Consider the following 57,671-nt stretch of genomic DNA (forward strand, 5'->3'; position numbering starts at 1 on the left):
ATCATTTATAGCACTTACTTGTTCATTTATTTCATCCATAGCCTTTGTAGTATTAATAGCTTCATTTTCTCCAACTTTTACATCTTTAGTAACTTCATTTGCAAGTTTTGTCATCTCTTGTATACTTACATTGTTATTTATAATTGTTGAAGTAATCTCTTCAAGTGCAGCAGCTGTTTCTTCAAGTGAAGCAGCAGTTGAATTTGAACCTTGACTTAATTTTTCCATATCAGTTAATAGTTTACTTGCACTATTTTTTAAATCAATTCCTATTTTTTTATTTTCTTGTAATAAAGTTGTAACTGCACTTCCTAATTTATTTGTATTTTCACAAAGATTTAAAATCTCTCCTTTTATATTTGAAGTTTCCACTTTAGGTCTATAATCATGGTTTGTATAAGATGTTAATACTTCTAAAATATTACTAATATTTGCACTTAAATTTTGTAACATTTCATTAATTACATTTTTTAATTCATTTAAAGATCTATTATTCGTTGTTGCAGTGATTTTATTATTTAAATATCCCTCTTTAATTTTTAATGCAACTTGTGTAGTATTTTCAATTAAAATCCTATCTTCTTCAAGTGCAGTTTTTGTTTTAGTAATATTTAAATTAATAATTTTTGACATATTTGCAATTTCATCTTTTCCACTATCTTTTAATAGTTTTACTTCATTTGTTTCATTATTTAAATATTTAAAAAAGCCAATAAGTCCCTCTTCAAACTCTTTTAATGCTTTAATAATTGATTTTCCAATAAAAAATAAAATAGACATTATTATAAATACTATACTAACAGTTAAAAATATTGCTAAAGTATTAATAAAACTCTCTTTTTGTTCTAACTCTTCTTGTAGTAGTTTTTCCATATTTTCAATAGAGGCTTCTGTTTTATAAATAGTTTCTCTAAGTTGTCCTAAAAGCCCTTCTTTTTCATTTAAGCCTTTTATTACTTCATTTTCAGTTAAAGCTAAAAAGTCGTTTTTATAAGCTTTTAAATAAGGAACTATCTCTTCATTTGTAGTAGTTTCAATTAATTTATCTAGTTTTTTAATAAATCTATCAATATACTTTTTATCAAATCTAAGCATAAAATCTTTTTCTTCTTTTCTTAGCTCATAAACTAAAGCTAAAAGTTTATAATCATTGGCATTTTTAGCTATTTCTTGAACTTTATGTACACTATGTCTTAAGCTTCCATATAAACCATCTTTAGGTGTTAAACCAATAGTTTTTTGAGTATTTGCAAGTTTTGAAAAAATATCTTTATACTCTTTTACGATAGAGCTAAACTCTTTATTATGTTTTGTTTCTATTCCTGTTTCTTCTAATATTGTAGTTAAACTATCAATATCTTTTTGCATATTCTCGTAAACTTCAAAAAGCTTTTTTTCATACTTTAAATCTTTTCTTGTTAAAAAATCTTTTTCATTTTTTCTTAATTCTAATTGATTTACTTTTAATTTTTCTGTTAAAGTTTCTGCCATTCCTAGTTTATGCATTTGTGAGATACTATACTCTTCTAGGGCAAAAAGTGTTAAAAAACCAATTAATACCACACTGCTTAGTGCAATAAGTTTATTTTTAATACTCATCTTTTATCCTTTGTACTTTTAAAATAATTTTTTAAAAGTGAATTCTATAGTTTGATTATAACTAATAAACTTGTGAAAAAAATGATTTATAATTTAATTTTATGGCATAGTTGTATTTTATTTTTAAAAAATAATAATAAAAAAATAAAATATATATGACACATTTGTATTTTAGTAAATAACTAGATTATGTGAAATATAAAAAACTTTTTTTAAACATATATATATTATATTTTTAAAATAAAAGGTTTGGTATGAATAAAGAGCTATTAGAACAATTAAAAAATTTCACTATTTTGTGTGTTGAAGATGAAGAAGGTATTAGAAAAAGATTTGTAAATACTTTAAAATATTACTTTAAAGAGGTATATGCAGCTTCTTGTGTTGATGAAGGATATGAGTTATATTTAGAATATAAACCTTCAATTATTTTAAGTGATATTGAAATGCCAAATAAAAATGGCATAGCTTTAATAGAAAAAATTAGAAAAAAAGATTTAAGTAGTATTGTTATAATGGTTACAGCTTATAGTAATGAAGAGTATTTACTAGATTTAATAAATTTAAATATAAATCAATATATTTTAAAGCCAGTAAATTCTGAAACTTTATTAAATGGTATATTAAAAGCCTTAGTAAAAAAACTTACTTTAAAGATACATTTTACAGAAGAACTTTATTTTGATATGAGTTGTAGAGAACTTTTTTATAATGATGAAATAGTAAATCTTAGAAAAAGAGATAAGGATTTTATAGTTTTATTATATGAAAATAAAAATCAAGTTTTAACATATAGTTTAATAGAAGAGCATCTTTGGAAAGATAAGATTATGAGTATGAGTGCTTTAAAAACTTTTATTAAAGAGTTTAGACAAAGAATACCTTTTGATATAATTACAAATATTCCACAAGAAGGTTACAAACTTAAAAATTTCTCATAAATTATTAAAAAATTTTAAAAACTCACTTATAACTCACTAGCAAAAGTTAAGATTTCCTAATAAAATCAAAAGGAGATTTAAAATGTTCAAGAAAAGTTTATTAATTGTATCTCTTGCAAGTGCTATGTTTGCAGGAAATGTAAAAATGGATTTAAATGCTAAATATGGAGCCAATAACTTCCATACAAAAGGTGCTGAGCAATTTGCAGCTTTAGTAAAAGATTACACAAAAGGAAGTGTAGAGATTACAGTTCACTCTGGAAGTGCATTAATTAAAGGAAATCCTTTAAAAGCAGTAAAAGATGGAACAGTAGCTATGACTGATATGTTTATTCCTTTTACATCAGGTGGGGGAAAAGTTTTTGGAATTTCTGCTTTACCATTTATAGCAAACTCTTATGAAGATGCCTATAAATTATATCAATTATCTAAAAAATCATATGAAAAAACAGCAAAAAAATGGAATCAAAAACTACTTTATTCTGTAACTTGGCCTGCAAGTGGTTTTTACTCAACTAAAGAGATTAATTCTATTTTAGATTTTAAAGGTGTAAAAACTAGAACTTATGATAAAAACTCAGCAGAATTTGTAAATTTAGCTGGAGGAAGTGCTGTTGCTTTACCTTGGGGAGAAGTTTATTCTTCTCTTAGAACTGGAATGGTTGATTCTGTTGTAACTTCATCAAGTTCAGGAAAAGATGGTAAATTCTGGGAAGTTTTAAAAAACTATACAAAAATCAATTATGCATATCCTTTACAAGCAGTTACAATTAACCTTGATTATTGGAATGCTTTAGATAAAAATCAACAAAAAGCTATGTTAAAAGCAGCTGCTGAAATTGAAAAAGTACAATGGGAAGCAGTAAAAGCAGAAGATAAAGAGTCTTTAGATTTATTAGTTGCAAATGGAATGAAAGTTCAAGAAGTAACACCTGAACTTAAAAAAGAGTTAGATGCAATTGCTTTAAAACTATTAACAAAATACTTAGAAGATGCAAGTTCTGATATTCAAAAAATCTTCAAAGAATATAGAAAGTAATTAAGCCATGAATTTAATTGGTCAATTAATAGATAAACTCTCAAAAATGGGAGCTTATCTATCTGGATTTTTTTTAATAGCTTTGGTGTCTTTAATTATTCTAGAGATTTTTTTAAGGTCATTTTTTGACATCTCTACAATGATTGCAGATGAATATAGTGGATATTTTTATTTAGCTTCGATTTTTTTTGGACTTGCTTATACTTTTAGTACAGATAGTCATATAAGAATTAATATTTTAACATCAAGAGTTTCAAAAAAAGCAAATAGAAAAATAGACATAATTGCTGCACTTATTACTTTAAGTGTTTTATTTTTTGCACTATATAGAACTGTACTTTTAACTTACGATTCATATAGTTTTGAAATGGTATCAGAAAATGTTTCTGAAACACCAATTTATTTAACACAACTAGCTATGCCTATAGGACTATTTTTATTTATATTAGCAGTTATATTATTTATATTTAAAGGATTTTCAAATGATAGCTGATCCACTAATATTGTCAATTGTTTTAATAGCAATAATGTTTATATTTTTACTTTCATCTATTTGGATTGGTATATCTTTAATGCTTACAGGAATTATTGGTATGTTAATATATGATCATAATTTACCTCCTGTAATTAGTATTTATGATAAAATTGGGGATTTATTAGCTTCATCACTTTATGATGCTTTAAACTCTTGGTCTCTAGCAGCCTTACCTATGTTTATTTTAATGGGAGAGATTTTATATAAATCTTCTATTTCAACAAGATTATTAAATGGTTTAAAACCTTGGCTTACTCACATACCTGGAAAACTATTACATGTAAATGTGGCGGCTTGTTCGCTTTTTGCAGCAGTTTCAGGTTCAAGTGCAGCTACAACGGCAACAGTTGGAAAAATTACTTTAGATGAACTTCAAAAAAGAGGTTACTCTAAGATGCTTGCTATGGGGTCATTGGCTGGTTCGGGAACTTTAGGGTATTTAATTCCTCCTTCACTTATTATGATTATTTATGGGGTTTTATCTGATGTATCTATTGGTAAATTATTTGTTGCTGGACTTATCCCTGGTCTATTATTAGCAACTTTATACTCATTTTATATTATGTATAAAGCTACAACAGATAAAGAAAATGTAATGCCAAATGATGAAGAAAAGTTTACTTTTAGAGATAAGCTTAATTCTTTAAAAGATTTAGCACCAATTTTTTCACTTATTGCTTTAGTTTTAGGGTCTATTTATGGTGGTTTTGCAACACCAACAGAAGCTGCGGCTTTAGGAATTGTTGGTTCTTTAATACTTGCTACATATTTTAAATCTTTATCAATTGAAATACTAAAAAATGCACTTTTAAATAGTGTAAAAACTTCTGTAATGATTGGATTTATTATTGCTGCAGCTGTATTTTTATCACAAGTAATAGGATTTTTAGGAATAGCAAGAGCTATGAGTGAATTTATTACAGGTCTTGGTCTTAGTCCTTTAATGCTTATTTTATTAATAGGAATTATGTATATTATTTTAGGGATGATTTTAGAAGCTATTTCTATTGTAGTTATGACTTTACCAATTGTTTTACCAATTGTAGTTTTAGCAGGATATGATCCTTTATGGTTTGGAATTTTCTTAGTATTTATGGTTGAAATGGCACAAATTACTCCTCCTGTAGGATTCTCTTTATTTGTAATTCAAGGTATTAGTAATGAGAAAATAGAGACTATTTTAAAAGCAACATTTCCATTTTTTATTATTATGATTTTAACTGTTGCAATAATTACATTTTTCCCACAATTAGTCTTTTTCTTACCAGATCAAATGATAGGTTAGGTATAATTTTGGAAGCAAAATTTGAGGGAGAAATTATGAATATTAGATTAAATTGTGATATGGGAGAAAGCTTCGGTATTTGGAAAATGGGATTAGATGAGCAAATTATGCCATATATTGATATGGCAAATCTTGCTTGTGGATTTCATGCTAGTGATGCTGTAACTATGAGCAAATCAGTTGCCTTAGCAAAAAAATATAATGTAACAATTGGAGCTCATCCTGCATATCAAGATTTAGTAGGTTTTGGAAGAAGAACAATACTTTGTTCTTTAGAAGAAATCAAGTCAATTATTCTTTATCAACTTGGAGCATTAAATGCTTTTTGTAAGGCAAATTCAACTGTAATTTCTTATGTAAAACCTCATGGAGCTTTATATAATGATATGATGAAAGATGAGAATATTTTTAAAGCAATTTTAAGTGCTATTTCATCTTTTGATAAAAATATTAAGCTAATGATTTTATCAAGTCCAAAAAATGAGAGTTATAAACATATTGCTATGCTTTATGGAATTACACTACTTTATGAAGTATTTGCAGATAGAAATTACAATGATGATGGTACTTTGGTTTCAAGGATGAGAGAAGATGCCGTAATTCATGATGAGTTAGAAGTAGCTCAAAGAATTACAACTTTAAAAGAAAAAGGTTTTATTCAAAGTGTAAATGGAAATAGACTCTTTTTAGAAGTTGATAGTTTATGTGTACATGGAGATAATGAAAAAGCCTTAGAATTTATTAAATTACTTAGGAAAGCACTTATTTAATGAAGATAAAAGTAGCCTCTGTTGATTCACTTATAATCTATTTTGCAGATAAAATAGATAAAGATATAGCTTTAAAAGTTAAAAATGCTTATAACTGTTTAAGAAATTTAAATATTGAAGGAATTATTGAAATAGTTCCTTCATATACTTCAATTTTTGTAACTTATGATATTTTTAAATATGATTTTGAAGAAATTAGTAAAGTTTTAGCTTCAAGTATTAAACAAAGTTCAACTTTAGAAGATACTTCAAAACTTATAACAATTGATGTTTATTATGGAGTTGAAGTAGGTTTGGATTTAGAAGATATAAGCAAAAAAACAACTTTAAGTATAGATGAGATTATAAAACTTCATAGTGAAAAAATCTATGATGTTTATGCAATTGGATTTTTACCTGGCTTTGCTTATTTGGCAAGTGTTGATGAAAAAATTGCACTTCCTAGACTTAGTAGTCCAAGAAAACAAATTCCTAAAGGAAGTGTTTCTATTGCTGATACTCAAACAGCAGTATACCCACAAGCAAGTCCAGGTGGGTGGAATATTATAGGAAGAACAGCGTTTGAATTTTTTGATAAAAGCTTAGAGAGTTTATCTCCTATTTGTGTAGCAGATAGAGTAAAGTTTAATCCTATTTCAAAAGAAGAGTTTTTAAAGCAAGGAGGTGTTTTATGAGTTTAGAGGTTATAAACTCACCAATCTTTGTAACTATTCAAGATAAAGGAAGATTTTCATATGCGCATATTGGTGTTACAGCTTCAGGGGTAATGGATGAATATGCTTACTATATTGCAAATATGCTTTTAGGAAATTCTTATAGTGAAAATATTTTAGAAATAGCTTTTTCAAATTTTCAATTAAAAGCAAATAGCAATACTCAAATAGCAGTAACAGGAGCTATTTGTGAAGTTTTTATAAATGAGAAACCATATTCTTCTTGGCAAACAATAAATATTAAAGCAGGTGATATTATAAAAATAGGAAAAATCTTATCTGGCTCAAAGGTTTATTTGGGAGTAAAAGAGGGCTTTAAAATCCAAAAAGAGTTTGGAAGTTATTCTACAACTATAAAGGAAAATCTTGGTGGGTTAAATGCAAATAGACTTTTAAAAGGTGATATTTTACCTATTAATGAAAAGCTAACTTATCATAAAGCTAGATTAAAAGAGTGTTATATCCCTAAATATGAAGATACTTTAGATTTAAGAGTTATTCTTTCTTATCAAGATGAGTTTTTTAATAAAGAACAAATAGATAAGTTTTTTTCATCTGAATTTACAATTACAAATGAGTTTAATAGAATGGGTTGTAAATTAAGTGGTGAGAGTATAAAGTGCAATATAAATGGAATAATCTCAGAAGGTATTAGTTTTGGAGCAATACAAATTACAAATGATGGACAACCTATTATTTTATTAAAAGATAGGCAAACTATTGGTGGGTATCCAAAAATTGGAAGTGTTTTAAGTATAGATTGTTTTAAACTTGCTCAAGCAAAGCCAAATACAAAAATAAGATTTAAACTAATAGATATAAAAGAAGCACAAAAAAAGTTAAAAGAGTTTTATAACTCTTTTAATTAAAACTTTTTTAGACTTTCAATTACTTCACTAAATTTCTCTTTTTTATTATATGTAGTAATAGTATAAGAGAAGTTTGGTTTTATTAAAATACCAGATTTACTTTTTAATGTTGTATCATGTAATAAATCTTTTATATTTTTCATTACATTAGTTGATTCTTTTAACTCTTCATTTTCTAAGAAAATTAAAAATTGTTTTTTATTGAATTTAGCTACATCATAATGAAGTTTTTCTTCTTTTATTTTTTTAGAGACAAATTTAGTAATAAAAATTTGTAAATTATCATAGATTAGTTGTCCATAATTTTCTAAAATATAATCACAATTATCAATTTCTATTAAAACTAAAACACCATTATTTTTAAACTCTTCATTATTTTTTAGAAAAATATTATAAATCCATTTTTTATTAAAAGTTTTTGTAACAGTATCTTTTAATACTTTATTTGATACAGAATTTAGTTCTTTTTTTAAATCTTCCATCTCTTGATAAATTCTTTTTAATGAACTTTCATCTTTATTTTTAATGGCTTCTTTTGCATCTTTTGTTGCATTAGTTACTTGTTCTAAACTTTTTAAGGCTTTAGAAGCATATTCATTTATATCTTTAAATTCTTGTGCAATTAAATTATTTAGTTTATTATCAAACTCTTTATCCTCAAGATTTATATCTAAAGTTTTAGCGTGCTTATCAAAACATTGAAAATATGATGAAGGTAAAATAATATCATTTAATAATAACTCATTTATTGTATCATCAGTAATTTTCTTAAGAATTTCTTTCATTAAGTTCTCCAATTATTTCATCAATTGATTTTGGTTTACTTATATAATAACCTTGTGCATAATCAATTCCAAGTGACCTTATATATCTCATAATCTTTAAATCACTTACAAACTCAGCAACTACTTTTATATTTTGTTGTTTACAAAATAAAACTATACTTTTAATTAGATTTAAATATATCTCTTGGTCAATTTTCTTTATTAATGACCCATCTATTTTTATATAATCAACATCTATATTTAAAATATATTCATAGTTTGAAAAGCCTGTTCCAAAATCATCAATTGCTATTTGTACTCCATACTTTTTAACTTCTTTAATAAAATCATTTACTATTGCATAGTTTGAAATTTTATCACTTTCTAATATTTCTAAAGTTAAGTATTTACCAATATCATTTTTTTTGATATTTTTTATTAATAACTCTTTTAATTTAGGATTTAAAATATCATGAAAGTCAAGATTTATACTTACATGTATTTTATAGCTTTCTATATACATAATAGTTTTTTTAATTAATAGAGCCATTAATTTATTATAAAGTCTATATTTTTTAGATTTTTGTATGAAAACATGAGGCATAATCATATTATTATTTTCATCAAAAACTCTCATAAGTGCTTCATATTTACAAATTTTTTCACTTTTTGAATCTACAATTGGTTGAAAATATGGTTCCACTAAATTATTTTCAATATTTAATCTAAGTGTATGAAGTAGATTTTCACTTATCTCTTCTTCTTTGTAAAAAGCACTATCAAAATATATAAAATGAACAAAATTTAATTTTGCATTATGTAAGGCTTTTTCTGCATATATTTTTAGTTTATTATCGGCACTTTTAGAACAACCCATAGTAACATCGATAGTTATAAAAGATTTTTTATCTAAAAGTAAAAATTTATGAGAGATTATGGTATTAAAAATAATATCTTTAATATCATTGATCTGTTCTTGTGATAAGTCTTCATATATAGTTATACCAAATACATCAACATGAGTATTTACAAAATCAATAAAACTATTTTTATGCAAATATTTTTTAATTTTATTTTTAATAGTTTGCTTTAACAGATTTTCAAGTTGCTTTATAATAAAGTCGCCATTCTCAAAAGAGTAAACAGCGTTTAAGTCTTTCATATAAAGAATATCTATTAAAAACAGAGTTTTTATTTTATGTTTATATCTATATCTATTAAGTTTTTTTAAAATAGACATTCTCTACCTTCTTTTATCTATTCAATAAGATTATATATTATTTAATCTTAAAAATACCGAAAAAAAGCATATTAAAAAATTATTTAACAAAAAAATAAATTATTTAATAGAAAAAAAACTCAATATATAATCTTTTAATCTTATTTTGATAAAATCTCATAAATTTTTATAAAGGTTTATTTTGGAAGAATTGATAAGAGATTGGGGCTATGTGGCTTTATTTGCATACTCTTTTGGTGGAGGCTTCGTTGGTCTTGTATTTGCAGGAGTCTTATCTTATGCTGGAGATTTAAATATTTATATTTCTATGCTTGTTGCGGGTGTTTCAAATTTTTTAGGAGATCAATTTTTATTTACACTTGCAAGAAAAAATAAATTATATGCAAAAGATATGATGAAAAAGTATGGAAGAAAAGTTGCTTTAGCTCATATAATGATGAGAAAATATGGCTCTTTTGTAGTATTTATTCAAAAATATATTTATGGAATTAAAACATTAATTCCTTTAGCTATGGGATTAACAAAATACTCAGGAGCAAAATTCTTAGTTTTTAATGCTTTTGCCACAGCTTTATGGGCAATTGTTGTAGGATATGCAAGTTATACAGCAGGGGAATATATCTTAAATAGTGCAGAAGATTTTAAATATTATGGTCTTGCAATTGTTGCTGTTATATTACTTTTAGTATCTTACTTTTTTAGAAAAATATAAACTTCTTAAGTTAGCACTTAAGTGCTAACTACTTATTTAAAATTTCTTCTTTAGGACAAAATATGAATAAAATTATTGAAACAATTAAGTTAAAAACATCTATGCAAGAAAAATATATAAAAAATATTTTAAAACTATTAGAAGAGGGATGTACTATTCCTTTTATTGCTAGATATAGAAAAGATTTAACAGGAAATGCAACAGATGAACAGCTAAGAGAGTTTAGTGAGATATATGAATATAGTAAAAAATTAGAAGAGAAAAAAGAAGAAATAAAACAAAATCTTTTACAAAAAGAGGTTTTAACTTCACAATTAGAACTTCAAATAAACCAAGCTAAAACTTTAGTGGAACTTGATGATATTTATAGTGTTTTTAAAGTTGCAAAAAGTTCTAGAACTTTAAAGGCCTTGGAGAATAACTTAGAAGGTTTAGCAAATATTATTCAAAGTATGAAATATAATATAGAAGAAATAAAACAAAAAGCAAAAACTTTTTTAAATGAAAATATAAAAAATGAACAAGAAGCAATAGATGGAGCTAAAGATATTATTGCTCAAAGATATGCAGATGATTTAAAATCAAAAGAGATAATTAGAAATATTTTAGAAAATCATGCTTTATTAGAGTGTAAAGCAACTAAAACCTTTGAAGAAGAAGGAGTTTATAAACTTTATAAAGAGTTTTCTCAAAAAGTTAAGTTTATCCCTTCTTATAGAGTTCTTGCAATTTTAAGAGCTGTAAGTGAAAAACAAATAAGTGTAAAAGTTGAGATTGATGAAACACAAATTATTGAAAATATAAAAAAATATAAAATTCCCTCATTTGCTAAAGAGTCTTCGATTTTTGTTTTAGAGGCTTATATTGATGGATTAAAAAGATTATTACTTCCTAGTTTAAAAAGAGAAGTATTAACAAACTTAAAAGAAAAAGCTAGTAATGATGCAATAGTTTTATTTGGTAAAAATCTACATCAACTACTTATTACTCCACCTGTAGTAAATCAAGTAATTTTAGGAGTTGATCCTGGATATAAAACAGGTTGTAAGATATGCGTAATAGATGAAGATGCAAAGTTTTTAGATTCAGCGGTTATTTATCCTACAAAACCACAAGAGGATTATGAAAACTCTGCAAAAACAATTTTGGCTTTAATTAAAAAATATAAAGTAAGTGCAGTTGCAATTGGAAATGGTACTGCTTCAAATGAAACTGCTTCTTTTTTTGCAAGACTTATAAAAGAAAACTCTTTAGAGTTAAAATTTGCTGTTGTTAGTGAAATAGGGGCTTCTGTTTATTCAGCTTCTAAAATAGCAAATATAGAGTATCCAAATTTAGATGTAACAATAAAAGGTGCTATTTCAATAGCAAGTAGATTAAGAGATCCACTTTCTGCACTTGTAAAAATTGATGCAAAATCTTTAGGTGTAGGACAATATCAACATGATGTAAACCAAACAAAACTAGAGAAAAAATTAAATGAAGTAACAGAAGACTTAGTGAATAAAGTAGGAGTTGATTTAAACTCTGCTTCTTATAAACTTTTATCTTTTGTTTCAGCAATTAGTTTAAAATTAGCTCAAAATATAGTTGAATATAGACAAGTAAATGGTAAATTTAAAACAAAAAGCGAACTTTTAAAAGTAAAAGGTATTGGTTCAAAAGCATATGAACAAGCAGTGGGATTTTTAAGAATAAAAGATGGGCTATCTATTTTAGATAATACAGCAGTTCATCCTGAAAATTATAATTTGGCAAAAGATTTATTAACACAAGGGGATTTAAAAGCAGTAAATAAACAAGAGTTTGCTTTAAAATATAATGTTTCTATACAAACTTGTGAAGATGTAATAAAAGAGCTTTTAAAACCAGGCTTTGATATAAGAGAAGAATTACCTGCAACTGTATTTAGAGATGATGAGGTAACTTTAGAGTCTTTAAAACAAGGAGATGAACTTTCAGGTGTTGTTAGAAATCTTACAGATTTTGGAGCTTTTGTTGATGTGGGATTAAAAAATGATGGAATGATTCATATTTCTAAAATGAGTGAAAAAAGAATTTCTCATCCTATGGAAGTTTTATCAATAAATCAATATTTACCAAGAATAAAAGTAGAAAGCATAGATAGACAAAGAGCAAAAGTCTCTTTATCTTTAATCTAAGGGGAGTTAAAAACTCTCCCATTCATCTTTTTCTTCATTTTTTTGTTCTACTTGTTTAAATGAAACAGATTTTTTTAATTCTTTTTCAATTGCTCTTTTTTCATTTCCTGTATATTTTAAATCAGTAGTCTCTTTTCTAATTTGAATAGACTCTTTTCCATCAAACTCTTTTGCATCAGCATGTTCTATAATCATATTTGAAATTTCAAGAGTCTTTTTAGCTATAACATCAGCTTGAGAGGCATTTTGTGCATTTTCTTGAGTAATTTTATCTAAGTTATTTACAGTATCATTTATTTGTACCATTCCCGTAGATTGTTCTTTACTTGCAACTGTAACATTTTCAATTAAGTCAATTGTTTTACTAATATTTTCATTTAATAGATTATATCCCTCAATCATATTAGTTGCAATATTTTTACCTTCATTAGCTTTAACTTGTGCTCTTTCAACTAACTCTTTTATCTCTTTAGCTGCTTCTGCGCTTCTTGCTGCTAAATTTCTTACTTCTTGAGCAACAACAGAGAATCCTTTTCCTGCTTCACCAGCAGTTGCTGCTTCAACTGCTGCATTAAGTGATAAAATATTTGTTTGAAATGCAATTTGGTCAATTACTGTAATTGCTTCATTAATTGCAGTTGTTTGCTCATTTATCTCTTCCATTGATTTAGCAGTACTATTTGCAAGTTGTTGTCCAACAGTTACAGAGTGTTTAACTTTTTCTCCATAATCAGCCATTTTTACAGTTGTTTCTGTATTATTTCTAATATTTGAAGTTATCTCTTCAAGAGAAGCTGCTGTTTCTTCTAAAGAAGCTGCTTGGCTATTTGCTGCATTTGCAATTTCATTCATATTTTTTGTTAAAGTATGAGCATTTTGACTTAAAATTAAACCACTTCTTTTATTTTCAATTAGTGTTTCAGTAATTACATCTCTTAAGATATTAACATCATCTTCAAGCTCTTTAATTATCCCTTCTAAATTATTATCTTCAATTTTTGGTTTAAAATCAAGTTTTGAATAAGAATTTAAAACTTTCATAATATTTTCAAAGTTTGAATTTAAAGTATGAAGCATTTCATTAATAATATTTTTAAGTTCACTTAATGATGGATTATTTGAATCTGCTGTAATTCTTGTATCTAAGTGACCTTTATTGATCATATTTGCAACTTCAATAGTATTTGCAATAAGTCTTTTATCTGCTTGAATATTCTCTTTAGTTTTATTAATATTTTCATTAATAATTTTAGACATCATTCCAAGCTCATCTTTTGAATCAACTATTTCTAAATGAATATCATCTTTTTCAAAGTTAATAAATGCAAAGAAATCAGTAAGTCCTTTTTTTACTGAATCCACATCAAGTAAAATTGTAAAAGCAATTGTTCTTGCTAAGATAAGTGTTATACCTATACCTATGGCACTTAAAATACCAAATAAAATCATATCAAAAGTAGCTTCTTTTTTCTCACTACTAATTGTTTCAATTAAGTGCTCAGCAAGATAATTTTCCACTTCTTTTAAAAGATTGATTTTACTTGTTATTGTATTAAACCAATATGTTGAATCAACTCCAAAATTTGAATCAATTCCATTAAATAAAGCAATTTTTCTCATTTTATTAACTTCATCTACTGCTTGACCTTTTACAGTTTTATAATAAAACTCTTTAGCCCCATTATCAGCAACTTTTAAAAATGAATCCATATAAGAGTTTTGAGCAGCAATTAAAGTATAAAATTTTGCTTTCATACCTTCGCCAAAATTATCCCTTGCAAAAGTGTTTGTTCCAACAGCCCTTTCAATACCAGCTCTCTCTTTTGATAATAAAAAGTTTAAGTAAGCAATTATATCTTGTGATACTTTTGCACTATTTGATAATTTTGTAATACTACTAATTGTATTTAATAAAATAGAATTTGTATTAGTATAATATCCAATTGCATCAGAGGCTTTGATATTAAGTGCAGATACATTTGTTCTAATATTTGAAAGTTTTGCTAATTGTTCTAAACTTTCATCTAAATTTTTATTAAATTCTTGTCCAAAATATTTAGAATTAAATGTAGATAAGAAGTTTTTCATATCCTTTAATCTTTCATTTGTTAATTCTCTTTGTTTTGGAAGAGTGTCATGAAATTTTTTACCTTGACTACCAAGAAAACCAGCAGTCATTCCTCTTTCTTTTTGAGTCTCATGTACTAATGCACCAATTTTAGTTGATAATACAATTACATGGTCTAAATTTTTTAGGTTTTTATGATAAATAAATGAATCATAACCTAATTTTGCAGCTAATAAAATAACTATACACAGAGGTATCGACATAATCAAAATTAGTTTCTGTTTAATAGACATTTTCGACAGCATTTTTCTTTTCCTTTCTTGACACTTTTTAAAAGTCCCTTTTTAATTTATTTAAAATTATTTATAGATTATTGTAATAATACTTAATAGAGATTTAAACTATTTGATGGGCATTAGAAAAAAAATGGTATAATTATAAAAACAAAAAAGGCTCTATTATTAATAATTTTAAATTATTACAATTAAAAGAAGAATTTATAATAAATCTTGACTCTTTAGAGTATAAATTTATGACAAAAGTGCAAGAAAAATCTTTACCTTATTCTTTAGAGGGTAAAGATGTAATTGTTCAAGCAAAGACAGGAAGTGGTAAAACTGTTGCATTTTCTATTCCCGTAGTAAATAAGCTAAATGTAAAGAAGTTTGCTATTCAAACTTTAGTTTTATGTCCCACAAGAGAATTGGCAAATCAAGTTGCCATTCAAATAAAAAAACTTTGTAGACATATTCATAATGTAAAAGTATTAACTTTATGTGGGGGTGTTCCTTTTAAACCCCAAGTAGCTTCCCTAAGACATAAAGCACATATTGTTGTGGGAACACCAGGAAGAGTTTTAAAGCATATTAGTGAAAATAATATTGAGTTGGAAAATATAAATACTTTGGTTTTAGATGAAGCAGATAAGATGCTTGATATGGGATTTTATGAAGATATTATGCAAATAATTGAAAGCTTGCCTAAAAAAAGACAAACAATGCTTTTTTCTGCAACATATGAAAAAAATATAGAAGAACTCTCTTCAAATATTTTAAATGAACCTATTTTTATTCAAGATGAAGAAGTACATACAAATGAAGTTATAAATCAAAAGTTTTATGAAGTAAAGCAAGAAGAAAAAAGTGAACTTCTTCCAAAACTAATCTCTTTAGCTAAAGCAAAGTCTGTATTGATTTTTTGTAATTTAAAAATAAGTTGTGAAAAAATAGCAGATGAGATATTTGAATTGGGCTATGATTGTGTTATTTTAAATAGTGATTTAGACCAAAAATTAAGAGATGAAACTTTAGTTTTATTTTCAAATAAATCTTATCCCATTATGATAGCAACAGATGTAGCTTCAAGAGGATTAGATATAGATAATATTGATTTAGTAATAAATTATGATGTTGCTAAAGATGAAAAGGTACATACTCATAGAATAGGAAGAACAGCACGTGCTGGTGCAAATGGAATAGCTGTAACTTTATATACAAAAGATGAGATGGATAAAGTATTAGAAATTAAAGAAAAATTTCCCCATATAGTTTTTGAAAAAACTATACAAGAAGAAGACTCTTATAAGCTTGAAAGTTTATATAGAACTTTATATATAAATGGTGGTAAAAAACATAAATTAAGAGCTGGGGATATTGTAGGAACTTTAATAGCAACTGCAAATTTAGCAAAAGATGATATTGGAAATATTGATATTTTTCCTTTTCATTCTTATGTTGCTATAAAAAAAGAGTTTGAAAAAACTGCTTTAAAAAAGTTAAATCAAAATAAAATAAAAGGCAAGTTTTATAAAGTCTATCCAAGATAACTAATTTTTAGTTATCTTCTTCTTTTAAAATTACTACTTAAAAATAATAAAATTACATATTAATATATATTTTATTGCATATTTGTTATTATAATTTAACTAAAAAATAAAGATAAAAAATGAATTTAAAGCAAACCATTAATAAGCTTGATGAGAAAATAAAAAAAGTAAATACAAAAGAAGAACTTAATGAAGTTTTAGAAATTATTAAAACATATAAAAAACCATTTATTTATGAAAATAATAAATATTTTTTAATTAGTGGATTTCTTATTTTATTTATACTTTTATATAATATTTACATTTTATGGGAATGGAATGAACACTGGGAAGAGTCTAATAGCCTTGCTTTAGGGCTAATAGTGCTATTAGCTATACCTATTTATTTAATTTTAACTCCTTTACTTAGAAATATGAAAATTAGACATATTGAAAACACAATATATAAAATTGATATGATGTTAGACAATAATATTAAAAAAGATTCTACTATTTCACACTATTATTTAAATAGTAATTATTTTGGTTTTAATAGAGGCAATTATCAAAATAAGTTAAAAGAAACTTATATAATTTCAAACTTTCAAGCTAATACATATTTATTAGAAGCAAAGCTTTTTAATTATCATTATGTTAATAAAAGAACAGAAACTTATACGTGTGGAAAATCCACATGCACAAGAACAGTATATGACCATTATAATAAATATGGTATTGAAGTAGATTTTAAAAATACTTCAAATATAGTTATAAATGCTGATATTTTTTCAGTACATTTACCACAAACTTTTAAAACTTCATCAATTAAATTTAATAAGAAATTTCAAGTTAAATGTGAAGATGAATTTACAGCTGTTAAATTTTTACAGCCTTCACTTATTGTATATTTTGAAGATTTAGCAAAAGAGTTTAATTATCTATCTTTTCAATTTATAAATAATAAACTTTGTATAATGTTTTCTAACTTCGATGTTTTGCCAAATAGTGCTTCAAGAAAATATGGACTTGCTTCTCCTAAAGAATTTATAGAAGAATTAAATGGTTTTACAAAAATAGAAAAATTATCAAAACTACTAAATGCAGTTGATTATATGTTATCTCAAACAGATAATAACTTTAAATAAAGGAAAAAAATATGGAAATATTAGTAATTATTTTAGTAATACTAGTTGTTTGGAGTATTATAGTTTACAATAAAATCATTGGAAATTATAATGCAATTGAAAGGGCATGGAGTAATGTTATTGTATATGAAAGACAAAAACAAAAAGTAATTCCAGAACTAGAAAAAGTTCTAAAAGAACAAAAAGAGTTTGAATCTGAAACTTTAACAAATATTACAAAGTTAAGAGCTTCAATTTCTAAACTTGAGGCAAGTAATATTTCACCTTCTGTATTAAAAGAGATTGAACAAACAACTACTGAGTTATTTAAAGGTATTAATATTACAATGGAAGCTTATCCAGAGCTAAAAACTGTAGAGGTTATGAAAGGTTTAATGAAAGAGATTTCAGAACAACAAGCTAATATCTCTGCTTCTATTAGAATTTTAAATCAAAATATTGAAATTTTTAATAATAGTATTGAAATATTTCCAAATCATATTATAAATAGTATTTTAAATAAGAAAAATAAAATAGAAGTATTTCAAGATACTGAAGTAGAAAAAGAGTTTAGTTATTCTCCTTTTTCTAAAAAATAACTATAAATCTTAAACTAAAAGTTTTTCTTTTTTAAAGAAAACTTTAGTTTATTGGCTTTTTTTCTTTAAAATTATTACTAATAAAGTAGTTATAATTCCCACTAAAACAAGTAAACTAAGTACAAAAAAAGTTCCATTTTCTATTTTAGTAAGGGGTAAATCAGTAGTATTCATACCAAAAAAACCTACAATTAAATTTAGAGGTAGAAAAATACCTGATAAAAGAGTTAAAATATAAATAGTTTTATTCATTTTTTCATTACTATTAATACTATGAAAGTTATAAATTGCATCAAGTTTTTCTAAACTATGGGCACTATTTCTATAGGCTCTTTCTAAATGTTCTAATAAATCATGAAAATTAATTTCTAAAAAATCTTCTTCTTTTTTATAGTTTTGTATAAATTTTTTAAGCTCTTCAATAGTCTTTAGTAAAACTCTACTAATTCTTATTAGTTGATTTTTATATGAAAACCATTTTTTATTAAAGTTTCTAATTTCAATATTTTCATAAAATTTATCTTCAATATTTTCAATATTTGTAAAAAGTTTTAAAGTTAGTTCCATTACTTCATCAACTCTTTTATTTAAAATATTATATACCTCTTTTATATCTTTTATATCTATAAAATCATCTTTTAATTTATCATAAAAAAAGTAGCTATTTTTTGTAAAAATAAAAGTGCTATTTTCAACTTCAAGTCTATTTTCTTTTTTTATAGGTAATCTAATAATTAAAATATCATACTCTTCTTGACTTATGAAAGAAGAGGGGTGTAGGGGGTTTTTAATATCTTTTAAGTGAAAAGCATCAATTTTAGTTTTTATCATCTTTATTCTTTTTTTTAATTTTATTAATAATTATAAACTATTAAAGAAAAAAAGCTATTTATGCAACTTAGTTGCACTTAAGAAAAAAGTTATATAATTGCAAAAAATTAAAGATTATAAAGAGAATATTATGAAAATAGAACAATCAAATATTGCAAGCTTACCTACAAAATATGGAAAATTTAAGATAAAAGCGTATAAAGAAGGGAATCAAGAGCATTTAGCAATAATGAGTTTAGATTTTAAAGAAATAGAAATACCATATGTAAGAATACACTCAGAATGTCTAACAGGAGATACCTTAGGAAGCTTAAAATGTGACTGTCAAAATCAACTAGATTTAGCAATGAGATTTATAGCAAAAGAGGGCGGATTAATAATCTATCATAGACAAGAAGGAAGAAATATAGGATTATTAAATAAAGTAAATGCATATGCCTTACAAGACCAAGGAAGAAATACAATAGAAGCAAATTTAGAATTGGGATTTAAAGAAGATGAGAGAGATTATAAAGTAATAGGGCATATATTTAAAGATTTAGGAATAAAGAAGATAAAACTAATAACAAATAATCCAAAGAAGATAGAGTATGTGGAAAGTTTAGGGATAAAAATAGAAGAAAGAATACCAGCAATAACAAAAATAAATAAATATAATGAACACTATTTAAATACTAAAAAAAATAAAATGGGACATCTTTTATAAAATATTATTTTTATTTTTTTAAAAACTTCTTTTTATAAAGAATAGTTAAATAAAGGGAAAGATTTGGCATTTGTAACCATTATGTAATATTATTTTGGCAAAATCCAAAAAAATATCTTAAGGAAAAAGATGAAAAATCTTTCAGTTAAATTAAAATTAGCAATTTCTACAATTATAGCTGTAGTTGGATTTGTTGTAATTACAAGTTTAATGTTTATTGCTATTTCAAATATTAGTAATTTAAATAAAGCTTCTCAATATATAGAGACTCTTCAAGCAAATATGCTAAAACTAAGAATAAATGAAAAAAACTTTTTAAATAGTTTAGATATTAGTTATGCAAAAGAGTTATTTGAAGATTATCAAGTTTTAAATTCAAATACAAAAAATCTAAAAGAACTATTATCTTCATATTCTATTTCAACAACTCAAATTGATGGCTTTTTAGCCTCTTTAGATAAATATTCAACTACTTTTGAAAAAGTAGTTGAAAAACAAAAAGAAATAGGTTTTAATCATAAAGATGGTTTATATGGTAGTTTAAGACAAAGTGTTCATAAAGTTCAAGAAATAGGAGATAAAGTTGCTTATCAAGCTATGAATGTTGGATTATTGGAGTTGAGAAGAGATGAAAAAGATTTTATGTTAAGAAAAGATATTTCTTATGTGGATAAATTTGAAAAAAATATTAGAAAGTTAAGATTTATTGTAAGAAGTAATAAAACACATATCTCAAATGAACAAAAAGAAGAGATATATACAAGTTTAAAAAAGTATAGAGAGGATTTTTTAGCTTTAGTAAAAGCAGAAGAAATAAAAGGATTTTCCAATAATTTAGGTTTATTAAAACAGATGAAAGATATAGCTTCTTTAAGTGAAAAGATATTAAAAGATGCAGTAAAAGAGATAAGTTTAGAATCTGAAAATAAAGTTTATAAATTAAAAATCTTGGCTTTTATCTTAGCTGCAAGTATGACAATTTTATGTTTAACAGTTTCATATTTCATTGCTTCACAAGTTGTTTCTAATATAAATAAGTTTCATAAAGGTTTAGTAGAATTTTTTAATTTTATAAATGGAAAAACCCATGAAGTAAAATTAATACAGATAAACTCAAAAGATGAATTTGGAAGTATGACTAAAATAATAAATGAAAATATTGAAAATACAAAAATTAATATTCAAAAAGAATCAGAATTAATTCATGATGCAACATATGTGGCAAATATGATTAAGCAAGGGCATTTAAGTAATAAGATAAGTGTAACTTCAAACAATGAAACTTTAAATGAATTAAAAGATGTAATTAATGAAATGCTTGAAAATATGAGACAAAATATTTTAACTATTATGGAAGTATTGGGAAGTTATAGAAATTATGATTATACAAAGTTTGTTGATAGCTCTTTAATGCAAGGAAGTATGAAGAGATTAGCCCAAGATGTGAATAGTGTAGGGCAAACAATTACAGAGATGTTAAAAGATAGTAGAAAAACAGGAGTATATTTAGAAAATGATTCAAATTCTTTAACTAAATATGTAAAAATTTTATCTCAAATCTCAAATGAACAAGCAGCCTCTTTAGAAGAAACAGCAGCAGCAATTGAAGAGATAACTTCAAATATTGAAAATACTACAATGAAAACAATTCAAATGTCAAATATTTCAAAAGAGACAAAGCAAGCTGCTTCTATGGGGAAAATTATGGCTTCAAAAACAGTTAGTTCTATGGAAGAAATCAATGAAACAGTAGAGGCTATTAAAGAAGCAATAATTGTAATTGACCAAATAGCATTTCAAACAAATATTTTATCACTTAATGCTGCTGTTGAAGCTGCAACTGCTGGGGAAGCAGGACGTGGATTTGCAGTTGTTGCCCAAGAGGTGCGAAATTTAGCTTCAAGAAGTGCGCAAGCTGCAAGTGAAATTAAAAATTTAGTTGAAAATGCTACTTTAAAAGCAAATGAAGGGAAAAGTATTAGTATAGAGATGATTCAAGGTTTTGAAAAGCTAGATACTAAAATAAATGATACAACTAATTTAGTAGAAGAGGTTTCAAGAACTTCAAAAGAACAAAATGAAGTTATGTCACAAATTAATTCAACAATGGGACAATTGGATAAAAATACTCAAGAAAATGCAAAAACAGCAGAAAATACTAGAATAATTGCCGAAAAGACAAATAAGCTAGCCATAAAAGCATTAAATGCAACAGATGATAAAAAATTTGAAGGAAAAGAGGAGATAGTTGCTAAAAATAAGTATTAAACTTAACTTTTAATTAAAATTATCAAATAAAATGATTTTTTTATAAAAATTAATTTTCATTTAATAAATTTTATCCTATGATTATAATTATTTTAATTAAAGGGGAAGTTATGAAGTTAATTAAAAGTTTAACTTTGTGTGCATTAAGTGCAAGTTTTTTATTTGCAAGTAGTTCTTTAGAAACAAAAGCTAAAAATAGTGGATTAAAAGCAATTCCAGAGAGTCAATTGGAGTTATTAAAGTTAATTGATGATAAAAATGATCCAATAACTGCTGAAAAAGTTGAACTTGGTAAAAAGTTATATTTTGAACCAAGAATGTCTAAAAGTGGTATTATTTCATGTAATACATGTCATAATTTAGGTCTTGGTGGAACAGATGGTGTAAGTGCTGCTGTTGGGCATAAATGGACTGCAAACCCTCATCATTTAAACTCACCAACAGTTTATAATTCAGTATTTTTTGATGCACAATTTTGGGATGGAAGAAGTGCTCATTTAGCTGATCAAGCACAAGGTCCAGTTCAAGCAGGTCCAGAAATGGCAGCACCTAAAAAATTAGTTGAAGAAAGAATTAATTCTATTCCAGAATATATTCAAGAGTTTAAAACAGCATATGGAGATAATGTAAAAATTGATTTTGCTAAGATTACTTCAACAATTGCAATTTTTGAAAAAACACTTGTAACTCCTTCAAGATTTGATGATTTCTTAAATGGAAATGCAAATGCTTTAAATGAAGCTGAGAAAAAAGGATTAAATACATTTATTGATAAAGGTTGTGTATCTTGTCATAATGGAATAGCTTTAGGTGGAACAATGCAACCATTTGAAGTAGCAGCTAAATACTCTTTTGCAAGTGTGGGTGATTTTAAAGGTGATAAAAATGGAATGGTTAAAACACCAACTTTAAGAAATATTACTGAAACAGCACCATATTTCCATAATGGACAGATTTGGTCTTTATCTAAAGCTGTTAAAGAGATGGGTTCTACTCAATTAGGTATTAAAATTTCTGATAAAGAAGCGCAAGAAATTGTAACTTTCTTAAAAGCATTAAAAGGTAGAAAACCTCAAATTATATACCCTCAATTACCTGAGTCTACTTTAAGTACTCCAAAACCAGCATTTGATTAATATTTTATCTCTTTAGGGTTATCCTAAAGAGATAAATAAAACAATTGTAGCAATTCCACCTAACATAAAATATACTCCTCTTCTTTTAAAACCATATTTGCCTTTTATCATAAAAATAGCTGAAATTGATAAATATATTAAAATAATTGAGTATAAAATTGCTAAATAAAACCAAGCTTTTTCATGTGTAGCTTTATGTGCAATTATAAACTTTTTTATATAAATTGGATAAGAATAAAACTCATAAGTTATATTTCCTTTTTCCTTTTCATATAAAATTACCTTTCCTTTTGTTTTGTATATACTTAACTCTTGATTTTCTTTTACTTTTCTAAGATGTTTAAAATCTAAAGCTGTTTGTACTAAAGAATTAGGAATGTTTTTTTCTAAAAATTGTTTATTAAAAGCTTCATTTATTTTATTTTTTAGCTCTTTTTCTTCTAAATATTTTTCTATTTTTGTATTTAAAATATATTTTTGTTCCAACCAACCTAAAGCTCTACCTGATAAAACTATACCGCTTAGGGCATATACTAAAGTTAGACCAATTGTAAAATAGCCCAAATCTCTGTGTAATGCTCTAATTTTTTGTGAAAAATTACTTTTCTTTTTCACTTTTTGCCTTAAAATCTATAAGAGAGTTTAATTTTAAAGTTTCTTCCCACTTCATATGGAGTATAACTATCATCTCCAAAGGCTGTTCCAAAACTTGTATGTCTTGCATACTGTTTATTGAAAATATTATCTAAACCAAAATCAATTTTTGCATTTTTAATTGCATCTAATTTATATGAAAAATTTATATCATGAACTCCATAACCTTTTCTTTGTACAGTTGAAACACTATCATTTCTAGAGTTATAGTATTCATATTCATTCCCTAATACAAACTCAGCATTATAATATCCAATTAAATTTTTTGTAAATTGGTAATCTAGTCCTAGTTTAAAAGTGTGAATATTTGCTGTTTTAGGTTCATATTTTGTACCTGTTTTTAAAGATTTTTCTTCTGCATTTGTATATGTATGGCTTAGATTTAATCCAAAATTGCTCTTTTTATATCTAAAAATAGACTCTAATCCCCAAATTTTCACATCACTTTGATTTTCTAAAGAGGTATTTTTAGTTGGGTGCATATAATTATCTACATTGTATTTAAATGCAGTAAATCCAAAACTTGAATCATCTGAGTTTATAAAATTTGTAAGGTTATAATCAAAACCTACTTCATAATTATGTCCTGTTTGTGCTTTAGTATTTTCATTTGATAAAGTTCTTGAATTTAGCATTAATGTTTCTGCTAAATCTGGTCCTTTAAAGATTCTTCCATATCCTGTTCTTAATTTTAAGTTTTGTGTTGCTTGATATTCACCTTTAAATTTAGGAGATAGTTGTTTATAACTTCCATTATACTCTCCTGATAATTTATGAATATCATATCTAGCACCTATTGTTAGTAAAAATTTATCTAGTTCTATTTCATCTTCTAGATAAAATCCATAAGCTTTTGTTTTTCCACCATCTTTATCTAAACTTTCACTTTCTCCTATTTTTGGACCTTCTGTATAAACTCTATCTCCTTTTGCATCAAGTTTTTGCTCCATAGTTTCATAACTTGAACCAAAAGTGATTTTATGATTGGAAATTAGTGAACTATTTCTAATATCTAACCCTTTTGTCTTATTTTCAAAGATTCTTTGAGGTTCATTTGCTTTATTGGCATCTGTCCACCAATCTGTATTTTTTCTACCTTCAATCATAAGTTGTTGAGAGTTGTAGTAAGCTTTTGCATCTACATTAATATATTCACTTGTAGGATTATAGTTATAATTTAAAGTATAAGTATCCCTTGTGATTTCATTATACGGGTCATTTGATTGCACATAATTTCCAGCTTTTTCCCCTGATAGTTGTCTCTTTCCTCCATCTTCATACCTATTATAAGAAAGTTTAATTGTATGATATTCATTTGGTTTAAATACAACTTTTGCTAAAGCACTTTTTAATTTACTCTCTTTTGATTTAATCTCTTTTTTCTTTGGAATATGTAAATCTCCATCTTTTGAAATATTTCCTATTCCTACAAATTCTAATTTATCATTGATTCTTGAAAATACAGCTACACTTGTGCTTTTTCTTTCATATGCACTTTGGTATCCTGCACTAATTTTCCCTCCAAAGTTTTCACCCTGTTTTAAAAAATCACTTGGGTCTTTAGTTTCATATACAAAAGAGCCATTTATAACTCCACTTCCACTAAGTGCAGAGTTTGGTCCTAATTCAATAGAGCCAATTTTTAACATTTCTGCATCAATAGTTTGGTCTCCAGAGTGATGGAAAAGCTGCCCACCTAATTTTGCTCCATCTATTGTTATATTTGAAAACTTATCTTCAAGTCCTCTTACATAAACTTTTTGCGAATATCTAGCATTTCCATCTACTACTACACTTGGTAGAGTTTTTAAAATATCTTTTATATCACTTGCTTGTAAATTTTCTAATTTTTGTGCAGTAATACTTTTTACTTGTGAATTAAAAGTAGTTTCATTGATATTTACTTCTTTTAAAGTAACTTCAGCTAAAACTGCACTTTGCAGGCATAATAGTGCAGAACTTGTAAATAAGATATTTTTAGCATTTAATTTCATCCGTTTCCTTTTTAAAAATGATATTCGTTATCATAACAAAAGAAAATCACAAAAATAATCACATTTTTGTATAAATAGAAAATTTTTAGCTATTTTTTAATTTTTTATAAACTCTTATTTTTTTCATTGCTATAAAGCCTGCTAGGATAAGAAATAGTAAACTAAGGTATAAACAGTATTTAAAAGCTTTGTTTTTTTGCGATTGTACAATAATCTTAAAACCATTTATAGGTGCTGGACCTTCTTGCACAATATCATTATCTTCTATATAAATATATACCCAATAAGATTCCTTTGGAATTTTTACTATTAAATCTTTTTTCTCTTGTAAATATCCTTCTAACAATACTCTATTATCAACCATAGAGACTAATTGAACTTTATTTCCATAAAGTTTTCTTGAAGAGTTTTTCATCTTAGCTTCAATTTTTAATAAATCATCTTTTAATGGTTTTAAAACCATTTCAAAGCCTGCCATATTGTGAGCATATAAATTAATACTAAAAAAAGCTATTATTAAAATTGTTGTAAATTTATTTTTCATAATATAAAAACTCCTCATTATGCAATCTTTTAAAAACCTCTAATTTTTCAATATAAAAATATAAAAATAGTAAAATTAAAGCAAAAAATAAAAATATAATATCCACTAAAAATAGAGCATATAGTTCTTTTTGAAAACTTATCCAAAAATAAAGTTCTGTTTTAAGTCCATGGAGTAAAACTGCACAAACAATTAAAATTATAGATATTAGAAAAAAAAGTTTAAAGATTTTAGTAATTGAGTTTTCATACATACTATAAAATAAAGTAAAAGCCCAAAGTGTATAAAAACATCCTTGTATCCAAATCTCTCTATCATAAGTTTCAAAAGGTAGTAGCCAATGTAAAAATATAACAAAACAACTTGCTGGGATTACTCCTATCATAATTGCAATACAAAATCTATTTAAGAAGTTAAAATAACCTAAATCATTTTGGTGTTTTAGTTTTTTTTCTGCCCAAATTAAATATCCAAAAACTAAACAAATAATCATAAAAATTGAAAGTATAAAGAATATAGTTCTTAAAAGTATTGTTTCATCGGGTAGAAAATGCAAAAAATAAAAAGCTGACATAACTTTATTTATAATATGAGTTTGCTCTAATTGTTTTTTTTCTATTACTTCTGCTGTATTACTATTTAAAGTAATAAATACTTTATTAAAAGGGCCTGTTAAGGCTTTATTATTTGTTAAGTGACCTCTAAAATGTATTTGAGAATTACTTTTATTAAAATTATAAATATTGATTTTATCAATATGAAGATTTTTATAATTCTCTTTTGCTTTTAAAATTAAAAAGGATAAATCTTGCATTTTAGAGATATTTGTATCCTCTTTTAAAAGTTCTTTTTGCTGAAAAATAATAGGGGAAACCAAAGGTCTTAAACTACTTTTTTCAAAATTTGAAGCAGTAAGTGCAAATGGTGCTGAATTTGTAAGCATAAAGCCTAAAAAAGCTCCTGTTATTGCAAAAATAAAAATAAAAGTAGCTAAAAATAAACCTAAATACTTATGCCATTTATACCAAGTTCTTTTAAAACTTTTTCTTTCATTTGCTTTTTTCTTTTTATTTAAAAAAAATATCATTATTCCAGAGATAATTAAAAATAAAATACAAATGGAAGCTATACCCATCATAACTCTTCCAACTATTGGAATATTCCCACCAAAATGAATCATATTAAAAAAGGTACTAACTGTTTTTTGTTCATTTTTAGTATCTAATATTTCATTTGTATTTGGATTTAAAAAAACACTATTTTGATTTTTAGAACTGATTTGAATTCTAGGGTCTTTAAAATTTGGAGGAGTTATCTCTATATTTTTAGTATTAAATTTATATTCATTTATAATCTTTTCAAGTTTTTTATCAATATTAAACTCATAATTAACTGTATGTTTTATATGTTTTGACGGTGTTTCCCATATTTGAATATAGGGTAAGAAAAGTGTAAAAGCCCCAAAATATGAACTAATATAAAATAAAAAAACGCAAACTAAACCTATAACTGTATGCGCGCGTAGAAGGTATTTTAAATTTAACTTTTCAGTTTTCATAATATACCTTTGATTATTAAAAATAAAGTTATAAGTAAGCTTGCGTAAAGGATTTTTTTTAGTGCTTGTAAAATAGTTAAACTAAAAAGTATCCAAATTCCAAAAGAACAAATTAGTATAGGCGTACATATCATAGCAGGTAAGATTTTAATAGCATAATCTTGCTGTAAAATATAAGTTAAGCTTAGCATACTAAAAAAACTAAGATATAGTGCCCCTATACAGGCTAAAATACCATGAACCCAGCCAATTTTGGCTTTGGGTTCTTTTATAAAAAGATAAAAATTCTTTATCATTTTTTATCTCTTAAAATTTATAAGAAAGAGTTACTTTAAAGTTTCTTCCAGGTTCATAATCTCCTAAGAATGTCCCTCTTGCCACATCATTTCTTGATGTGTGAGAGATATATTCTTTATTAAAAATATTATCAACTCCAGCTAAAATAGTTAAGTTTTTATTTAACTGTGGTACATACTTAACAGCCATATTATGTACTGCATATCCTGGTTTATGATCAATTCCAGCAAGTGAACCAATATTTTTTTCACTTTTTACAAAAATTGAGTTCCAAGAAAAATCAACAGCAGGAGTAACTTTGTAGTTTAACCCAATTGTAAATTTATCTCCTGCTTCATAATCTGAAGATAGTTTTGTTTTTGAATACTCAGTATTTGATTTAGAAAATGCAAATAATGAACTAAAATCACCCTTAATATATTTAAAGCTTGCTTCAAATCCTTTAATCTCTAAGTCTCCATTATTAACCATATATGCACTGTTTCCACTCCAAAGACTCTCAATAACATCATCAATTTGTGTTCTAAAATATTTAAATGATAAACCAACTTTATCAGCACCTAAAACATTATCATTGATATATCTAAATCCTACTTCTTTATTAATTCCTGTTTCTGCTTTTAGTGATTCAGAATCTAACATAGAAGTTCTATTTGAAGCTAAAACATCAACCATTGGTACACCTTTATAAAGTGTAGTTGCACTTGCAAGTAAAGTAATAGTATCTGTTAGTGCATACTCAGCTGCCAAACCATATGTTAATTCATTATCATTTATATCCCCATATGAACCATCAAGTTTATAGTTTGTATATCTAACTCCTGGAGTTAAAACAAAACCATTATTAAAATCAATGGCATTTTCTAAATAAATAGCAAAAGTATTTGCTTTTTCATCTTTCCCATATTTATTTCCATTCCATTTTACTTTACTTGTTTGTTTATCAAATAAAGCACCATAAGTTAAAGTATGCAATAAAGAGCCTGTTTCAAGATTTGATTGAGCTTTTGTATTAAGCCCAATAGTTTTCACTTCACCTTCTAGTGTTCCTTTAAAATCTGGTCTTGGACTTCTTGCTCCACTCCAAGCTTCATCTCTATTTATTTCATTATTATTTGAGTATAAAGTAGTATCAAGTTTTAGGTTTTTGCCTAAATCTAATTTATGTTTTAAAGTAATTGTTTCTCTTTCATACTCTGTATCAAAAGTTACCCCCTTTCCAGTTAAAACACTATTTGCATCTGCATTCATATCTGGTCTTGGTAAATAATCACCTTTATCAGTTAATTTATCATAAGATATAGAAATAGATTGATTATCACTAATATTATAAGTTCCTTTAACTAAAGTATTGTGATTTTTACCTTCAATACCAAAAGTTCTTTCTCCTGATGGATACTTCCAATTATCTTTATTTATATAATTGTGATATAGTAAAAAACTAAAGTTATCTGTTACTTTTCCATATCCAGCAATTGAAGCTGCTGTTGAATTGTTTGAGTTATATGTTGTAGAAATTCTTGCACCATACTTTTGCCCCTCTTGTAACATATCTTTTCCATCTTTTGTTTCAAATGCGATAGAACCACCTAAACTTCCACTAACAACTGAATTTGTACCAACTTGAATATCTGCTTTTTTCAAAATATCAGGATTTATAAGTAAGTTACCTATATGGTGAAACATATTTGCATTTTGAACTTTTGCCCCATCAATTGTAATATCTAAATCCTCATCTTGTAAACCTCTTATGTTGATTCTATTATTAATTGAATGAGTTCCTCCAACTTCAACACCTGGTAAATCTCTTAATAAATCACTTAAGTGATCTGCTTGTTTAGTTTCAATTGCATCTTTACCTAAATTTAAAGATGAACTTACAACTTCAGTCTCCCACACATCAACAGAGTTAAGTTTTGCAGAATCATTTGCAATCGCATGTGTGCAAAAAATTGAAATTGCTGCAAAAGAACTTAACAATATTTTGTTATTTTTCATATTTAATCCTTGTTTAAATTGATATTGAGTATCATAACTAATACAAATCACAATAAAATCACAAAAGGTGAAATTTATGTCAAAAGTTACAAATTTTGTAAAAGAAGATGTTTCTATATTAATAGTTGAAGATGAAACAGTTCTTGCAATTGGTATGGAATACTCTTTACAAAATATGGGATATAGTGTAAGTGGGATAGAAACAACATCAGCAAATGCTATAAACCATGTAAGAGAAAGAAAACCGGATATTATCATAATGGATATTAATTTAAGAGGTTCAAGTAGCGGAATTGAAGCTGCAAAACATATTTGGCAATATTATAAAATTCCAATTATTTTTTTAACTTCTTATAGTGATGAAAAAACAATTAAAAAAGCTATGGCTTGTGAACCTTATGGATATTTACTAAAACCCTGTAAAGATGAAGAGTTAAGTGTTGCAATACAAGTTGCCATATATAAACATAACTATTTTTTTAAGAATATAAAAGTTTTTGATGAAGAACAACAGTTTGTAAACTTAAAAGATAATTTTAAATTCCACCTTGGAAAAGCACTTTTATATAAAGATAAAGAGCCTATAAAATTAACAGGAAATGAAACAAAATTTTTTGAAATACTTTGTGAAAATGTGGGAGAAACAGTCTCTTTTGAAAGAATTAGCAACTATATTTGGAGAGATAGCTTATATGACTTGGGAAAACTGCGAACTTTAGTATATAGAGTAAAACAGAAAATAAAAGCAGATTTAATCGAAAGTATTTTTGAAACAGGTTATAGGTTAAAATAGTTTGGCAAAGTATAAAAAAATATCTTTAGGGGTAAAAATAGTTCTTTCATTTTTTATTTTAGGGCTACTTTTAGTAAGTATTTTATTTATTTTAATTATTCCAGATATAAAAAGAAAAGATTATAATAGTGCTTTATTACAAACGCAAAAAATGGTATTACTTTCAACTCAGCAAATTAAACTTGTGGTTGATTATTTTAAAAGATATGGAAAAAGTGAAGCAAATATTCATAAGATAAATATACTAAATAATATTGATAAAATTAAATTAAAAAATAGTTTAGATAGTAATTATACTTATTTGGAAAGCGATTTAGAAAATATAACAAAAGAGTATATATGCTCAATTAATTTAGATAATAAAATCTTTAAAAATCCCAATGTACAGTTAAGTTTTGAACCTTCTAAATATAATAATAACCAATGGCTAAGATTTAGCTCTTTTAATAAAATAAGTATGTGTCCTAGTGAAAATTACTATTTATATAAAACAGACTTTAATAATAAAGAACTTTATATAACTTGTACAAGTAAGTTTAAAAATAACTCTTATGATATAGAAAAAGAAGTAAAACAAATAGTTCAAAAAGGCTTTGATTTAACGCAAGATATACACCATGGAAAAGTATATTTAATGTGGGTAAGGAAAGATATAAAAGATACTAATCTTACTTTAGATGAGTTAAATAATGAAAATTATAAGAATTATTGTATAAGTAAAATTTCAAATATAAAACAACCAATAACAGGAGAATTAAAAGTAAAAGATATTTTAAAAGTTGCAAATATAGAACTGTTTAGACATAAAATAGAAGAAAAAGAGGCTTTAACTTGGATAAGCACCATTTTTGAAGATGAAAGACAAAAGTTTATTTTAGTTCTTAGCTCTTTTGAGGAAGATTTTAATAATAGTATAGAAAATAGTTTTTTTAAAATTTTTGTAGTTTCAATTCTTGCTTTAGTTATCTCTATTTTAGTAGCTTTTTTTATTTTTAAAAGATGGATTAAAAATATAGAAAAACTCTCATATACAGCAAGAAATATTTGTAATGGAAATTTAAGCTTAAGAAGTAATGTAAAAGGTGATGATGATATTGGAGTTTTAGGTGTGGCTTTTGACTCTATGCTAAATAAACTAGAAGAAAATATTAAAAATCTTGATTTAAAAGTGGAAAAAAGAACAAAAGAGTTAAGTGCCTCTTTAAAAGAAAAAGAGATTTTATTAAAAGAGATACATCATAGGGTTAAAAACAATCTTGCCTTAACAATTAATTTTATAAAACTTCAAAAATATAAAGTAAATGATAAAAATACAAAAGAGGTTTTAAGTGAAATTGAAAAAAGAGTTTATACTATGGAGTTATTGCATAGAAAACTTTATGAATCAAAAGATTTAAACTCAATTGATTTTAAAAAATATGTGGAAGAGTTAGTTTATGAACTTAAAAATACTTTTGAATTAAAAAAAGATATACAGTTAATAACAAATATACAAAAGGTTTTTATAAATATTGAATATGCAATGCCTTGTGGACTTATTATAAATGAAGTAGTAACAAATGCTTTTAAGTATGCTTTTACAAATACTATAAATCCTTTTGTAAAAATAGAGTTTAAATTAAAAGATAATATAGCAACTTTACTTATAGAAGATAATGGATTTGGGTTGCCAAAAGATTTTGAAATAACAAAGGCAAAAAGTTTAGGTTTAAGACTAGTTAGTTCTATTTCCACAGGTCAGCTTTTGGGCAAAATAGAATATAAATACAATAAAGGTGCAAGTTTTTGCATAAGTTTTAAAATGGATGAATAGTATGTCAAGTTTATTAGATGTAATACAAAATGAAATAGAAGTTTTAATTGTAGAAGATGAAATTGTTTTAGCTTTAGCTTTGGAAGTTTCTCTAAATGAGATGGGGTTTAGTGTAAGTTCTATTGAATCAAATGCAATAGATACTTTAAGTTTTTTAAATAAAAAGCATCCAGATATAATTTTAATGGATATAAATTTAAATGATTCAATTGATGGTATACAGTTAGCTAAACAAGTATGGGATAGATATAAAATTCCAATTGTTTTTTTAACTTCTTATTGTAATGATAGAGTGATAAAAAAAGCAATGCAGTGTGAACCTTATGGATATTTAATTAAGCCTTGCAAAGATAAAGAGGTAAAAGCAACACTTCTTGCTGCACTTCATAAACATAGATATTTTTTTCAAACTAAAAAACATCAAGAGATAAGTGAATTTATCTTTTTAGAAGAGAATTTAAAATTTGATACTATAAATAAAAGGCTTTATAAAAATAATAAACAAATAAAACTTACAAAAAATGAAATAAAGCTTTTTGAAATAATGAGCCAAAAAGCAGGTGAGGTTGTAAGTTTTGATACTATTAGTTCTTATATATATAGACAAACTTTATTTGATATGGGAAAACTAAGAACTTTAGTATATAGATTAAAGCAAAAACTTCAAACAAACCCTTTTGAAAATATTTATGATATGGGATATAAACTAAAGGTTTTAAAATAATGTCAAAACCCAAATATATCTCTTTAGAGCTAAAAGTAGGCTCTTTATTAATTATTATTGCTTTAATACTTGCAATAAGTTTTTTTCTTTTAATTGCCCCAAAGATTAAACAACAACAGCAAAAATTTATTGACTCAAAAATTCAGCAGATGATTAATCTTACTACTCAACAAGCCCATATGGCTTCAAAAGCTTTAATAAATCATATAAAAAATGATTATTTAATGGCTAGAAAAAATATAGAAACTACTTTAAAATTTTTAGATTATGAAATTTTATTAAATAGAGAAATCAATTTAAATAAAATAGAAAAACAAATTAATTGTAAAGTTAGTTTCTTAAAGGAAAAACTACCTTTAAATCAATGGTTTGATACAAAAACTAAAATTATAGTTAAGGATTTTTTCTTATATAAAAATATTTCATATGCCATAAAAACAGCAGAAAATAAACTTCTTGTTGCAACTTGCTTTAAAGACTCTTTTAAAGCAAAACATATGCAGTTTGAAGAAGATATTAAAAATAATATTCAAAAGAGTTTTGCTTTAACTTCAGATATTCACAAAGGAAAAATATTTTTATTAAATATAAATAAACAATGGGCTTTAAAAAATGAAAGAATAGATAGATTAAGTAGTGGCAAAAGTGATGTTTTTTGGATAAGTAATATGTCCAATGTAAAAATTCCCACAACAAGTAATCTAAGAGCAAAAGAGATTTTATTTGCTACAAAACCATTAAAGCATATTTTAGAAAATAAAAAAGCAAAAACTTGGGTTAGTTTAATAAATGAAGATAAAGAAGATGCTTTTTTATTGGTTGTTACTGCTTTTGAAGAGGATATAAATAGAAGTGCACTTAACTCTTTTTTTCAAGTTTTATTTTATGCTTTTATATCTTTACTTATTGCTATTATTCTTGGGTATTTTTTATTTAGAAGAGTTTTAAAAAATATAAATATTTTATCAAATACTGCAAAAGAGGTAAACAAAGGAAATCTTAGTTTAAGAAGTAAAGTTAAAGGTGAAGATGATATAGGAATTTTGGGTGAAACTTTTGATTCTATGCTTGAAAATATAGAAAAAAATTTTAAAACTTTAGATTTAGAAGTGGAAAAAAGAACAAAAGAATTAATTATTTCTTTGGAAGAAAAAGAGATGCTATTAAAAGAGATACATCATAGAGTTAAAAACAATCTTGCTTTAACCATAGGGTTTATAAAACTTCAACAATCTAAGATTAAAGATGAATCAACAAAAAAAGTGCTTAGTGATATTCAAGAAAGAGTTTTTACAATGGAGTTATTGCATAGAAAGCTTTATGAATCTTCAAATTTAAATAAAATTCCTATGAAAGAGTATATTTCTTCTTTAACTTTTGATATTGCAAAAGCTTATAATATTTCAAAAGATTGTATAAAACTAAAGCTTGATGAGGTAGATTTAAATATACAGTATGCAATGCCTTGTGGATTAATTTTAAATGAACTAATTACAAATAGTTTTAAATATGCTTATAAAAAGGAGTTTTTACTTTTTATTAGTTTTAAAAAGCTTAAAAATAGTTATGAATTAATAGTTTTAGATAATGGTGAAGGTTTTTCAAAACATATAGATATTTATAAAGCAAACTCTTTAGGACTAAAGCTTATTACTTCTATTGCAAAAGCTCAACTAAAAGCCAAACTTACATATGATTATGAAGCTGGCTCAAAGTTTACAATAGTTTTTTCTATTCACTAAAAATATTAAATAATATATCTTTTAGTTGTTTTTTCATCTCATCATTTAGATATTTTTGACTAATATAAATATAAAAAGGAACAGTATTTAACATAGAGTGTTTAAGTCTTTTTCTTAAAGTTGAAACTTCATCTAATTTAATTAGTTCATCTCCATCATAAAGCATAAAATTCTTTTGAATTCCTAATTTAAAAGATACAATTTGATAAGTTAAAAAAGCCTCTTTTTTTTCAACTTCCCAATAATTTACAAATTCATCTAAAGCTTTTTGTAGTTTTTTTAACCTAAATTCTGTTATATATCCAAAACTTTCTCTAAATTTATATCTTTCAACTGTACTAAAGTTTAAAACTTTGTAAAATTCATTTAGGTTTTTCCATGGACTTGCAAATACTCTTTTCCCAAAAAGAACCTCTTCAAAACAGTAAAGATATTTTTCATCTCTTCTTGTTATATCTTTATTATTTTTAATTTTAAAATACTCATTTTTAAAAAGACTTATTAGCCAGTTTTCATCTAATAAACTAATAATATCTAGCTTTTTTTGAACCTCTTTTTCTTCTAAAAATTTCCAAAGCATTGAAATAGAATCAGAAAGTTTAGTAATTGTTGTTTCATCATTAAAATAGTTATCAGATAGATATTTTACAACATTTTCTAAAACAGCATCTGTTTTTGCAATACCGTGATTGTAAATAACTTTTTTATAAAGATTAAATCTCATTTCTAACATATGTTCTATATCTATTAAAGACATATCAAAAAAGCTTAAAATAAATCTATTATCACTTTTTACTAAAATAGTTTGCTTCGTAATTCTAATATGGTCATTTGGACCAGTTATATATCCACTTGAAAGCATATCTCTATTGATATAATCAAGTCTATCTGCATCAACAGTTCCATCAATATAAGAGTGTAATACTTTAAAATCAAAGTTATTATAAACTTTTTCTTCCAATATGTTTAAAGCTAAAATTTTTAAAAGCTGTAAATAATCTTTACTCTCTTCTTTTTTTATAAACTCAGCTACTTCATAATCAAATAAAATATTTAAAAGACTTTTTCCAATAGCTTCATGTAAAACCAAAGAACTATTTTGAGTAATTTGTTCATAGATTTCTTTAAACTCTTTTTCCTTTGGAAGGAGAGTTTGTTTTTCTAAAATATCTGTATATACTTTTTTTAGTGCATATTCAACTTGATGAGAAAAGGGTAAATGTCCCACATCATGCAATAATCCTACTATTCTAATAGTTTGTAATAAGATAGTATATACAGCCCTTTGAGATTTTGATTTTGTTGGGATTGTAAATTGGTATAAAGCTTTATTATCAAAATATTCTAAATCTTTTATTTGAAGATTTAAATTATTTTTTTCAATAATATCTTTTATAACCTCTTTAGCCTCTTTTAAAAACTCATTTTTTGTATTTTTATCAGCGTTTAATAGGGAGTTTTTAAACATAAATGAAGCTAAATGCATAGTTCCCAATGAATGTATAAATCTCTTTGTTGTAATAGAAGGATAAGAGAAGTATGCTAAAGCATTTTGTGTTATAAACTGAAGCCTATTTACTATTTTTGTCTGAAGTATTTTATCTTCTAACTTTGTATATTCAATATGATTATAAATTGTATCATTGATTAATCTATTATGTATTATTATAAAATCCTTTTATTTTTTTATATTATATTTTTTATAAACAATTATTTTGCTTAATTAAAAATTATATTAAAATACAATTGCATTATGGTTACTAAAGAAAAATAAGAGTATTATTTTAATAATGATAATCACTAAGGAAAACTATGGAAGATTTTATTATATTAATTATTACTTTACTTTGTTTATATTTTTTATATAAAAAAACTTTTAAAAAAGAGGGTGGTTGCGGCTGTGGTAGTGGCAATAACTGCAAAAACAAATAGAGTTATTCTCTATTTGTTTGTTTATCAAAGATTCTTTCTGTAAACTCTGCAAATTTTCCTCTTACTGCTTTTTCTAACTCAATTGCAAACATTTTTAATTCTGGGTGCTTTTCATTTGTTTGTTTTAATAAAGTAGTAAGTCCATTATTGTATTTATTTAAGTATAAATTATCTATTTGTCTATTTGAGCCAATTACAATAGCCATACAAGACTCATCAAGCCTACTTAAGATAAGTTGTGTTGTCTTTTCACTTGAGTTTTGCCATTCATCCATAATCACTATAGCTGAACTTAAAGTTCTTCCTCTTGCTTCTCCTGGCCAAAGTGTTTCTATACAATATTTTGAAGAAAGCTCATCTATTTTTGATTCTATTGATTCTTTATTTTCTCGATTTTCATTTTTTCTTAGTTGTTTTTTTGCAATAAACTCTAAAGTATCTGATAATGCCATATTATAGATTCTAAATTTTTCTTCATTCCCTGATAGATAACCTATATCTGCACCTTTATCCAATGATTCAATAGAGTTTCTTACATATACAATCTTATCATAATGCCCTAAATCAATTAGTCGCATTGCTGAAACTATTGACATTAGAGTTTTACCACTTCCTGCTTTTGCATCAATTACAAGTAAATCATACATATTTGATAAAATTGCTTTCATAAAAAGTTTTTGTTTTAAATTTACAGGTTTTATACTTAAAGTTTTAAAGTCTGCTTCATTTAAAATATTTATTTTTTCATTGATAATTATTGCATAGATTTTATTTCCATCTTCACTTTCAAAACAATAACAAAAGTTTTCATAAGTATATTCGTTATCAATATTTTTAATATCACTTAATTCTAAGCTATTAAAAAGTGTAGAATCTAAAGAAAAATGTTTTACAAACTCAAATTTTGGAACAGTTGATTTATCATCATGTAAAGTTTCAGCTTTAATTCCTTTAAAAAGTGCAAAAGTTCTTGCATATACATCAAGTGATAGGAAAATAGTTTGTGCACCTTTATAGTACTCTTGTGCTACTACTGCAACTTCAATTATTCTTTTATCATTACTTTCACTAAGATAATTTTGTTCGATTTTAGCTTCATAATTATCTTTTGAGATGATATTTAATACTAATTCTTCATTAAAAAGTTTTACTACTTTATATCCAGGTTTATAATCAACCTCTTTTATTTTCATACTAGCTAATAATCTAGCAAACTCTCTTGCATAAAACCCTAGTTCATTTAACAATTTTTTCTTATCTTCAAGCTCCAATAGAACTATTTCAGGGATTACGATTTTATTTGTTTTATTATCCGAAATTCTATTTAGATTTTGAATGTTTTGTAAAATGATATTCGTATCTAGTACATATATTTTTTCTTTCATAGGAAAATTGTAACTTTAATATGGTTACATCTTAATAACAAAAAAAATAAAACTTTGATATTATTACAAATACACTAAGGAAAGAAAATGCTAAGAAAAATATTACTTTTAACAATACTTCCCTTTTTTTTATTTGCTTATAATGAAGCCAATGTGGCTAAGGGACAAACTTATTATAAATTTATAATTTATCCAATGCTAAATATTAAAGGTGATGAATTTACTAAACTTTATACAAAAAAACAGTGGGAAGAACTCTTTTTAAATAATGCACAAGGGTTAAAACAAAAGTATGCTTCAAATAAAAAATTTTGTCAGTTTTTAGATACAGAAAAGTTTGAAACAATACAACCATATTTAAAATCTTTTGTTTTATATTATGCAAAGGATTCAAAAGTAGTAGCACAGTGTAGTGAGTAAATCCTAAGATTTACTCTTTTAAAAATACTCTTTTATTATCTATTTTTTTTATTTGAGAAAAGTTATCTAAATAGTCTAGATATGTAATTAAGTATTTTCTACTTAAAGGATATTTATCTTTGAAGTTGTTAATATCAATATATCCATCTTCTTTTATAATCTCTTTCATTTGTTTTACTACTTTTGAAAGGCTATTTGCATGGATAAATAAATTATGTTGAAGTCTTATAACTTGTTTTTTAGAACATAAAGATTTTAAGATATTATCTCCTAGTTTTCTATCAATATCTAAATCATCATAGATATTATATGGAGCAGTTGGAGCTAAATCTTCTTCTTCTAATCTTTTTGAAATTATATCTTCTAAGTTTTTAGCAAAATCCTCTTTTATATTTGCATTTCTATAAAGATTTTTATCTTTAATTAAAAAGTTTTCTTTTTCAAGTTCATCTAAAACAGTTTGAATAAAGGCTGTACTTGCCCATTTTATTCTAAGTTTTATTGCTGCATTTGAAAGTAGGGCATAGCTATTTTTTGTATAGATTTGTTTAATTTGTTCTTTTATATACTCTTTTGTAAATATAGGATAAATAACTAACTCTTTTTCATCACAAAATACTTCTTCTAAGTTTTTACCAAAGTTTATAGCTTCATCATGGCTTAAGGCAAATCTTTGAGCTGAAGAGATAAGCCCTAATCCTTTTTTATGTGCTTGAAGTAAAATATTATAAGCTTCTTTAATATTCTTTTCATATAAAGCATTTAAAAGTAGTTTTTTTTGTGATTTTTTCATTGGGTCATTAACTGAATTTAAGATAATACCCCCTGCAATTGTATCATTTGCTTCTCTTAAAATAATTTTTTCTTTATATATGCAAAAAAACTCTTCTTTAGCTTTTATAGTAGCAAAACCCTCTTCTAAAGTAGTAGTTGAATCAAAAAGTAAAACTTTTACTTCTACTTTTTTAGAACCTATAAATAGTGAATAAACTCTATTATGATGAAGTTCTTTTCCTTTTAGACACTTAAAACTAATATCTAAAGTATCAAACCCCCTTAAAAAGCCTTTTTTAGAGATTAAATCACCTCTTTGTAATTCAGTAGCTTTTATATTTTGAAGATTAAGAGCTGCTCTATTTGAAATATTTGCTTCAAGGGCATTTTGGTTGTGTACTTGAATATTTTTTATTTTAGTCTCTTTTTGTAAATGGGGAATAAAAACTTTTTCATCTAAGCTTATTTGATTTCCTAATACAGTTCCTGTTACAACTGTACCTATACCTTTTACTGAAAAAACTCTATCCACATAATATCTAAAAAAGTTTTCTTGAGGTTTTGAAGAACTTTTTAAAGTAAAAAGTTTGTCTTTTAAATTTTCAATTGATTTTTCCTCATAAATAGAAACACAACAAATAAACTTTATATCAAACTCAAACTCTTTTAAAAATTTTTCAATAGTCTCTTTTTGAAGTTCTAACTGTTCTTTTGAAACTAAATCTTTTTTAGTAAGTACAACTACTATTTCTTTAATTCCTAAAAGATTAATAATTTCTATATGTTCAACTGTTTGAGGCATTATTCCTTCAGTTGCCGCAACTACAAGCATAACACAATCAAAAGAAAAAGCCCCTGCAATCATATTTTTTACAAGTTTTTCATGGCCTGGAACATCAATAAAAGCAATATTTTGTTGAGCTTTTTTTAAATTTGAAAAAGATAAATCAATAGTTATTCCTCTTTGTTTTTCCTCTTTTGTTTCATCCCCTTCATAACCATTTAAAGCTTTAATTAAAGAAGTTTTTCCATGGTCAATATGTCCTGCTGTACCTATAATAATGTTACTCATTTAAAAACCTCAGTTAGTATATTTATAAGTTCTTGTATCTCTTCTTCTTGAATACTTCTAAAATCTAAAAGCACTTTTTCATTTTCTATTCTTGAAATTATATTTCTTTGTCTTAAAAGCTTTTCTATTTTATTTGGTTTAAAATCTTTGTACTTTAAACTTAAAGCAATAGTTGGGATTTTTTTATTTGGAGTTGTTCCTCCTCCAATTAAAGTTGAACTTTGTAGAACTTCGCAAGTACAAACTTTATCTAAAGACTCTTTTACTTTTAAAGCTCTTTCTTCTAAAGTTTTAATTGAAGTGTGAAGCATCTTAAGTGTTGGTATTTCATCAAGCTCATTTTTTAAATATAAATTTAAATGCTCTTCTAATAAACATAAAGTTAGTTTATCCACTCTTAACATTCTTAAAAGTTGATTTTTTTTGATTTTTTCAATTAACTCTTTTTTACCTATTATAATCCCAGCTTGTACACTTCCTAAAAGTTTATCTCCTGAAAAACTCAATAGTGAAGGGTTATATTGCATATATTTTAAAATTGAAGGCTCTTTTTCATCTAAACCAAAAGGAAGGTCTATCATATGTCCACTTCCCATATCAAAATAATCAATTACATTGTTTTTTTGTGCAACTTCTATTATATCTTTTAAATCAACTTCACTTGTAAAACCTTCAATAGAATAGTTTGATTTATGTACTTTCATTAAAATAGAAGTATTTTCATTTATAGCGTTTTCATAATCTTTTTTATGAGTTTTATTTGTAGTACCTATCTCTTTTAGTATTGCTCCACTTTGAGTCATCACTTCAGGAACTCTAAAACTTCCACCAATTTCTACAAGTTCTCCTCTACTTACAACTGCTTGTTTATTTTTTGCAAAAGTATTAAGCACTAAAAATACTGCACTTGCATTATTATTTACTACTATTGCATCTTCACAACCAGTTAAACTTTGTAGAGTTTTTACTATATGAGAGTATCTTTCACCTCTTTTTCCTTCTTCAAGATTGTATTCTAAATTATTATAAGAACTTGCTATTTCTTTAGCTTTTTCAAAACTTTTTTTAGAAATAAGACTTCTTCCTAAATTTGTATGAACAATAATCCCAGTTGCATTTATAACTTTTTGAAGTGAAGGTTTGATTATTTGATTATAGGCTTTTAAAGTTTTATTTATAAGCTCTTCTTGACAAAAAGAATCAATCTTTTTATTTAAAATATCTTCTCTTAATTTAGTGATTTCTTCTTTTGCAACTTTTGTAATAAGCTTTGAAGAACAACTCTCAAAAGTTTTGTGTTTGATAAACTTATCAACTTTTGGGATTGATTTTAGTAAATCCATCTTTACCCTTTTAGATTATTTTAAATTTATATATTGTAAAATTACTTACTTGTTTGGGAGGTATGTGATCCTGGTGGACGCCACGGGCTTCAACCCCGATGTCTGGCTTTGTGTAAAGTTGGAGGTAGGTTCGATTCCTACACCTTCTCGCCAAACTTGAATTCTACTCATAAATTTCTTATTTATTATGATTATATCTTATCCCAAATAGAAAAAAGCTTAATATAGGTAAAAAATTTTTTACTAATTTTAATATGGAATAAAGATTTTTAATATATTTATTTTATTATAATTTTATAAAAATTAGGAGCTTTTTTGATTATAATTAGAATACTTTTGACTTCTTCTTTATTTTTATTAGTTTATGTACTATATGATGTGATAAGTATATTCAACTCTTTTTCTTATTCAATTACAAATAGTTTTGCAACTAATAAAATAAATTTATATTTTTATGCTTTACTTGCTATTTTTGTAGTGGTAGAAGTAATAAAATTCTTTAATACTGATAAAAGACAAACTTTTTTAATGCATTATGATTATTATATTAAAATCCTTAATTTCGCACTTTTATTACTTTGTTTATTTGTAATACAACAAAATATTGTATTAGATTCCATAAAGAGTTTAAAAATAACAGAAGATAATATAAATAAAAAAATTGAAATAATAAAAAGAGAACAAAATAGACTCTTTGAAAGTCAATTAAATAATAAAAATGCTGAACTTGAGATTTTAAGAACTTTAGTTTTACAAAAAAAACAATTAGTTAAATTTCAAGAAATTAATATTAATTTTTTAAAAAATGAAATTAAAACTATTGAAAATTTTAAAATAGCTTTAGAAAATAAAGTATTAGAGAAAAAATAGTTATAATTATTAAATGAAAAAATCAAGAATTTTTAGAAAAACCTTTTTTATAACTCTTTTTATAAAGCAAAATAAATGGCATTATTATGGAGTTTTAGCCCATACTTTAGCTTTGGTTTTTCATTTAGTTAAAAATAGACAATTTAAGATGATAGGTGCAGGATTTTTACATGATATTGCAAAACCTATTATTGCTTTTCAAGATGATGAAGATAAAAAGACAAATCAATACTCTTTTCATAACCATGAAGAACTTTCTTTTTTTATAGTTAGAAATTGGCCAATATCTTTATATACAAAAAACTTAGTTAGATACCATTATATAATAAGAGGCATGCAAAAAGCTAAAGAAAGAAATCAAATAAATAAGTATAAAAGAATGAAAAGGTCATATGAAAAATTAGATAAAGATTTTATCATAGATTTAAAAATTTTTATGAAGTATGATGATTTGGCAAAGAAAAGTATTTTTAAAAGTGCTAAGAATTCTTAGCACTTTTAATGAATTATAATATCAGTTGCACCCTTTGGTATAACTTCTCCTATAATACTAGCATATCCTAAAGATAAATCTTCTATTTCTTTTATATACTCTTTTGCATCATCTTTATTCATAGAGATTAGTAATCCCCCTGAAGTTTGTGCATCACAAAGTACAAGTTTACAATAGTTTGCAACACTACTCATAAATGTTACTTTATCTTCTATATATTTTAAGTTCTTTTTAGTTCCACCTGGAACTACATCTTGTTCTGAAAGTTCAACTACTTCATTTAGTACAGGTACACTTTTACAATCAATACTAAAGGTAACTGTTTTATTTATACACTCTAAAGCATGACCTAAAAGTCCAAATCCAGTTATATCTGTACAAGCATGAACTCTATATTTTCTCATTATTTTTGATGGAAGATAGTTTAACATTGCCATAATTTCACTACACTTTTTCATCATCTCTAAAGGTAATAAATCTCTTTTAATTGCAGTTGTTAAAATACCCATTCCAATAGGTTTTGTAAGAACTAAAACATCACCTATTTTTGCAGTGTTATTTCTTATTATTTCATTTGGATGAATCATTCCTGTAACACTTAATCCATAATACATCTCAGGTGATTCAATAGTATGTCCACCCAATAGTACACCACCACACTCTTTAATTTTTTCATTTCCACCATTTAATATTTCACCTAAAGCTTCAGTAGAAATATTTTTTCTATCAAAACCTACTATATTTAGGGCAGTTTTTACTTCTGCCCCCATAGCAAATACATCACTTAAAGAATTAGCAGCAGCAATTTGTCCATAAATATATGGGTCATCAACAACAGGTGTAATAAAATCAAGTGTTTGAACTATTGCTTGTGTTTCATTTATTTGATAAACACTAGCATCTTCACTTGTATCGAATCCCACTAAGACTCTGCTATCATTTGGCGTTAAATTGCAAATTGTTTGTTTAAGGTCTCCCGGACCCATTTTTGCAGCTCAACCAGCAGCTCTTACGAATTTCGTTAATTTATATTCGTTGTTCATCTTTCCCCTTATAATATATTAGACACTTTATAAAAATGTAAAAAAGATTTTACTTTTTATTATGTTAAACTTGAATTAATTATCTTAAAGTAAAAAAAAATTTACTAATTAAGGATGAATTTATTTACACTATATTATTATTTTATCATAATTTAAAGTTCAAGACCATAGGTTATGGTTGATTTAAAGTAGAACTTGCTTTATCTCTTAGTGATGAACTACTCATTAAAAGAGGCATTATTATGCAAAGAAGAACATTTTTAAAAGGTGCTGCATTAGTTGGTACAACAATGGCAGTTACACCATCAATAGTTTTAGCTGATACAAAAACAAATCCATTTGGAATTACAAAAAAACCAAGAAAATTTTCTGTTACAAATAGTTTTGAATTAGAAACAAATGACCAAGTTGCTAGACTTTGGGTTCCACTTCCATTAGATTCAAGTTATCAAAAAGTATTAAATATCTCTTATACAGGTGATTTTAAAGAAGCTTTTATTTCAAATGACAATGCTTATGATACAAAACTTTTATATGCACAATGGGATAAAAACTCTAAATCAAGAAAATTAGAAATCAAATTTGATATTATTATGCAAGAAAGAACAGCTGATTTATCAAAAGCTACAAATAATACAAACTTCCCAGCAGATGTAAAAGCATTCTTAAAAGGAACTGCTCATACTCCAGTTAATGAAAAATTAACTGCATTTGCAAATGAAATAACAAAAGATTCAAAAACTCAATTGGAAAAAGCACAAGCTATTTATGATTGGACAGTAAATAATATGTATAGAGATGAAAGTGTTATTGGTTGTGGTGTTGGTGATGCTTCAAAAATTATTGAACAAAAACTATTTGGTGGAAAATGTACTGATGTAAGTTCAGTATTTGTTGCACTTTTAAGAAATGCAGGAGTTCCAGCAAGGGAGCTTTTTGGTATAAGATTAGGACAATCAAAAATCTCAAATTCTTGTGGAAAAGCAGATGCAAATGGTTTTGCTAAAATTTCTGGTGGACAACATTGTAGAACAGAGTTTTATGTTGATGGAGCAGGTTGGATTCCAGCAGATCCAGCTGATGTTACAAAAGTAAGAACACAAGAAAAACTTACAAATGATGATAAAAAAATCAAAGATTTAAGAAAATATTTCTTTGGAAATTGGGAAATGAACTGGGCTGCATTTAACTATGCAAGAGATTTTGTATTAAATCCAAAGCCAGCACAATATCCTTTAAATATGTTAGGGTATCCTTATGCAGAAATGGATGAAGATGTATTAAATTACTATTCACCAAAAGAGTTTGGATATTCTTATACTTCTCAAGAAAGAGCATGAAAAGTATAAATTTAGTAGTATCAGCAGTTATTACTGCTGTGCTTGCTACTTTATGTTGTCTTCCTGCTTTTTTATTTTTATTTTTTGGTGTTAGTGTAGCAGGCTTATCTTTTTTAAGTGAATTAGGTTTTCTTAGAATTCCTCTTTCAATTCTTACAATTATTTTGCTTTTTATAGCTTATAAAAAAAGTAAAAATAGCATTATTTGTGAATGTAAAAATAGAAAAAAAAGTATTATTATTTCAATAGGTTTATTTTTACTATTTTTTGCACTTCTTTTTTATCCTGAATTTTTAGTATATTTTGTAGATTAAGGTTTAGTTATGAAATTTTTTTTAATACTTTTTATTTTTGCAGTTTCTTTATTTTCCAAAGAAGTAGTTATTGAAGTAAAACAGATGCATTGTCCTTTATGTACATCTATGGTTAAAAAAGCTATAAAAAATGTAGAGGGTGTAACAAAGGTAAAAGTTAAACTTCAAGATAAAAAAGCAGTAATAAATTTTGATGAGAGTAAAACTAATATAGCAACAATTTTAGAAGCTATAAAAACAACTTCTTATGTGGGAGAAGTAGTTAAACCTTAGATTTCATCTAAGGCTTGGTCATTAAATCTATAAGTTTTATGTTGGATTTTTATTAATATATTTTTATTTGATAAATCCTTAAAAAGTTTAATCAATGTTGGTTTTGATATATTTATTTTTTCCATAATTTCACTATATGAAGCTGAAAAATTATTGTTATTATCTAAATTATTTATAATATATTTTATTACATCAACTTGCTTACTATCTGTAATTGCTGAAATTGTTTTTATTACACTATTATTTCTAGTTATCTCTTTTTGTTGTACTATTGGCAATAAAATATCATGAAGAGTTGATAATAACTCTTTTATATTTATTGGCTTAATAATATAATTTTCAACTTTTAATTTTATTGCATCTAATAAATATTTTGTATCAGTGTGAGCTGTTGTTAAAATAGTTGGTATATGTATATGTTTTGTCTCTTTTAAATATTTTAAAAAATCAATTCCATTTTCATTTTCAAGTAAAATATCAGAAATAATCACATCTATTTTTTTTGTTTTTAATATTTCTAAAGCCTCTTTAGAAGTTTTAACAGCGTAGATATTATTTACAAAGTCTTCTAATACATCATGAGTATGTTTTAATAAATTTACATCATCTTCAAGATATAAAATATTAAATTTATTTAGTATATTTAGGTCTTTATTCTGCATTTTCAATCTCTTTTTTTAATATTGGAATTTTAATAATAAAAAGACTACAAGGGTAGTTATTCTCTTTATCTATTTTATGAATAATATTTTTTTGATAAATTGAGCCATACATATGTTTTTCTATAATTTGTTTTGACATATAAAGCCCAATACCAGTTCCTGCACTTTTATATTTAGTTGTGTAGTACGGTTCAAAAATTTTAGGAGCAATATCTTTGGGAATTCCTCCTCCATTATCAATAAAATTAATAATAACATCATCTTTGTATTGCTTTACTATAACCTTTATAATTCTAGCATTTTTATTTACATTAGAACATAAAGCATCTTTTGAATTATTTATTAGGTTTAAAAATACATGAGAAAGTTCATTATAATAGCTATTTATCAAAATATCTTTTTTTACACGAATATTATATTTTATACTCTCTTTTTCTAAAGCATATTTTGATAATTCAAATGAGTGTTCTATACACTCTTTTATATTAAAGATTTTTTTTGTTTTATCAGGTGAAAAAAAGTTTTTAAAATCATCTAAAGTATTAGACATATTTTCAGCTAAGAATAGGGCATCATTTACTTTTTCATTTATAAATTCATCAGTAAGTTTTCCTAAAAGCATTTTTGTTTGAAAACTTTGTACAATCATTGTAATTGATCCCAAAGGTTGTCTCCATTGGTGTGCAATATTATTTAACATCTCTCCTAAACTTGCTAGTCTTGCTTGTTGGAACATAATAATATCTTTTTTCCTATTGTTTTTAACTTCTTGCACAACTCTTTTTTCTAAAGAATTATTTAGTTCAACTAACTCTTTTGTTTTTGCTTCTACTTTAATCTCAAGAATATTATGAAGTCTTTTAAAATGGTTTATTAATAAAACAGATAAAATAATAGAAAAAAGAAAAATTAATACAATAGAAATCATTGAAACAGCAATAATTACATCAAAAACTCTTTCTGTATCTCTTTTTTCATTTAAAGCTAAAGTTAAATCATAGTTGATTAAGCTTGTTATATAAATATTAATTGCATTTATTTCTAAATGTAATTTACTAAATTCTTCAGATAAATTATTATTATGATTTGCAATTTCAAGATTATGAAGTTTTGCATTAATATTTATCATTTTTTTATCAATATTTTCTGAAATACTTTTATGTAAAGTTTCATTTTTATAAAATTGTTGTTGAGTAACTAAAAATTTTTTAATAATATTTCCAAGATATATAGTAGGTTGTTTAATAGTAAAATTTGAACGCTTATACTCTTTCCAGTTAGTCTCTATTAATTGTAAGGCTAAATTAATTACTTCTGTTGCTTGAGTATATGTTATTTGTCTATTTTCAATATCATATAAAGTATCTTGAATATTTACAGTATAGGTATCTTTAATATTTTCAAGTTTAATTAAAGGTTTTGTTCTTTGTTCATATAATTTATCAAAATCATATTTTATAGAAAAAGTTGAAATTAGTGATAAGATAACAATACTAAGCATACCATTAGAAATAATAAAAATTAAGAAGTTTGTTTTTAATGCAAAATTAAATTTATCAAAGTATGAAAGAAAAGTTCGTAACATTATCTTTTTATCTCTTTAAACATATTATTTTCATATGTAAATAAATACACAGTATTTAAAAATTGTCTATTCTTAAATTCAATATTTAAACCTTCTAAAGTATTTTTAGGAAGTTTTTCTAACTCTTTTAAAAACTTTTCTCTAGTTAAAGAACCATTTACATTTTTTAAAGCATTTACAACCAATTTTGCAGAAAGATATGCTTCTAAAGAAATAAATCCAGGTTTAAAGTTTTTATAATATTTATTTGTTATTTCATAATATTCTTTAATAACAGGAATTGAAGTATCTTGATAGTTTGGAACAACTTGTGAAAAAATAAGATTTTTAGTATCTTCTCCTAATTCATCAATCATAGCATTTGCATCACCAAATGAAATATTACAAAATAAAGTATCTTTAAATTTAGAATTTTCTTTAGCTTTTTTTATAAATAAAGCATTTGCTTTATTTGCTCCTATCATTATAATTGCTTCTGGTTTAGCATTTTTAATTTCATTAAAAGCATGACTAATTGAAAGAGTATTTCTTTTATAACTTCCTTCTGCAATTAGTTTTAATTTTCTTTTTTCCAAAGATTTAATTACAGAAACATACCCTTCTTCTCCATAATCATCATTTTGATAAAAAACTGCAAATTTTGATATTTTTTTATTATAATGTAAATATTTTATAAGTTCTTCAATCTCTTCTTCATAAGAACTTCGTAAATTTATAAAGTTTTTTTGTTCTTCTTTTCTTAAAAAATTAGCTCCTGTAAAAGCTGAAATAAAAGGTATATCTTTTTCTACAATCAATGGTAAAATATTTTTAACTGTGGGAGTACCAACAAATCCAAAAAGTGCAAATACATTATCTTGATTAAGTAATTTTTTTGTATTCTCTTTTGTTAATTTAGGCTCATATTTATCATCATATAAAATATAATGTATCTTTTTATCTTTAAGTAGTTTATTATCATTTGCATAATTAAAATAAGAATTTGCGCCTGTACTTACAGCTTCTCCCCACTCTTTAATTACGCTAGTTTTAGGAATAGAACCACCAAGTAAAATCTCCTTAGTTGTGTATTCCTTATCTTTAAAAAGAAGGTAAAATAATATTAAAATAGATATGATAACTAATAGTATTCTTGTCATATTTATATTTTACAGAAAAACAAATTAATATCTTATATTTTGAAATTAATAATATTTAAAGGGGTAATAAGTAACAAATTTAATTTATTTGGTAAAGTAAAATTTAATTTCTAAGTATTAATTAAGAATTTAAGGAATAAAATTAGGTAAAAATAAATTTACCAAAAAATAGAAAGGTGAAATATGCAAGAATTTGTATATTATAATCCAGTTGGATTAGATTTCCCTTTAGATGAAGCTATATATGTAACTTCAAATATCGAGGAAACAAAAGATGCAAACTTTCTAATTTCAAATAGTACTGAAATTGATTGTGAAGTAAGTGCTGATGAAATAGATTTTTATATAAAAAATAGTTTAGATCCCATCTCAAAAAAAATAGAAAATGTTTATAAACTTTATGAAATAGCTGCTTTAAAATTTGACCTAGCCCAAGATATAACTTATACACAAAATATTGGTAACAAAGTTTTATTAATTGCAAATAGTGATGATGCAAAAAGTTTTATATCAAATATAAATCCAAATGAATTTGATTTATTTCAAATAGATGAAAGTATTATCAAGTCAATTTCTGGACATATTGGTAACTTATGTGTAGTGGTTGATGATGAAGGAAAAGATGTAATTTTAAAAGTTGATCAAATTGTATGGTTTGATATAAAAGAGTTAGGTTTAAAGCAAAGTGGTAGCTTTGATCCAACAAAATCTTCAATAAATGAAGTAATTCAAACACTTAGAAAAAATATAGATGAATATGAATATAGAAAGTTTACTACATATGATTCAAATATCTGTCAATATCATGAAAGAAGAGAAGAAGTTTGTGGAAGATGTGAAGAGGTTTGTCCTACAACTGCAATTATAAAAATTGATTCTAAAAAACATTTAGAATTCTCTCAAATTGATTGCCATGGCTGTGGTGGATGTATCTCTATTTGTCCTTCTGGTGCCTTGGATTATGCTCCTATTAGTAGAAACTCTATTTTTGAAATGGCAAAAGAGTTTAGAGATTTTATTCCTTTAATAATTCCTAATAAAATGAATATTTCTTCTGTAAATGTTCCTTTAAAAGAAAATGTATTACCTTTTAAAATTGAAGGAGAAAAGTTTTTACATGAAACTTCTTTTTTAACAATTTTACAAGAGAGTGGTTCTCAACTAATATTTTTTACTGATTTCCTATCAAAAGGTAGTAAAGATGCAATTAGAATTTTAAATGAAATTTATACTAAAAAATATGGTAAAAAAGCTATTTTTGTTGCTATGAATGAAGAAGAACTAAAAGAAGCTTTACAAGAAGTTGATTTTATTGAGAAATCAAAATTTTCTTATAATCAAGAAGATGAAAGAAAAAGAGAAACTTTTGCAGTAAGACTTTCTGCTTTAGTAGGACAAGAGGATTTAGGTGTAGTTAAAACAGGTGAACATTTACATTATGGAAAAGTTAATATCAATGAAGATAAATGTACTTTATGTTTAGCTTGTGTTGGTGCTTGTAATGTAGATGCTTTAAAAGCATACCCAGAAGATAATACATTAAGATTAAACCCTTCTATTTGTACAGCCTGTGGATACTGTGAACTTTCATGTCCAGAAAAGGACTGTTTAACAATACAACAAGATATTATTGAATTAAATCCAAGTTGGTTTTTACAAAGAGTTGTTGCAAAAGATGAATTATTTGCATGTGTAGAGTGTGGAAAAGAGTTCGCAACTAAAAAAGCTGTTGAAAAAATCGCAAATATAATGGGACCAATTTTTGCAAATAATCCTGCAAAACAAAGAACTTTATATTGTTGTGAAAACTGTAAACCAAAAGTAATGCTAAGCGCAGATATATCAAAGAATCAATTAGTATGAAAAATATAAATATAAATAAAGTAAGAGCAATCTATTATGGATTGTTTTCTTCTTTATTTTCATATATTGAAAATGAAGAAGAGTATGAAAATATAGTAAAAACTTTAGAGTTTTTAAGTTTAACTCCAATTGATGAGTATAGTAATGAGGCTTTTATTAATATAAATAATTATCTAAAAGAAGAAGGTTTTAGTATTTTAAAAGAAGAAAATAATGATTTATTTTTTAGTCCAAGCACTACCTTTATTCCAGTAACTGCTTCTTTTTACACAGAAGATAGAGATGATGGACAAAAAAGAGTTGAAATGACAAATTTAGTTTTAAAATCAAAATTTAGAAAAGACTCAAAAAGTTTTAAAGAAGCAGAAGATCATATTTGTTTTATTTTTGCTTTTTTGCAAAAGTTAATTCAAGAGGATTTTAGTGTTGAAAATAGACTGGCTTATGAAGTTTTTTCTTCAATTTTAAATGAAATGATTGATGAATTTATTAATAATATTTATTCCCATGAAAATAGCCGATTTTATAAAAATATTGCCATTCTTTTAAAAGTTTTTATTGAATTAGAAAGGTCTTTTTATAATATAAAAGATAGCAAAAATAGTAAAAATAGAAAGCAACCAGAACTATTTCACCAAAAGAAAAAAGAGTTTAAACAAAGAGCAAAAAGAAATTTTGACGAAGTTACAACACTGTAACATTTTTTTTATCCACTAATATGCTTTTTTTGCATATTAGTGGAGTTTTATTTATTTAGAAATATGCAAATTTTGCATATTAAAAGAGATAAGTGAGAAAAGTATTTCTTTTTTGAGTTATCTCTTTTTGGGTAAAAGAGAGAAATATAGCTTGGAGGAAAGCATGAAAGAAAATAGAAGGAGTTTTATTAAAAAAACTCTAAGTGCAAGTGCTTTGGTTGCAGCAGGTAGTAGCGTTGCTTTAGCAAGTAGCAATACTAAAAATAGTAGTTCAAGTGGTGTTGTTGTAGGAAAATCTCCTAAAAAAGAGATTTTATACAAAGAGACAAAAGAATGGGAAGCTTTTTATAAAGCAAGTTATTAAAAGGTAAAAAAAATGGGTAAAAATATACTCAATGATTTATCTTTGAAAATGGGTAGAAGAAATTTTCTTAAATTAGCTTCACTTGGTGCAGGAGTAGGTGCAACTTCAATGTTTGCTTCTACAAATACCCTAAGAGAAGCTACAAATGATGAGATTAAAAATCCTTTTCCTGGTTCAAAGAAAGTTAAAACAATTTGTAGTATTTGTTCTGCTGGATGTGGAATAGTTGCTGAGGTTCATAATGGTGTTTGGGTAAGACAAGATGTGGCACAAGACCATCCTATTAGTGAAGGAAGTCATTGTTGTAAAGGTATTGACCAAATTGATTTAGTAAAAAGTAAACAAAGAGTTAAATTTCCACTAAAAAAAGTTGCTGGTAAATGGCAAAGAATTTCTTGGGAAAAAGCAATTAGTGAAATTTCTGAAAAAATGTTAAAACTAAGAGAAGAAAATGGTCCTGATGTGGCGATGTTTTTAGGTTCAGCAAAATTTAACCTTCAACAAGCTTTTTATTTTAGAAAATTTGCAGCAATGTGGGGTACAAACAATATAGATCACGTAGCAAGAATTTGACATAGCGCAACAGTTGCCGGGGTGGCAAATACATGGGGTTATGGTGCTATGACAAATCATTTTGGTGATGTTGTTGGACACTCAAAAGCAATTTTAATGATAGGTGCTAATTCAGCTGTGGCAAATCCAATTGGGTTTAAGCATTTCCTTCAAGCTAAAGATAGAAATAATGCTAAACTAATTGTAGTTGATCCAGTTTATACAAAATCTGCTGCTAAAGCAGACCATTATTTAAGAATTAGAACAGGTACAGATGTAGCATTTATTTATGGATTATTACATATTATATTTAAAAATGGTTGGGAAGATAAAGAGTTTATTGATAGCCGTGTATATGGTATGGATGAGATTAGAGAAGAAGCAAAAAAATGGACACCTGAGGAGACGCAAAATGTTACAGGTATTCCAGCGGAGAAGATTATCCAATTAGCTACACTTTTAGCTAAAACTAAACCAACTACAGTTGTTTGGGCACTTGGTATTACTCAACATAGTACAGGTACTTCAAATACAAGAATTCTTCCAATACTTCAATTAGTATTAGGAAATATGGGTAAAAAAGGTGGTGGAACAAATATTATTAGAGGACATGATAATGTTCAAGGTTCTACTGATATGTGTTGTTTAGCTGATAGTTTATCTGGATATTATGGATTAGGTGAAGCTTCTTGGAGATATTATGCAAAAGCTTGGGGTGTAGATTTTGATTGGTTACAAAAAAGATTTCACTCTCCTAAATGGATGCATGAAAAAGGTTTCTCACTTGCAAAATGGTGGCAAGGAGTATTACAAGAAGAAAAAACTTATTCTTCAAGTCCTATTAGAGCTTTATGGGTTCAAGGTACAGGTATTACTTCTATGGCACAAACTGCAAAAGTTCAAGAAGCTTTAGATAAATTAGATTTATTAGTTGTTGCAGAACCTTTTGTAAATGAAGCAGCAGTAATTACAAGTAAAACTGATAATATTTATATTTTACCAGTGTGTACACAGTTTGAAACAGAAGGAAGTGTAACTGCTACAAATAGATCTTCTCAATGGAGAAGTAAAGTAGTAGATCCTTTATATGAAAGTAAAACTGACCATGATGTAATGTTTGAATTTGCTAAAAAATTTGGTTTTTATGATGAATATGTAAAAGCTATGAAAATGGATATTGTTGATGGTGAACCAAAAGTAGTAAAAGATAGTTTTATTTGGCCAGATGATGCAGCTAATGAGTTAGCAAGAACAATTAAAACAATTGGTCTTGGTGGATGGACAGCAAAAAGATTAAGAGAACACCAAGAAAATTGGCATTTATTTGATCCTTTAACTTTAAAAGGTTCTGGAAAAATGAAAGGTCAGTATTATGGTTTACCTTGGCCTTGTTGGGATACAAAACACCCAGGAAGTCCTATTTTATATGATGTAACAACACCTGTTAGTAAAGGCGGTATGGGATTTAGAAATAGATTTGGTTTAGAACATGAGGGTGTTTCTCAATTACCTGATGAAAGAGTAACAGTTAAAGGTTCAAAAATCAAAGGTGGATACCCTGAAATTACAAAAGATAATATTGAAAAAGTTTTAGGTATTACTTTAACAAAAGAAGAAAAAATAAAAATTGGAGCAAATTGGAAAGTAGATTTTAGTGGAATTATTCAAGAAAAGTGTAATGAAGCTGAAGTTTGTGTGTATGGAAATGCAAAAGCAAGAGCAAAAGTTTGGACATTCCCAGACCCAATTCCAAAACATAGAGAACCAATTCACTCTCCAAGACATGATTTAGTTCAAAAATATCCAACTTATGAGGATCAAAAAAATAACTTTAGGGTTGATGTAAGATTTAAATCAGAGCAAACAGCTCAAGATTGGTCAAAAGAGTTCCCTACAATGCTAGTTACTATGAGAGTTGTAAACTTAAGTGGGGCTGGTATGTTAGAAAGAACAAGTAAGTACCTTTCTCATATTACTCCTGAAATGTTTGCTAATATCAATCCTGAATTAGCTGCTGATTATGGAATAAGAAATGGGGATATGATGTGGTTACATTCACCACAAGGAACAAAAATTAAAGTAAAAGCTATTTATAGTCATAGTGTTACGCCAGATAGAATTTGTTTACCATATAACTTTGCAGGAGTGATGCAAGGTGTGGATATGAGTGCTAATTATCCAGAGGGAACAAAACCTTATACAATAGGTGAAAGCTCAAATACTATTACAAATTATGGCTTTGATATTATTACACAAATTCCAGAATTCAATGCTGGTTTATGTAAAATTGAAAGAGCATAGGAGTAGGTTATGAGTGAAATGTCAAGAATGAAATTTTATTGTGATGAGGATAGATGTATTGAGTGTTTTGCTTGTTCTGTAGGTTGTGCAGAAGCTCATGAATTACCAAGTGGAATTAGCAGAAGAAAAGTAATCACATTAAATGAAGGAATAGAAGGGCTTGAATACTCTTTATCAATAGCTTGTATGCATTGTACAGATGCACCTTGTGAGCAAGTATGTCCAGTTGATTGTTTTTATATAAGAGAAGATGGAATTGTTCTTCATGATAAAGAGAAATGTATAGGTTGTGGATATTGTTTATATGCTTGTCCATTTGGTGCACCTCAATTTCCAAGAGATGGAGCTTTTGGAACAAAAGGGGCGATGGATAAATGTACAATGTGTGCTGGAGGTCCTTTAGAAACTAATTCAAGTGAAGAAAGACACCTTTATGGACAAAATAGAATTGCTGAGGGGAAAGTTCCTTTATGTGCTGCTGTTTGTTCAACAAATGCTTTATTGGTTGGAGATTCTCAAAAGGTTTCTGAAATTTATAGAACAAGAGTCTTATCAAGAGGGCATAATCATATAGCTAAAACTCCTAAATCATGGAGTTCGGCATATGGTTCATAAAAGAAAGTAATAATATGAAATTTAAATATTTAGTTTTATTATTTTTTACAATAACTTCACTAGCATTTGCTAGTGAAAGTTCAATTTATGGTGAAGATTTAATAAAAAATATTTTAGGTTATGATAAAAAAGAGTCTTTGCATTTAGGATATTATTTCACACTTTTACAAAGTAAATATTTTCAACCACTATTTTTAGGTGTATTAATTGGGGTACCAACAGCCTTTTTTATACATTATAAAATTATTGGTCCAATGATTTTTTCTCATGATAGAAAAAAGATTTATGTTTTTTCAGTTTTCAATAGAGTAGTTCATACCATAGCTGCAATTGCCTTTATACTACTTATACCAACAGGAGTAGTTATGATGTTTGGTGATTTTTTTGGTGGTGGTACATTTGTAAGAGCAAATAAAGAAATTCATGCTATTGCAACCTTACTTTTTATTATTTCAGTTATACCTATGTTTTTTATGTGGGTAAAAGATATGCTTCCTACAAGTGATGATATTAAATGGATGATGATTGTAGGAGGATATTTAAATAAAAGAAAAGATCCAGTACCAGCAGGTAAATTTAACGCAGGTCAAAAATCTTGGTTTTTAGTTGCGACTCTTGGTGGGATTATTATGATTTTAACGGGCGCAATTATGTATTTTCAAGATTTTAAACTTGATTTTATTGTGCAAATGGGCTTGTCTCAAATTGATTTATTAAGAGGTAGTGCAATTGTACATAATATTTTAGGACTTGCTGTTTTAGCTCTTTTTTTAGTACATATTTATATGTCTGTTTTTGCAATTAAAGGTGCAATTCATAGTATAATTACTGGCTATAAAGAGGAAGAGGAATTAGAAATTTTACATAGTTCTTACTATAAAAAATTAAAAAAAGAACAAAAAGTATAAAAAAGTATAAAAAAATCCTCTCAAAATTGAGAGGATTTCTTCAAAATTTTAAAAAATTTCAAAAAATTTCAAAATTTGTTAAAAATTGATTTAAATCAAGAAAATAAAGGATAAAGATTATTAAATAATAAATTAGTATTTAAATATGCAAAAATTGCATATTTTTGAAATTGTGGAATTTAGGGAGTATCTAAAAAAGTAAAAATAACAAAAAAAAAACAGCTAAAAAAAGTAAAAAAAAATTAACAAAAAAATATGTTCCTATTTTTTACATTATTAAATTATAAATAGGCATAAAGTACCTATATAAAGTTATAGACTAAGTTTTCTTTAAAGTTAGTAGCTTTAAAATTAGTAAATAATAATTGACCAAAAATAAAAAATAGATATTGAATATGGTAAAAAATATGACAATTTTTATCCTATTTAACTCTATATAATAA

At 25.6% G+C, this 57,671-nt stretch carries 50 protein-coding genes, 1 tRNA gene and 1 pseudogene (1 of these 52 only partly in view); 33 read left to right on the forward strand and 19 right to left on the reverse strand.

The window, feature by feature from the left end:
- Positions 1-1,599: the 5' portion of a methyl-accepting chemotaxis protein gene (locus AMYT_RS05320; protein WP_114841518.1), read on the reverse strand. 630 nt of this gene lie to the left of the window's left edge; only the first 1,599 of its 2,229 coding nucleotides appear in the window; it begins with the start codon at positions 1,597-1,599; the stop codon falls past the left edge of the window.
- Positions 1,600-1,853: 254 nt separating this feature from the next.
- Between AMYT_RS05320 and AMYT_RS05325 the strand changes: the two genes are divergently transcribed.
- The 7 genes from AMYT_RS05325 to AMYT_RS05355 all read left to right on the forward strand — a co-directional run bounded on the left by AMYT_RS05325 (position 1,854) and on the right by AMYT_RS05355 (position 7,751).
- Positions 1,854-2,540: a response regulator transcription factor gene (locus AMYT_RS05325; RefSeq protein WP_114841519.1), complete on the forward strand. Its 687-nt coding sequence runs from the start codon at positions 1,854-1,856 to the stop codon at positions 2,538-2,540.
- 82 nt (positions 2,541-2,622) lie between these two features.
- Positions 2,623-3,579, forward strand: a complete 957-nt coding sequence (locus tag AMYT_RS05330; RefSeq protein WP_114841520.1) for a TRAP transporter substrate-binding protein — start codon at positions 2,623-2,625, stop codon at positions 3,577-3,579.
- A 7-nt stretch (positions 3,580-3,586) separates the two neighbouring features.
- Positions 3,587-4,072, forward strand: a complete 486-nt coding sequence (locus AMYT_RS05335) for a TRAP transporter small permease subunit (RefSeq protein ID WP_114841521.1) — start codon at positions 3,587-3,589, stop codon at positions 4,070-4,072.
- Positions 4,062-5,399 carry a TRAP transporter large permease gene (locus AMYT_RS05340; RefSeq protein ID WP_114841522.1) on the forward strand — a complete coding sequence of 446 codons (1,338 nt, stop codon included), beginning with the start codon at positions 4,062-4,064 and terminating at the stop codon, positions 5,397-5,399. Before AMYT_RS05335 ends, AMYT_RS05340 begins: the two co-directional genes overlap by 11 nt.
- A gap of 32 nt (positions 5,400-5,431) precedes the next feature.
- Positions 5,432-6,169: a 5-oxoprolinase subunit PxpA gene (locus tag AMYT_RS05345; protein WP_196779640.1), complete on the forward strand. Its 738-nt coding sequence runs from the start codon at positions 5,432-5,434 to the stop codon at positions 6,167-6,169.
- Entirely contained in the window at positions 6,169-6,843 is a 675-nt protein-coding gene (gene pxpB, locus AMYT_RS05350) for a 5-oxoprolinase subunit PxpB (protein ID WP_114841523.1), read from the forward strand. The genes AMYT_RS05345 and pxpB overlap by 1 nt, the downstream gene beginning before the upstream one ends.
- A complete protein-coding gene (locus AMYT_RS05355; RefSeq protein ID WP_114841524.1) occupies positions 6,840-7,751 on the forward strand; it encodes a 5-oxoprolinase subunit C family protein in 912 nt (303 codons plus the stop codon). Before pxpB ends, AMYT_RS05355 begins: the two co-directional genes overlap by 4 nt.
- Here the strand turns inward: AMYT_RS05355 and AMYT_RS05360 are convergent.
- Together AMYT_RS05360 and AMYT_RS05365 are read right to left on the reverse strand one after the other, a co-directional pair.
- Complete coding sequence (locus tag AMYT_RS05360) at positions 7,748-8,536, reverse strand: diguanylate cyclase domain-containing protein (protein WP_114841525.1); 789 nt, start codon at positions 8,534-8,536, stop codon at positions 7,748-7,750. The genes AMYT_RS05355 and AMYT_RS05360 overlap by 4 nt on opposite strands.
- Complete coding sequence (locus AMYT_RS05365) at positions 8,520-9,755, reverse strand: EAL domain-containing protein (protein ID WP_114841526.1); 1,236 nt, start codon at positions 9,753-9,755, stop codon at positions 8,520-8,522. The genes AMYT_RS05360 and AMYT_RS05365 overlap by 17 nt, the downstream gene beginning before the upstream one ends.
- 181 nt (positions 9,756-9,936) lie before the next feature.
- Between AMYT_RS05365 and AMYT_RS05370 the strand changes: the two genes are divergently transcribed.
- A complete protein-coding gene (locus AMYT_RS05370; RefSeq protein ID WP_114841527.1) occupies positions 9,937-10,467 on the forward strand; it encodes a DedA family protein in 531 nt (176 codons plus the stop codon).
- 62 nt (positions 10,468-10,529) lie between these two features.
- The gene (locus AMYT_RS05375) at positions 10,530-12,629 is read left to right on the forward strand and encodes a helix-hairpin-helix domain-containing protein (RefSeq protein ID WP_114841528.1); all 2,100 of its coding nucleotides are present in this window, start codon (positions 10,530-10,532) and stop codon (positions 12,627-12,629) included.
- A 138-nt stretch (positions 12,630-12,767) separates the two neighbouring features.
- Here the strand turns inward: AMYT_RS05375 and AMYT_RS05380 are convergent.
- Positions 12,768-15,002: pseudogene (locus tag AMYT_RS05380) on the reverse strand (methyl-accepting chemotaxis protein); the annotation flags it as partial.
- Positions 15,003-15,157: 155 nt separating this feature from the next.
- Here AMYT_RS05380 and dbpA point away from each other — a divergent pair.
- From dbpA to AMYT_RS05395, 3 genes are all read left to right on the forward strand, one after another.
- Positions 15,158-16,522, forward strand: a complete 1,365-nt coding sequence (gene dbpA, locus AMYT_RS05385) for an ATP-dependent RNA helicase DbpA (RefSeq protein WP_196779641.1) — start codon at positions 15,158-15,160, stop codon at positions 16,520-16,522.
- A gap of 119 nt (positions 16,523-16,641) precedes the next feature.
- Complete coding sequence (locus tag AMYT_RS05390; protein ID WP_114841531.1) at positions 16,642-17,646, forward strand: DUF3137 domain-containing protein; 1,005 nt, start codon at positions 16,642-16,644, stop codon at positions 17,644-17,646.
- Between the two features lie 11 nt (positions 17,647-17,657).
- Positions 17,658-18,224: a LemA family protein gene (locus AMYT_RS05395; RefSeq protein ID WP_114841532.1), complete on the forward strand. Its 567-nt coding sequence runs from the start codon at positions 17,658-17,660 to the stop codon at positions 18,222-18,224.
- Positions 18,225-18,272: 48 nt separating this feature from the next.
- Here the strand turns inward: AMYT_RS05395 and AMYT_RS05400 are convergent, their stop codons facing one another.
- Positions 18,273-19,055 carry a CorA family divalent cation transporter gene (locus AMYT_RS05400; protein WP_114841533.1) on the reverse strand — a complete coding sequence of 261 codons (783 nt, stop codon included), beginning with the start codon at positions 19,053-19,055 and terminating at the stop codon, positions 18,273-18,275.
- A 130-nt stretch (positions 19,056-19,185) separates the two neighbouring features.
- On the opposite strand from AMYT_RS05400, the gene ribA reads away from it, so the two are divergent.
- The 3 genes from ribA to AMYT_RS05415 all read left to right on the forward strand — a co-directional run bounded on the left by ribA (position 19,186) and on the right by AMYT_RS05415 (position 23,165).
- Positions 19,186-19,761 carry a GTP cyclohydrolase II gene (gene ribA / locus AMYT_RS05405; RefSeq protein ID WP_114843155.1) on the forward strand — a complete coding sequence of 192 codons (576 nt, stop codon included), beginning with the start codon at positions 19,186-19,188 and terminating at the stop codon, positions 19,759-19,761.
- 129 nt (positions 19,762-19,890) lie between these two features.
- Positions 19,891-22,029: a methyl-accepting chemotaxis protein gene (locus AMYT_RS05410; RefSeq protein WP_114841534.1), complete on the forward strand. Its 2,139-nt coding sequence runs from the start codon at positions 19,891-19,893 to the stop codon at positions 22,027-22,029.
- Positions 22,030-22,139: 110 nt separating this feature from the next.
- Positions 22,140-23,165, forward strand: coding sequence for a cytochrome-c peroxidase (locus AMYT_RS05415; RefSeq protein WP_114841535.1), 1,026 nt, complete (start codon positions 22,140-22,142; stop codon positions 23,163-23,165).
- An 18-nt stretch (positions 23,166-23,183) separates the two neighbouring features.
- On the opposite strand, the gene AMYT_RS05420 is transcribed toward AMYT_RS05415, so the two are convergent.
- The 6 genes from AMYT_RS05420 to AMYT_RS05445 all read right to left on the reverse strand — a co-directional run bounded on the left by AMYT_RS05420 (position 23,184) and on the right by AMYT_RS05445 (position 30,210).
- On the reverse strand, positions 23,184-23,780 hold the full coding sequence (locus AMYT_RS05420) for a hypothetical protein (protein ID WP_114841536.1): 597 nt from the start codon (positions 23,778-23,780) through the stop codon (positions 23,184-23,186).
- Between the two features lie 8 nt (positions 23,781-23,788).
- Positions 23,789-25,813 carry a TonB-dependent receptor domain-containing protein gene (locus tag AMYT_RS05425; RefSeq protein WP_114841537.1) on the reverse strand — a complete coding sequence of 675 codons (2,025 nt, stop codon included), beginning with the start codon at positions 25,811-25,813 and terminating at the stop codon, positions 23,789-23,791.
- 85 nt (positions 25,814-25,898) lie between these two features.
- Positions 25,899-26,357, reverse strand: a complete 459-nt coding sequence (locus tag AMYT_RS05430; RefSeq protein ID WP_114841538.1) for a hypothetical protein — start codon at positions 26,355-26,357, stop codon at positions 25,899-25,901.
- Positions 26,347-27,915, reverse strand: a complete 1,569-nt coding sequence (locus tag AMYT_RS05435) for a PepSY-associated TM helix domain-containing protein (protein WP_114841539.1) — start codon at positions 27,913-27,915, stop codon at positions 26,347-26,349. The genes AMYT_RS05430 and AMYT_RS05435 overlap by 11 nt, the downstream gene beginning before the upstream one ends.
- Positions 27,912-28,211, reverse strand: coding sequence for a hypothetical protein (locus tag AMYT_RS05440; protein ID WP_114841540.1), 300 nt, complete (start codon positions 28,209-28,211; stop codon positions 27,912-27,914). The genes AMYT_RS05435 and AMYT_RS05440 overlap by 4 nt, the downstream gene beginning before the upstream one ends.
- 10 nt (positions 28,212-28,221) lie before the next feature.
- The gene (locus AMYT_RS05445; protein WP_114841541.1) at positions 28,222-30,210 is read right to left on the reverse strand and encodes a TonB-dependent receptor domain-containing protein; all 1,989 of its coding nucleotides are present in this window, start codon (positions 30,208-30,210) and stop codon (positions 28,222-28,224) included.
- Between the two features lie 76 nt (positions 30,211-30,286).
- On the opposite strand from AMYT_RS05445, the gene AMYT_RS05450 reads away from it, so the two are divergent.
- Genes AMYT_RS05450 through AMYT_RS05465 form a run of 4 tightly spaced genes read left to right on the forward strand, consistent with a single transcriptional unit; the run spans position 30,287 to position 35,282 of the window.
- A complete protein-coding gene (locus AMYT_RS05450) occupies positions 30,287-31,003 on the forward strand; it encodes a response regulator (RefSeq protein ID WP_114841542.1) in 717 nt (238 codons plus the stop codon).
- A 1-nt stretch (position 31,004) separates the two neighbouring features.
- Positions 31,005-32,816, forward strand: coding sequence for a sensor histidine kinase (locus AMYT_RS05455; protein WP_114841543.1), 1,812 nt, complete (start codon positions 31,005-31,007; stop codon positions 32,814-32,816).
- A gap of 1 nt (position 32,817) precedes the next feature.
- Positions 32,818-33,540 carry a response regulator gene (locus AMYT_RS05460; RefSeq protein ID WP_162919472.1) on the forward strand — a complete coding sequence of 241 codons (723 nt, stop codon included), beginning with the start codon at positions 32,818-32,820 and terminating at the stop codon, positions 33,538-33,540.
- Positions 33,540-35,282: a sensor histidine kinase gene (locus AMYT_RS05465; protein ID WP_114841545.1), complete on the forward strand. Its 1,743-nt coding sequence runs from the start codon at positions 33,540-33,542 to the stop codon at positions 35,280-35,282. Before AMYT_RS05460 ends, AMYT_RS05465 begins: the two co-directional genes overlap by 1 nt.
- Here AMYT_RS05465 and AMYT_RS05470 read toward each other — a convergent pair.
- The gene (locus AMYT_RS05470; protein WP_228197918.1) at positions 35,272-36,768 is read right to left on the reverse strand and encodes an HD domain-containing protein; all 1,497 of its coding nucleotides are present in this window, start codon (positions 36,766-36,768) and stop codon (positions 35,272-35,274) included. The genes AMYT_RS05465 and AMYT_RS05470 overlap by 11 nt on opposite strands.
- Positions 36,769-37,094: 326 nt before the next feature.
- On the opposite strand from AMYT_RS05470, the gene AMYT_RS15220 reads away from it, so the two are divergent.
- On the forward strand, positions 37,095-37,214 hold the full coding sequence (locus AMYT_RS15220) for a FeoB-associated Cys-rich membrane protein (RefSeq protein ID WP_114841547.1): 120 nt from the start codon (positions 37,095-37,097) through the stop codon (positions 37,212-37,214).
- A 2-nt stretch (positions 37,215-37,216) separates the two neighbouring features.
- On the opposite strand, the gene AMYT_RS05480 is transcribed toward AMYT_RS15220, so the two are convergent.
- Positions 37,217-38,599 (reverse strand): PhoH family protein, encoded by a 1,383-nt coding sequence (locus tag AMYT_RS05480; protein WP_114841548.1) that lies wholly within the window; start codon positions 38,597-38,599, stop codon positions 37,217-37,219.
- A gap of 87 nt (positions 38,600-38,686) precedes the next feature.
- On the opposite strand from AMYT_RS05480, the gene AMYT_RS05485 reads away from it, so the two are divergent.
- Positions 38,687-39,019 (forward strand): hypothetical protein, encoded by a 333-nt coding sequence (locus AMYT_RS05485; protein ID WP_114841549.1) that lies wholly within the window; start codon positions 38,687-38,689, stop codon positions 39,017-39,019.
- Between the two features lie 10 nt (positions 39,020-39,029).
- On the opposite strand, the gene selB is transcribed toward AMYT_RS05485, so the two are convergent.
- Together selB and selA are read right to left on the reverse strand one after the other, a co-directional pair.
- Positions 39,030-40,865 (reverse strand): selenocysteine-specific translation elongation factor, encoded by a 1,836-nt coding sequence (gene selB, locus AMYT_RS05490; protein WP_114841550.1) that lies wholly within the window; start codon positions 40,863-40,865, stop codon positions 39,030-39,032.
- A complete protein-coding gene (gene selA / locus AMYT_RS05495) occupies positions 40,862-42,208 on the reverse strand; it encodes an L-seryl-tRNA(Sec) selenium transferase (RefSeq protein WP_114841551.1) in 1,347 nt (448 codons plus the stop codon). The genes selB and selA overlap by 4 nt, the downstream gene beginning before the upstream one ends.
- Before the next feature lie 55 nt (positions 42,209-42,263).
- Between selA and AMYT_RS14930 the strand changes: the two genes are divergently transcribed.
- The 3 genes from AMYT_RS14930 (at position 42,264) to AMYT_RS05505 (ending at position 43,571) form a co-directional block, all read left to right on the forward strand.
- Positions 42,264-42,361: transfer RNA gene (locus tag AMYT_RS14930), tRNA-Sec, on the forward strand.
- Positions 42,362-42,523: 162 nt separating this feature from the next.
- A complete protein-coding gene (locus AMYT_RS05500; protein WP_114841552.1) occupies positions 42,524-43,078 on the forward strand; it encodes a hypothetical protein in 555 nt (184 codons plus the stop codon).
- A 13-nt stretch (positions 43,079-43,091) separates the two neighbouring features.
- Positions 43,092-43,571, forward strand: a complete 480-nt coding sequence (locus AMYT_RS05505; protein ID WP_114841553.1) for an HD domain-containing protein — start codon at positions 43,092-43,094, stop codon at positions 43,569-43,571.
- A gap of 5 nt (positions 43,572-43,576) precedes the next feature.
- On the opposite strand, the gene selD is transcribed toward AMYT_RS05505, so the two are convergent.
- A complete protein-coding gene (selD, locus tag AMYT_RS05510; protein ID WP_196779634.1) occupies positions 43,577-44,614 on the reverse strand; it encodes a selenide, water dikinase SelD in 1,038 nt (345 codons plus the stop codon).
- Positions 44,615-44,856: 242 nt separating this feature from the next.
- Between selD and AMYT_RS05515 the strand changes: the two genes are divergently transcribed.
- From AMYT_RS05515 to AMYT_RS05525, 3 genes are read left to right on the forward strand one after another with little or no spacing between them, the layout of a single operon-like run.
- Positions 44,857-45,954 (forward strand): transglutaminase-like domain-containing protein, encoded by a 1,098-nt coding sequence (locus tag AMYT_RS05515; RefSeq protein ID WP_114841555.1) that lies wholly within the window; start codon positions 44,857-44,859, stop codon positions 45,952-45,954.
- Positions 45,951-46,268: a transporter gene (locus AMYT_RS05520; RefSeq protein WP_114841556.1), complete on the forward strand. Its 318-nt coding sequence runs from the start codon at positions 45,951-45,953 to the stop codon at positions 46,266-46,268. Before AMYT_RS05515 ends, AMYT_RS05520 begins: the two co-directional genes overlap by 4 nt.
- 9 nt (positions 46,269-46,277) lie before the next feature.
- Positions 46,278-46,541 carry a heavy-metal-associated domain-containing protein gene (locus tag AMYT_RS05525; protein ID WP_114841557.1) on the forward strand — a complete coding sequence of 88 codons (264 nt, stop codon included), beginning with the start codon at positions 46,278-46,280 and terminating at the stop codon, positions 46,539-46,541.
- Here the strand turns inward: AMYT_RS05525 and AMYT_RS05530 are convergent.
- From AMYT_RS05530 to AMYT_RS05540, 3 genes are read right to left on the reverse strand one after another with little or no spacing between them, the layout of a single operon-like run.
- The gene (locus AMYT_RS05530; RefSeq protein ID WP_114841558.1) at positions 46,538-47,203 is read right to left on the reverse strand and encodes a response regulator; all 666 of its coding nucleotides are present in this window, start codon (positions 47,201-47,203) and stop codon (positions 46,538-46,540) included. The genes AMYT_RS05525 and AMYT_RS05530 overlap by 4 nt on opposite strands.
- Positions 47,193-48,788, reverse strand: coding sequence for a sensor histidine kinase (locus AMYT_RS05535; protein WP_228197899.1), 1,596 nt, complete (start codon positions 48,786-48,788; stop codon positions 47,193-47,195). Before AMYT_RS05535 ends, AMYT_RS05530 begins: the two co-directional genes overlap by 11 nt.
- On the reverse strand, positions 48,788-49,927 hold the full coding sequence (locus tag AMYT_RS05540; protein ID WP_114841559.1) for an ABC transporter substrate-binding protein: 1,140 nt from the start codon (positions 49,925-49,927) through the stop codon (positions 48,788-48,790). Before AMYT_RS05540 ends, AMYT_RS05535 begins: the two co-directional genes overlap by 1 nt.
- 183 nt (positions 49,928-50,110) lie before the next feature.
- Here AMYT_RS05540 and AMYT_RS05545 point away from each other — a divergent pair, with 183 nt between their 5' ends.
- From AMYT_RS05545 to AMYT_RS05575, 6 genes are all read left to right on the forward strand, one after another.
- The gene (locus AMYT_RS05545; RefSeq protein WP_114841560.1) at positions 50,111-51,790 is read left to right on the forward strand and encodes a 4Fe-4S binding protein; all 1,680 of its coding nucleotides are present in this window, start codon (positions 50,111-50,113) and stop codon (positions 51,788-51,790) included.
- Complete coding sequence (locus AMYT_RS05550) at positions 51,787-52,488, forward strand: TorD/DmsD family molecular chaperone (RefSeq protein ID WP_114841561.1); 702 nt, start codon at positions 51,787-51,789, stop codon at positions 52,486-52,488. Before AMYT_RS05545 ends, AMYT_RS05550 begins: the two co-directional genes overlap by 4 nt.
- A 163-nt stretch (positions 52,489-52,651) precedes the next feature.
- Entirely contained in the window at positions 52,652-52,852 is a 201-nt protein-coding gene (locus AMYT_RS05555; protein WP_114841562.1) for a twin-arginine translocation signal domain-containing protein, read from the forward strand.
- Between the two features lie 12 nt (positions 52,853-52,864).
- Positions 52,865-55,705, forward strand: a complete 2,841-nt coding sequence (locus AMYT_RS05565; RefSeq protein ID WP_228197900.1) for a formate dehydrogenase subunit alpha — start codon at positions 52,865-52,867, stop codon at positions 55,703-55,705.
- An 18-nt stretch (positions 55,706-55,723) separates the two neighbouring features.
- Positions 55,724-56,320, forward strand: coding sequence for a formate dehydrogenase FDH3 subunit beta (gene fdh3B, locus AMYT_RS05570; RefSeq protein ID WP_196779031.1), 597 nt, complete (start codon positions 55,724-55,726; stop codon positions 56,318-56,320).
- A gap of 14 nt (positions 56,321-56,334) precedes the next feature.
- A complete protein-coding gene (locus tag AMYT_RS05575) occupies positions 56,335-57,228 on the forward strand; it encodes a formate dehydrogenase subunit gamma (RefSeq protein ID WP_114841566.1) in 894 nt (297 codons plus the stop codon).
- The last annotated feature ends 443 nt before the right edge of the window (positions 57,229-57,671 follow it).

Origin of the sequence: Malaciobacter mytili LMG 24559 (genome assembly GCF_003346775.1) — a bacterium.
Taxonomy (GTDB): domain Bacteria; phylum Campylobacterota; class Campylobacteria; order Campylobacterales; family Arcobacteraceae; genus Malaciobacter; species Malaciobacter mytili.

What these genes read in the sequence shown, in the direction of transcription:
- AMYT_RS05325 (WP_114841519.1), top strand. Translation starts at nt 1,854, where the DNA reads ATGAATAAAGAGCTATTAGAACAATTAAAAAATTTCACTATTTTGTGT.
- AMYT_RS05330 (WP_114841520.1), top strand. Translation starts at nt 2,623, where the DNA reads ATGTTCAAGAAAAGTTTATTAATTGTATCTCTTGCAAGTGCTATGTTT.
- AMYT_RS05335 (WP_114841521.1), top strand. Translation starts at nt 3,587, where the DNA reads ATGAATTTAATTGGTCAATTAATAGATAAACTCTCAAAAATGGGAGCT.
- AMYT_RS05340 (WP_114841522.1), top strand. Translation starts at nt 4,062, where the DNA reads ATGATAGCTGATCCACTAATATTGTCAATTGTTTTAATAGCAATAATG.
- pxpB (WP_114841523.1), top strand. Translation starts at nt 6,169, where the DNA reads ATGAAGATAAAAGTAGCCTCTGTTGATTCACTTATAATCTATTTTGCA.
- AMYT_RS05355 (WP_114841524.1), top strand. Translation starts at nt 6,840, where the DNA reads ATGAGTTTAGAGGTTATAAACTCACCAATCTTTGTAACTATTCAAGAT.
- AMYT_RS05360 (WP_114841525.1), bottom strand. Translation starts at nt 8,536, where the DNA reads ATGAAAGAAATTCTTAAGAAAATTACTGATGATACAATAAATGAGTTA.
- AMYT_RS05365 (WP_114841526.1), bottom strand. Translation starts at nt 9,755, where the DNA reads ATGTCTATTTTAAAAAAACTTAATAGATATAGATATAAACATAAAATA.
- AMYT_RS05375 (WP_114841528.1), top strand. Translation starts at nt 10,530, where the DNA reads ATGAATAAAATTATTGAAACAATTAAGTTAAAAACATCTATGCAAGAA.
- AMYT_RS05390 (WP_114841531.1), top strand. Translation starts at nt 16,642, where the DNA reads ATGAATTTAAAGCAAACCATTAATAAGCTTGATGAGAAAATAAAAAAA.
- AMYT_RS05395 (WP_114841532.1), top strand. Translation starts at nt 17,658, where the DNA reads ATGGAAATATTAGTAATTATTTTAGTAATACTAGTTGTTTGGAGTATT.
- AMYT_RS05400 (WP_114841533.1), bottom strand. Translation starts at nt 19,055, where the DNA reads ATGATAAAAACTAAAATTGATGCTTTTCACTTAAAAGATATTAAAAAC.
- ribA (WP_114843155.1), top strand. Translation starts at nt 19,186, where the DNA reads ATGAAAATAGAACAATCAAATATTGCAAGCTTACCTACAAAATATGGA.
- AMYT_RS05410 (WP_114841534.1), top strand. Translation starts at nt 19,891, where the DNA reads ATGAAAAATCTTTCAGTTAAATTAAAATTAGCAATTTCTACAATTATA.
- AMYT_RS05415 (WP_114841535.1), top strand. Translation starts at nt 22,140, where the DNA reads ATGAAGTTAATTAAAAGTTTAACTTTGTGTGCATTAAGTGCAAGTTTT.
- AMYT_RS05425 (WP_114841537.1), bottom strand. Translation starts at nt 25,813, where the DNA reads ATGAAATTAAATGCTAAAAATATCTTATTTACAAGTTCTGCACTATTA.
- AMYT_RS05430 (WP_114841538.1), bottom strand. Translation starts at nt 26,357, where the DNA reads ATGAAAAATAAATTTACAACAATTTTAATAATAGCTTTTTTTAGTATT.
- AMYT_RS05435 (WP_114841539.1), bottom strand. Translation starts at nt 27,915, where the DNA reads ATGAAAACTGAAAAGTTAAATTTAAAATACCTTCTACGCGCGCATACA.
- AMYT_RS05440 (WP_114841540.1), bottom strand. Translation starts at nt 28,211, where the DNA reads ATGATAAAGAATTTTTATCTTTTTATAAAAGAACCCAAAGCCAAAATT.
- AMYT_RS05445 (WP_114841541.1), bottom strand. Translation starts at nt 30,210, where the DNA reads ATGAAAAATAACAAAATATTGTTAAGTTCTTTTGCAGCAATTTCAATT.
- AMYT_RS05450 (WP_114841542.1), top strand. Translation starts at nt 30,287, where the DNA reads ATGTCAAAAGTTACAAATTTTGTAAAAGAAGATGTTTCTATATTAATA.
- AMYT_RS05460 (WP_162919472.1), top strand. Translation starts at nt 32,818, where the DNA reads ATGTCAAGTTTATTAGATGTAATACAAAATGAAATAGAAGTTTTAATT.
- AMYT_RS05465 (WP_114841545.1), top strand. Translation starts at nt 33,540, where the DNA reads ATGTCAAAACCCAAATATATCTCTTTAGAGCTAAAAGTAGGCTCTTTA.
- AMYT_RS05470 (WP_228197918.1), bottom strand. Translation starts at nt 36,768, where the DNA reads ATGCATTTAGCTTCATTTATGTTTAAAAACTCCCTATTAAACGCTGAT.
- AMYT_RS15220 (WP_114841547.1), top strand. Translation starts at nt 37,095, where the DNA reads ATGGAAGATTTTATTATATTAATTATTACTTTACTTTGTTTATATTTT.
- AMYT_RS05480 (WP_114841548.1), bottom strand. Translation starts at nt 38,599, where the DNA reads ATGAAAGAAAAAATATATGTACTAGATACGAATATCATTTTACAAAAC.
- AMYT_RS05485 (WP_114841549.1), top strand. Translation starts at nt 38,687, where the DNA reads ATGCTAAGAAAAATATTACTTTTAACAATACTTCCCTTTTTTTTATTT.
- selB (WP_114841550.1), bottom strand. Translation starts at nt 40,865, where the DNA reads ATGAGTAACATTATTATAGGTACAGCAGGACATATTGACCATGGAAAA.
- selA (WP_114841551.1), bottom strand. Translation starts at nt 42,208, where the DNA reads ATGGATTTACTAAAATCAATCCCAAAAGTTGATAAGTTTATCAAACAC.
- AMYT_RS05505 (WP_114841553.1), top strand. Translation starts at nt 43,092, where the DNA reads ATGAAAAAATCAAGAATTTTTAGAAAAACCTTTTTTATAACTCTTTTT.
- AMYT_RS05515 (WP_114841555.1), top strand. Translation starts at nt 44,857, where the DNA reads ATGCAAAGAAGAACATTTTTAAAAGGTGCTGCATTAGTTGGTACAACA.
- AMYT_RS05520 (WP_114841556.1), top strand. Translation starts at nt 45,951, where the DNA reads ATGAAAAGTATAAATTTAGTAGTATCAGCAGTTATTACTGCTGTGCTT.
- AMYT_RS05525 (WP_114841557.1), top strand. Translation starts at nt 46,278, where the DNA reads ATGAAATTTTTTTTAATACTTTTTATTTTTGCAGTTTCTTTATTTTCC.
- AMYT_RS05530 (WP_114841558.1), bottom strand. Translation starts at nt 47,203, where the DNA reads ATGCAGAATAAAGACCTAAATATACTAAATAAATTTAATATTTTATAT.
- AMYT_RS05535 (WP_228197899.1), bottom strand. Translation starts at nt 48,788, where the DNA reads ATGTTACGAACTTTTCTTTCATACTTTGATAAATTTAATTTTGCATTA.
- AMYT_RS05540 (WP_114841559.1), bottom strand. Translation starts at nt 49,927, where the DNA reads ATGACAAGAATACTATTAGTTATCATATCTATTTTAATATTATTTTAC.
- AMYT_RS05545 (WP_114841560.1), top strand. Translation starts at nt 50,111, where the DNA reads ATGCAAGAATTTGTATATTATAATCCAGTTGGATTAGATTTCCCTTTA.
- AMYT_RS05550 (WP_114841561.1), top strand. Translation starts at nt 51,787, where the DNA reads ATGAAAAATATAAATATAAATAAAGTAAGAGCAATCTATTATGGATTG.
- AMYT_RS05555 (WP_114841562.1), top strand. Translation starts at nt 52,652, where the DNA reads ATGAAAGAAAATAGAAGGAGTTTTATTAAAAAAACTCTAAGTGCAAGT.
- fdh3B (WP_196779031.1), top strand. Translation starts at nt 55,724, where the DNA reads ATGTCAAGAATGAAATTTTATTGTGATGAGGATAGATGTATTGAGTGT.
- AMYT_RS05575 (WP_114841566.1), top strand. Translation starts at nt 56,335, where the DNA reads ATGAAATTTAAATATTTAGTTTTATTATTTTTTACAATAACTTCACTA.